50 protein-coding genes and 1 pseudogene (2 of these 51 only partly in view) are annotated in these 57,671 nt (G+C 64.9%); 15 read left to right on the forward strand and 36 right to left on the reverse strand.

Annotated features, from left to right (window positions below; all coding sequences use genetic code 11):
• On the reverse strand, window positions 1–138 hold the 5' portion of the coding sequence (locus tag GTH33_RS01310) for a ParA family protein (RefSeq protein ID WP_163956705.1). The gene continues 543 nt to the left of window position 1, outside the view; only the first 138 of its 681 coding nucleotides appear in the window; its start codon is at window positions 136–138; the stop codon falls past the left edge of the window.
• Between the two features lie 1,308 nt (window positions 139–1,446).
• Between GTH33_RS01310 and GTH33_RS01315 the strand changes: the two genes are divergently transcribed.
• The 4 genes from GTH33_RS01315 to GTH33_RS01330 all read left to right on the forward strand — a co-directional run bounded on the left by GTH33_RS01315 (window position 1,447) and on the right by GTH33_RS01330 (window position 7,407).
• Entirely contained in the window at window positions 1,447–2,142 is a 696-nt protein-coding gene (locus tag GTH33_RS01315; protein WP_163956706.1) for an ImuA family protein, read from the forward strand.
• Between the two features lie 274 nt (window positions 2,143–2,416).
• Window positions 2,417–3,844, forward strand: a complete 1,428-nt coding sequence (locus GTH33_RS01320) for a Y-family DNA polymerase (RefSeq protein WP_163956780.1) — start codon at window positions 2,417–2,419, stop codon at window positions 3,842–3,844.
• Entirely contained in the window at window positions 3,841–7,119 is a 3,279-nt protein-coding gene (locus GTH33_RS01325; protein ID WP_163956707.1) for an error-prone DNA polymerase, read from the forward strand. Before GTH33_RS01320 ends, GTH33_RS01325 begins: the two co-directional genes overlap by 4 nt.
• A gap of 3 nt (window positions 7,120–7,122) precedes the next feature.
• Window positions 7,123–7,407 (forward strand): hypothetical protein, encoded by a 285-nt coding sequence (locus GTH33_RS01330; protein WP_163956708.1) that lies wholly within the window; start codon window positions 7,123–7,125, stop codon window positions 7,405–7,407.
• A gap of 823 nt (window positions 7,408–8,230) precedes the next feature.
• On the opposite strand, the gene GTH33_RS01335 is transcribed toward GTH33_RS01330, so the two are convergent.
• Window positions 8,231–8,623, reverse strand: a complete 393-nt coding sequence (locus GTH33_RS01335) for a DUF3768 domain-containing protein (RefSeq protein ID WP_163956709.1) — start codon at window positions 8,621–8,623, stop codon at window positions 8,231–8,233.
• Between the two features lie 254 nt (window positions 8,624–8,877).
• Here GTH33_RS01335 and GTH33_RS01340 point away from each other — a divergent pair, with 254 nt between their 5' ends.
• Window positions 8,878–9,219, forward strand: coding sequence for a hypothetical protein (locus GTH33_RS01340; protein ID WP_163956710.1), 342 nt, complete (start codon window positions 8,878–8,880; stop codon window positions 9,217–9,219).
• A gap of 34 nt (window positions 9,220–9,253) precedes the next feature.
• Window positions 9,254–9,889 carry an SOS response-associated peptidase family protein gene (locus tag GTH33_RS01345; RefSeq protein ID WP_243848458.1) on the forward strand — a complete coding sequence of 212 codons (636 nt, stop codon included), beginning with the start codon at window positions 9,254–9,256 and terminating at the stop codon, window positions 9,887–9,889.
• A 139-nt stretch (window positions 9,890–10,028) separates the two neighbouring features.
• On the opposite strand, the gene GTH33_RS17840 is transcribed toward GTH33_RS01345, so the two are convergent.
• On the reverse strand, window positions 10,029–10,193 hold the full coding sequence (locus GTH33_RS17840) for a hypothetical protein (RefSeq protein ID WP_166753220.1): 165 nt from the start codon (window positions 10,191–10,193) through the stop codon (window positions 10,029–10,031).
• A 723-nt stretch (window positions 10,194–10,916) separates the two neighbouring features.
• Here GTH33_RS17840 and GTH33_RS18340 point away from each other — a divergent pair.
• Window positions 10,917–11,141: a hypothetical protein gene (locus GTH33_RS18340; protein WP_243848459.1), complete on the forward strand. Its 225-nt coding sequence runs from the start codon at window positions 10,917–10,919 to the stop codon at window positions 11,139–11,141.
• Window positions 11,142–11,206: 65 nt separating this feature from the next.
• Here the strand turns inward: GTH33_RS18340 and GTH33_RS01355 are convergent, their stop codons facing one another.
• The 22 genes and pseudogenes from GTH33_RS01355 to GTH33_RS18260 all read right to left on the reverse strand — a co-directional run bounded on the left by GTH33_RS01355 (window position 11,207) and on the right by GTH33_RS18260 (window position 34,032).
• Window positions 11,207–11,614: a single-stranded DNA-binding protein gene (locus GTH33_RS01355; RefSeq protein WP_163956711.1), complete on the reverse strand. Its 408-nt coding sequence runs from the start codon at window positions 11,612–11,614 to the stop codon at window positions 11,207–11,209.
• 1,149 nt (window positions 11,615–12,763) lie between these two features.
• Window positions 12,764–13,231 (reverse strand): BON domain-containing protein, encoded by a 468-nt coding sequence (locus GTH33_RS18075; protein ID WP_243848480.1) that lies wholly within the window; start codon window positions 13,229–13,231, stop codon window positions 12,764–12,766.
• Complete coding sequence (locus GTH33_RS18080) at window positions 13,179–13,415, reverse strand: BON domain-containing protein (RefSeq protein WP_243848460.1); 237 nt, start codon at window positions 13,413–13,415, stop codon at window positions 13,179–13,181. Before GTH33_RS18080 ends, GTH33_RS18075 begins: the two co-directional genes overlap by 53 nt.
• 279 nt (window positions 13,416–13,694) lie before the next feature.
• On the reverse strand, window positions 13,695–14,654 hold the full coding sequence (locus GTH33_RS01365; protein WP_163956712.1) for a DUF2493 domain-containing protein: 960 nt from the start codon (window positions 14,652–14,654) through the stop codon (window positions 13,695–13,697).
• A 228-nt stretch (window positions 14,655–14,882) separates the two neighbouring features.
• Window positions 14,883–15,050 (reverse strand): hypothetical protein, encoded by a 168-nt coding sequence (locus tag GTH33_RS01370; protein WP_163956713.1) that lies wholly within the window; start codon window positions 15,048–15,050, stop codon window positions 14,883–14,885.
• Window positions 15,051–15,215: 165 nt separating this feature from the next.
• Window positions 15,216–15,428, reverse strand: a complete 213-nt coding sequence (locus GTH33_RS01375) for a hypothetical protein (RefSeq protein ID WP_163956714.1) — start codon at window positions 15,426–15,428, stop codon at window positions 15,216–15,218.
• Entirely contained in the window at window positions 15,421–16,308 is an 888-nt protein-coding gene (locus tag GTH33_RS01380; protein WP_243848461.1) for a hypothetical protein, read from the reverse strand. The genes GTH33_RS01375 and GTH33_RS01380 overlap by 8 nt, the downstream gene beginning before the upstream one ends.
• Window positions 16,309–16,357: 49 nt before the next feature.
• Complete coding sequence (locus tag GTH33_RS01385; RefSeq protein WP_243848462.1) at window positions 16,358–16,954, reverse strand: DUF6927 domain-containing protein; 597 nt, start codon at window positions 16,952–16,954, stop codon at window positions 16,358–16,360.
• A gap of 39 nt (window positions 16,955–16,993) precedes the next feature.
• Window positions 16,994–17,629, reverse strand: coding sequence for a hypothetical protein (locus tag GTH33_RS01390; RefSeq protein WP_163956717.1), 636 nt, complete (start codon window positions 17,627–17,629; stop codon window positions 16,994–16,996).
• A 70-nt stretch (window positions 17,630–17,699) separates the two neighbouring features.
• Window positions 17,700–17,909, reverse strand: coding sequence for a hypothetical protein (locus GTH33_RS01395; protein ID WP_163956718.1), 210 nt, complete (start codon window positions 17,907–17,909; stop codon window positions 17,700–17,702).
• Window positions 17,906–18,877 (reverse strand): annotated as a pseudogene (locus GTH33_RS01400) (phosphoadenosine phosphosulfate reductase domain-containing protein). Before GTH33_RS01400 ends, GTH33_RS01395 begins: the two are co-directional and overlap by 4 nt.
• The gene (locus tag GTH33_RS01405; RefSeq protein WP_163956719.1) at window positions 18,874–19,797 is read right to left on the reverse strand and encodes an ArdC family protein; all 924 of its coding nucleotides are present in this window, start codon (window positions 19,795–19,797) and stop codon (window positions 18,874–18,876) included. The pseudogene GTH33_RS01400 and the gene GTH33_RS01405 overlap by 4 nt, the downstream one beginning before the upstream one ends.
• Before the next feature lie 136 nt (window positions 19,798–19,933).
• Window positions 19,934–22,006, reverse strand: coding sequence for a ParB/RepB/Spo0J family partition protein (locus GTH33_RS01410; RefSeq protein ID WP_163956720.1), 2,073 nt, complete (start codon window positions 22,004–22,006; stop codon window positions 19,934–19,936).
• A gap of 125 nt (window positions 22,007–22,131) precedes the next feature.
• The gene (locus GTH33_RS01415; protein ID WP_163956721.1) at window positions 22,132–26,355 is read right to left on the reverse strand and encodes a strawberry notch-like NTP hydrolase domain-containing protein; all 4,224 of its coding nucleotides are present in this window, start codon (window positions 26,353–26,355) and stop codon (window positions 22,132–22,134) included.
• A 617-nt stretch (window positions 26,356–26,972) separates the two neighbouring features.
• Window positions 26,973–27,914, reverse strand: coding sequence for a replication initiator protein A (locus GTH33_RS01420; protein WP_243848464.1), 942 nt, complete (start codon window positions 27,912–27,914; stop codon window positions 26,973–26,975).
• Window positions 27,915–28,483: 569 nt separating this feature from the next.
• A complete protein-coding gene (gene repC / locus GTH33_RS01425; protein WP_163956722.1) occupies window positions 28,484–29,722 on the reverse strand; it encodes a plasmid replication protein RepC in 1,239 nt (412 codons plus the stop codon).
• 367 nt (window positions 29,723–30,089) lie between these two features.
• Window positions 30,090–30,548 (reverse strand): MarR family transcriptional regulator, encoded by a 459-nt coding sequence (locus GTH33_RS01430; protein ID WP_163956723.1) that lies wholly within the window; start codon window positions 30,546–30,548, stop codon window positions 30,090–30,092.
• Between the two features lie 466 nt (window positions 30,549–31,014).
• Window positions 31,015–31,326, reverse strand: coding sequence for a hypothetical protein (locus GTH33_RS01435; protein ID WP_249054820.1), 312 nt, complete (start codon window positions 31,324–31,326; stop codon window positions 31,015–31,017).
• A 59-nt stretch (window positions 31,327–31,385) separates the two neighbouring features.
• Window positions 31,386–31,877 carry a helix-turn-helix transcriptional regulator gene (locus GTH33_RS01440; RefSeq protein WP_243848465.1) on the reverse strand — a complete coding sequence of 164 codons (492 nt, stop codon included), beginning with the start codon at window positions 31,875–31,877 and terminating at the stop codon, window positions 31,386–31,388.
• Window positions 31,878–31,975: 98 nt separating this feature from the next.
• The gene (locus GTH33_RS01445; RefSeq protein WP_163956725.1) at window positions 31,976–32,233 is read right to left on the reverse strand and encodes a hypothetical protein; all 258 of its coding nucleotides are present in this window, start codon (window positions 32,231–32,233) and stop codon (window positions 31,976–31,978) included.
• A gap of 873 nt (window positions 32,234–33,106) precedes the next feature.
• A complete protein-coding gene (locus tag GTH33_RS01450) occupies window positions 33,107–33,715 on the reverse strand; it encodes an NmrA family NAD(P)-binding protein (protein WP_276508907.1) in 609 nt (202 codons plus the stop codon).
• A 23-nt stretch (window positions 33,716–33,738) separates the two neighbouring features.
• On the reverse strand, window positions 33,739–34,032 hold the full coding sequence (locus tag GTH33_RS18260) for an NmrA family NAD(P)-binding protein (RefSeq protein ID WP_163956726.1): 294 nt from the start codon (window positions 34,030–34,032) through the stop codon (window positions 33,739–33,741).
• A 132-nt stretch (window positions 34,033–34,164) separates the two neighbouring features.
• Between GTH33_RS18260 and GTH33_RS01460 the strand changes: the two genes are divergently transcribed.
• The gene (locus tag GTH33_RS01460) at window positions 34,165–34,791 is read left to right on the forward strand and encodes a TetR/AcrR family transcriptional regulator (protein WP_163956727.1); all 627 of its coding nucleotides are present in this window, start codon (window positions 34,165–34,167) and stop codon (window positions 34,789–34,791) included.
• A 137-nt stretch (window positions 34,792–34,928) separates the two neighbouring features.
• Here the strand turns inward: GTH33_RS01460 and GTH33_RS01465 are convergent, their stop codons facing one another.
• Window positions 34,929–36,632: a M61 family metallopeptidase gene (locus GTH33_RS01465; protein ID WP_163956728.1), complete on the reverse strand. Its 1,704-nt coding sequence runs from the start codon at window positions 36,630–36,632 to the stop codon at window positions 34,929–34,931.
• Window positions 36,633–36,958: 326 nt separating this feature from the next.
• Between GTH33_RS01465 and GTH33_RS01470 the strand changes: the two genes are divergently transcribed.
• On the forward strand, window positions 36,959–39,103 hold the full coding sequence (locus GTH33_RS01470) for a hybrid sensor histidine kinase/response regulator (protein WP_208404215.1): 2,145 nt from the start codon (window positions 36,959–36,961) through the stop codon (window positions 39,101–39,103).
• A 187-nt stretch (window positions 39,104–39,290) separates the two neighbouring features.
• Here the strand turns inward: GTH33_RS01470 and GTH33_RS01475 are convergent, their stop codons facing one another.
• Together GTH33_RS01475 and GTH33_RS01480 are read right to left on the reverse strand one after the other, a co-directional pair.
• Window positions 39,291–39,866 (reverse strand): RES family NAD+ phosphorylase, encoded by a 576-nt coding sequence (locus GTH33_RS01475; RefSeq protein ID WP_163956729.1) that lies wholly within the window; start codon window positions 39,864–39,866, stop codon window positions 39,291–39,293.
• A gap of 9 nt (window positions 39,867–39,875) precedes the next feature.
• Window positions 39,876–40,553: an antitoxin Xre/MbcA/ParS-like domain-containing protein gene (locus GTH33_RS01480; RefSeq protein WP_243848466.1), complete on the reverse strand. Its 678-nt coding sequence runs from the start codon at window positions 40,551–40,553 to the stop codon at window positions 39,876–39,878.
• A gap of 247 nt (window positions 40,554–40,800) precedes the next feature.
• On the opposite strand from GTH33_RS01480, the gene GTH33_RS01485 reads away from it, so the two are divergent.
• Complete coding sequence (locus GTH33_RS01485) at window positions 40,801–43,590, forward strand: PAS domain S-box protein (RefSeq protein ID WP_163956730.1); 2,790 nt, start codon at window positions 40,801–40,803, stop codon at window positions 43,588–43,590.
• A 206-nt stretch (window positions 43,591–43,796) separates the two neighbouring features.
• A complete protein-coding gene (locus GTH33_RS01490; RefSeq protein ID WP_243848467.1) occupies window positions 43,797–45,050 on the forward strand; it encodes a site-specific integrase in 1,254 nt (417 codons plus the stop codon).
• Between the two features lie 89 nt (window positions 45,051–45,139).
• On the opposite strand, the gene GTH33_RS01495 is transcribed toward GTH33_RS01490, so the two are convergent.
• Entirely contained in the window at window positions 45,140–46,453 is a 1,314-nt protein-coding gene (locus GTH33_RS01495; RefSeq protein ID WP_163956731.1) for a PQQ-dependent sugar dehydrogenase, read from the reverse strand.
• Entirely contained in the window at window positions 46,450–46,896 is a 447-nt protein-coding gene (locus tag GTH33_RS01500) for a DUF2231 domain-containing protein (protein ID WP_163956732.1), read from the reverse strand. Before GTH33_RS01500 ends, GTH33_RS01495 begins: the two co-directional genes overlap by 4 nt.
• A 658-nt stretch (window positions 46,897–47,554) precedes the next feature.
• Here GTH33_RS01500 and GTH33_RS01510 point away from each other — a divergent pair.
• Together GTH33_RS01510 and GTH33_RS01515 are read left to right on the forward strand one after the other, a co-directional pair.
• Window positions 47,555–47,701 (forward strand): lmo0937 family membrane protein, encoded by a 147-nt coding sequence (locus GTH33_RS01510; RefSeq protein WP_163956788.1) that lies wholly within the window; start codon window positions 47,555–47,557, stop codon window positions 47,699–47,701.
• Window positions 47,702–47,828: 127 nt separating this feature from the next.
• The gene (locus GTH33_RS01515; RefSeq protein WP_163956734.1) at window positions 47,829–47,978 is read left to right on the forward strand and encodes a hypothetical protein; all 150 of its coding nucleotides are present in this window, start codon (window positions 47,829–47,831) and stop codon (window positions 47,976–47,978) included.
• A 288-nt stretch (window positions 47,979–48,266) separates the two neighbouring features.
• On the opposite strand, the gene GTH33_RS01520 is transcribed toward GTH33_RS01515, so the two are convergent.
• Entirely contained in the window at window positions 48,267–48,698 is a 432-nt protein-coding gene (locus tag GTH33_RS01520; RefSeq protein ID WP_163956789.1) for a MerR family transcriptional regulator, read from the reverse strand.
• A gap of 80 nt (window positions 48,699–48,778) precedes the next feature.
• On the opposite strand from GTH33_RS01520, the gene GTH33_RS01525 reads away from it, so the two are divergent.
• Entirely contained in the window at window positions 48,779–49,510 is a 732-nt protein-coding gene (locus GTH33_RS01525; protein WP_166753224.1) for a MauE/DoxX family redox-associated membrane protein, read from the forward strand.
• Window positions 49,511–49,813: 303 nt separating this feature from the next.
• Here GTH33_RS01525 and GTH33_RS01530 read toward each other — a convergent pair whose 3' ends face one another.
• A complete protein-coding gene (locus GTH33_RS01530) occupies window positions 49,814–51,496 on the reverse strand; it encodes a chloride channel protein (protein ID WP_163956735.1) in 1,683 nt (560 codons plus the stop codon).
• 289 nt (window positions 51,497–51,785) lie between these two features.
• Here GTH33_RS01530 and GTH33_RS01535 point away from each other — a divergent pair, with 289 nt between their 5' ends.
• Window positions 51,786–53,564, forward strand: coding sequence for an SLC13 family permease (locus tag GTH33_RS01535; protein ID WP_163956736.1), 1,779 nt, complete (start codon window positions 51,786–51,788; stop codon window positions 53,562–53,564).
• A gap of 365 nt (window positions 53,565–53,929) precedes the next feature.
• Here GTH33_RS01535 and GTH33_RS01540 read toward each other — a convergent pair whose 3' ends face one another.
• The 4 genes in view from GTH33_RS01540 to GTH33_RS01555 are tightly spaced (at most 54 nt apart) and all read right to left on the reverse strand, a layout consistent with a single transcriptional unit that may run on beyond the window.
• Entirely contained in the window at window positions 53,930–55,192 is a 1,263-nt protein-coding gene (locus GTH33_RS01540; RefSeq protein WP_163956737.1) for a cation:proton antiporter, read from the reverse strand.
• 4 nt (window positions 55,193–55,196) lie between these two features.
• Complete coding sequence (locus GTH33_RS01545; protein ID WP_208404217.1) at window positions 55,197–56,168, reverse strand: mechanosensitive ion channel family protein; 972 nt, start codon at window positions 56,166–56,168, stop codon at window positions 55,197–55,199.
• A gap of 9 nt (window positions 56,169–56,177) precedes the next feature.
• Window positions 56,178–57,584 (reverse strand): DUF2254 domain-containing protein, encoded by a 1,407-nt coding sequence (locus GTH33_RS01550; protein ID WP_163956738.1) that lies wholly within the window; start codon window positions 57,582–57,584, stop codon window positions 56,178–56,180.
• Between the two features lie 54 nt (window positions 57,585–57,638).
• Window positions 57,639–57,671, reverse strand: partial view of a hypothetical protein gene (locus tag GTH33_RS01555; protein ID WP_163956739.1) — the 3' portion only. It continues 273 nt past the right edge of the window; 33 of the gene's 306 nt are visible here — the last part of the coding sequence; its start codon lies beyond the right edge, outside the window; its stop codon occupies window positions 57,639–57,641.

A 57,671-nucleotide genomic window follows, 5' to 3' on the forward strand; every position in this document is an offset into this window, starting at 1 on the left:
TTTGGATAGCGGAAAATTGGGATCCGCATCGATAAGGATCACGTCGCCGCCCTGCGCGGCTAGTTCCGTCGCAAGCAGGAGCGCCGTCGTGGTCTTTCCCACCCCGCCTTTAGGGGACAATAGGGTGATGACGGGCATTCGAGACTCCAATCCTAACCGCGATGACCGCGCGGTCGCATGTGTTACAACGGATGACCGGCTCCGGCAAGTTACAGCGGAGCGAAGAGTTATGTGCAACATCTGCGTTCCGTGTAACCGTTGTAACCGCAGCTCAAGAGGGAAGTCAGGCGCCCTTCCCTGCCATCGCTGTCTCCACACAAAAACGACGGTTGCTGCGACGCTGGTTGGTGCTTCGCTGTAACCGAACGATTCGCGCACTCGGACCGAAGATGATGACCGAGCGGGTGACCGGCCCGTGACGCGCTCTCACGATCGGCATGCCGCTGTAAGACTGACTGACAGCATAAAGTCGAGCGAACATATGTAACGCAGCGAACCTATCAGTTACGGCAGTTACAGCGGGTAGGGCGGGTACAGCAGTTACAGCGGTTACGGCGGTTATGCGGCGCAGCTCCGTCGCCACTTCGCATCGTACAGTTCTGTTGCTGCAAAGCGCTTCGCCTCGTTAAGGTCCTGGCCACATGGCCCTCGACCTCGACGGAGCAGTATTGGTTCGATGCGTCACGGCGGTTACACGCGAGACAGCGGGCACAACGGACGCAGCAGGGGAGCGGTCCTAGCCTATGATACGGGTCGGGCTGATAGATCGGTTAATGCGGGTATAGCGGGCGCAGCGGATACACAGGGTATATCGGATACACCGGTTACACCGGTTACGGCGCGTACGGCGAGTACAGCAGGTACAGCGGATAGCGTCATCCCGGCAGGGTATTGGCTCTAATCGCCGCCGCGGGAGCGAGCTAGCAAGGAGGCCCGATATTCGAAGGTACAGCGGCCGCATCTACCTCCGCGCTCCGTGCGGTTATCCCGAACACAGCGGTTACAGCGACCACGTTAAACAGAGGGGCGGGGAGCTGAGAGAACAGCGATTCATTCCCGCTGCCCCCCCCCCCCCCCCCCGATCTCCGCATTCAATTGTGTCGCATGTAACCGCTATCTCGCATTTAACCGAGCGGTCGCGTGTATCGCTTTGGCAGTGCGTCGATCCCGCCTTGGTGCACCACCATCGCTGCGTCCGCATGCGGATCAGCGCAACGCGGTGGGGGAGGGGACACCGCACGATCTCGAGCCCCGATTGATCGGCAAAGAAGCTCCGGCGGAAGCGGCACGAGCCAGCTCGCGCACTCCTGTCGTCGCAAGTGCCTTGACCGAACGCAACCACTGAAGGAACGTATGGGGAACGCTTAGAGTCTGTCCATCATGCTTACGACACCCGATTCCCTCCGAAGTACGGTAGCCAATCTTCGGGCTATCGCGCTGCCCATCATGGATCACCGCATCATCGCCTTCGGCGTCGAAGCTCTGGACGATCGTCTCGGATGCGGCGGACTTCGTGCCGGCGCATTGCACGAAGTAGCGGCCCGGAGCTGTTCGTTGGTGGATGACGCGGCAGCCACGCTGTTCCTGGCGGGCATCGCCGCGAGGGAAGCCGGTGCAGTTGGTGGCCCGGTTCTATGGGCGAGCTGCCGAAATGATCTCTATGCGCCAGGACTAGAGCAAGCCGGGCTCGCTGCCGCGGACGTGATCTACGCACAACCGCCGGATGACGCCGCACTTCTCGCCGTCATCGAGGATGCCGTTCGCGATGGAACGCCTTCAGCGGTCGTCGCGGAGGCGGGGAGGGTGTCGATGGTGGCAACCCGCCGCCTCCAACTTGTCGCAGCCGAGGCTGATATGCCCGTGCTTCTCCTGCGTCGCCGGCGAACCCGCGACCAGGATCCATTGGGCGAGCCATCCGCGGCCTGGACCCGCTGGCGGATCGCCAGCGCTCCCTCGGCGCGCCTCGAGGTCGCCGGCGTGGGCCGACCACGCTGGTCGATCGAGCTGGCGCGCCAGCGAGGCGGCGAACCATTCTCCCTGGTAGTGGAGGGTTGCGATGAGACGGGTCGTCTCGCTGTTCCTGCCGCACTTGGCCATCGAGCGGCTGAGGCGGTTGGAACGGCCCGCACCGCGGCCGCCTGAGGTCGCCGCGCACCTGCTATCCGTCGAGGATGATCCCGGCGCCTGCTCCGTTCCCCGGGGCGGGAGTTGGCGCCCTGGCGCACGTTGGGCTCGCGCCGACACGGCAACGCCGCCGGACGTAGAACACCAGATCGCGACCCTGCCGGCGCACGCCCGACCCCCGATACGCGAATTGGGGCGGCGATCGGAATCGGCTGCGCATCCATTTAAACGACCCGGTACGGCAATCCATCGCGATGCCGTCCGGCCCGAGGATCCGGCGCGACATGCGCCGCTGGCGCTGATCGACAAGGTCGGCCGGCGGGAGGAGGTGGTGGCGGCCTGCACTGCGGCAGTCGCGCTCGGCATCCATGTCGGCATGGCGGCGACGCATGCGCGCGCCCTGGTGTCGGACCTCGATTGCCGGCCAGCGGAACGCCAAGCCGATGCCGCACTGCTCGATCGACTAGCCTTGTTGGCGGTGCGACGATGGACACCGATCGCAGCCGTCGCGCCGCCCGACGGCCTCTGGCTGGACCTGACAGGCTGCGATCATCTCCATGGCGGCGAGGAACGCTTCTGCCGACGCCTGCAGTCCTTCTGCCGGCGCGCGGGGTTCACCGCCCGGGTTGCGCTGGCCGATACCCCCGGTGCCGCCCATGCGGTGGCCCGCTTCGGAACGCACGACATCGCCATCGTACCGGCAGGGGAGGGCGTCGACGCGCTCTCGTCCCTTCCGATCGCCGCACTGCGGCTGAGCGATAGCGCGCTATCCGCGGCACGACGGTTCGGCTTCGAGCGTATCGCAGATGTCCTGCCGGTCGCGCGCGGACCACTCGCGCGCCGCCTGGGACTGCCCGCGATCACCCGCCTTGATCAGGCGATCGGGGCGGTCGCCGAGCCGATCAGCCCGGTTGAAGATGCGAGGGTGCCGATTGTCGAACGCCGCTTGCTGGAGCCGATCGGGACTGCCGAAGCCATCGCGCAAGTCATGGCGGACCTGCTCGAGGATCTGGCCGGAATCCTGCGAGCAAGAGGCCTCGGCGTACGGGCGCTTCGCCTGACCGGCCTGCGGGTCGATGGCGGTGAGCAGGTCGTCGCGATCGGCACGTCGCGGCCGACCCGCGAGGTGCCGCATCTCCTGCGGTTGCTGAAGCTCCGCATCGAGCGGATCGATCCGGGCATGGGTCTCGAACAGTTCCTGCTGGTCGCACCCCACACCGAGCCCCTGGACGCGGTCGATCTCGGCGCCGTCCTTGCCGGCGAGACGCTGCAGCGCGATCCGGCGCGGCTCGTCGACGTCGTGGCGGGCCGAATCGGTGCGCGATCGGTCTTCAGGATCGCGCCCGTGCCGAGCCATGTTCCGGAGCGCGCGGTCACCCAGGCCGACCCCGTCGATGCACCGGGCCGCTGGCCGCTATGGCAGCGACCCGTGCGCTTGCTCGCCCGACCCGAACCCCTGCACGGCGTCATCGCCTTGCTCCCCGATCAGCCGCCACGGCGCTTCGAATGGCGGGGCAAGCCCTATCAGGTCGTCGCCGGCGACGGCCCCGAGCGTATTCACGGCGAATGGTGGCGGCGCGACGCGGAGGTGTGGGCGGTCCGTGACTATTACCGGGTCGAAGACGGGGAGGGCGGGCGCTGGTGGGTGTTCCGCCGCGGTGACGGGTTCGAGGCGGAGACCGGCGACCTGAGCTGGTGGATGCACGGCATGTTCGCATGACCGCCTATGTCGAGCTTCAGGTGCTCACCCACTTTTCGCTCCTCAGAGGGGCTTCCAGTCCGGAAGAGTTGTTCTCGGCCGCGGCACTGCTCGGCTACCCCGCGATCGGCGTCAGCGATGTCGGCACGGTTGCCGGCGTCGTGCGCGCCTGGGAGGCGCAGAAGGCGACGGGCGTTCGTTCGATTGCCGGTGCACGCATCGATCTCGCCTGCGGGCGGCGCCTGATCCTCTATCCGAGCGATCGCCCCGCCTGGTCGCGACTGACCCGCCTGCTGACCGTCGGCAAGCGCCGGGCGGGGAAGGGCGCATGCGAGCTACATTGGCATGATCTCGCGGCCTGGTCGGAGGGCGTGATCGCAATCCTGCTGCCGCACGAGGCGGATGAGGCGAACCGGACGGCACTGGCCGAATTAAAGGCGCTCTACGGGCGGCGCGGCTACATGGCGCTGTTCCAGCGGCGCAGGCCGAACGACGCTGTTCGGATTGATGCGCTCGCGCGGCAGGCCAGCACTTTAGGGGTGCGCGCCGTCGTCACCGGCGACATCCTCTACCACGCCCCCGACGCTCGGCTGCTTCAGGACGTGGTGACGGCCGTGCGCGAGAAATGCACCGTCGACGAGCTCGGCTACCGCCGCGAGGTCAATGCCGATCGAGCGCTGAAGTCGCCGGACGAGATGGTGCGGCGTTTCCGCGACTATCCCGACGCATTACGCGCCAGCGTCGATATCGCGCGCGCCTGCACTTTCGACCTGGGGGAACTCGCCTACCAATATCCGCACGAGCGGATGATCGAGGGGCTGAGCGCGCAAGGCGCGCTTGAAAAGCTCGCAGGCGACGCGGTCGACCGAATGTTCGACGGGGCCGTCCCGCCCGCATACCAGACCCAGATCGCGCACGAACTGCGGCTGATCGGCGAGCTCGGCTACGCTCCCTACTTCCTGACGGTCTTTGCGATCGTTCGCGAAGCGCGACGGCGCGGGATCCTGTGCCAAGGCAGGGGCTCGGCCGCCAATTCCTGTGTCTGTTTCGTGCTCGAGATCACCTCGATCGACCCGATCAAGCACGAACTGCTGTTCGAGCGGTTCGTGAGCGGAGAGCGTCGCGAGCCGCCCGATATCGACGTCGATTTCGAACATGAGCGGCGCGAGGAGATCATCCAGTGGATCTACGAGACCTATGGGCGCGATCATTCGGCGCTCACCGCGGTCGTGCAGCGCTACCGGGCGCGCGGTGCGGTCCGCGATGTCGGCAAGGCGCTGGGGCTCCCCGAGGACCTAACCTCGTCGCTCGCGGGCCTGGTGTGGGGCTGGTCCGCCGAGGGCGTCGGCGAGAAGCAGGTTGCCGAGCTGAACCTCGACATGGCCGACCGCAGGCTGCGCCTGACGCTCGATCTCGCGCGACGGTTGATCGGCGTGCCGCGCCACATGAGCCAGCACCCGGGAGGCTTCGTCCTCACCCATGATCGCCTCGACGACCTCGTGCCGATCGAGCCTGCGGCGATGGAGGATCGCCAGATCATCGAGTGGGACAAGGACGATATCGACGCATTGAAGTTCATGAAGGTCGACGTCCTGGGGCTGGGCATGCTTGGCGCAATGAATCGCGCCTTCAACCTGCTCGAGGACGCCAAGGGCGTGCGCATCGGGCTCGCCGATCTCCAGGACGACGATCCGGACGTGTTCGCCATGATCTCGAAGGCCGACACGCTCGGCACCTTCCAGATCGAGAGCCGCGCCCAGATGTCGATGCTGCCGCGCATGAAGCCCCGGCGCTTCTACGATCTCGTGATTCAGGTCGCGATCGTCCGCCCCGGGCCGATCCAGGGCGACATGGTCCATCCGTACCTGCGTCGGCGCGAAGGGCTCGAAAAGCCCGAATATCCACGCCCCGAGCTGCGGGCCGTGCTGGAGAAAACGCTCGGCGTACCGCTATTCCAGGAGCAGGCGATGAAAGTCGCCATCGTCGGCGCCGGCTTCACGCCGGCCGAGGCGGACCAGCTCCGGCGGGCGATGGCTACCTTCAAGTTCACCGGTGGGGTGTCGCATTTCTCGGAGAAGCTCATCGAAGGGATGGTCGAGCGCGGCTATCCACGCGAATTCGCCGAGCGCACGTTCCGCCAGTTGGAAGGGTTCGGTTCCTACGGCTTTCCCGAGAGCCATGCCGCCAGCTTCGCCAAGATCGCTTATGCCTCGGCCTGGATGAAACACCATCATCCCGACGTGTTCTGCGCAAGCCTCATGAACGCGCAGCCGATGGGCTTCTATGCGCCGGCGCAACTCGTCCGCGACGCGCGCGAGCATGGTGTCGAAGTGCGCGCACCCTGCATCAATGCGAGCCGATGGGATTGCACGCTCGAGCGAACCGGCGGTCGCTATCTCGCCGTCCGGCTTGGCCTGCGACAGGTTCGCGGCCTGTCCAACGCTGACGGGGCATCGATGGTCGGCGCCCGGAGCACGACGCCGTTCGTTTCCGTCGAGGATGTCTGGCGGCGATCGGGCGTCCAGCGCGCCGCAATCGAGAAGCTGGCCGATGCAGATGCCTTCCACGCCTTCGGTGCCGACCGCCGGCAGGGGTTGTGGAAGGTGAGGGGGCTCGGCGAGGCGCCGCTTCCGCTGTTCGCCGCGGCGGATCGCGCGGCCGAGGGTTTCAGCGCGGAGGGCTCCGAACCCGAAGTCGCGCTGCGGCCGCTGACCGATGGTGGCGAGGTGATCGAGGATTATCGCGCGCTGCAGCTGTCGCTCCGCGCACATCCACTGGCGTTCCTGCGCGACGAACTGGCGCGGCGCGGGGTCACACGCTGCGGCGATCTTGCCGGCATTCGCGACGGCCGCCACGTCGAAGTCGCCGGCATCATCCTCGTCCGCCAGAAACCGGGCAGCGCCAAGGGCGTGCTCTTCATCACGATCGAGGACGAGACCGGGATCGCGAATGGCATCCTGTGGCCCGATCGCTTCGAAGCGCAGCGTCGCACCGTCATGTCGGCATCGATGATCGGCATGAAGGGCAGGGTGCAGAAGGAGGGCGAGGTCATCCACGTCATCTGCGACCGGATCGTCGATCATGGTACGCTGCTGACCCAAGTCGGCGCGATGTCGTTCCCTCATCGGACCGGGCGTGGCGACGGCGCGCGCCATGCCGGTTCGCCCGATCGCGGCGATGCCGGATACAAGCAGGGCGGGTGGAGCCCGGCCCCGCGGAGTTGCTATTGGCCACCGCACGCGGACGGCATGGATCCGGAAGACGTCGTCCGGTTCAAATCGCACGACTTCCACTGAGCCGTGGACCGGCTCCCTCGTCACCAGCGCGTCGTCATCGCCCTGTCGGTCCACATCCTGCGGTCGGGCGTCACGCGATCGTCTGATAGCCGGGTCGATGGCGTCGAGGTCCGCCTCGCGTTGCGCTGCCTGCTGCCGCACTGTCTGGAGCGGTGGCCGCTCGAGCTGTATTGGGATGCCGCGGCCCAGGAGAACGAAATTGGCCGAGCGCAGGGCGTCACCGCAGCATTCAATGGCATCGTTCGCCAACTCCGCCGTGCCGGACGTTACGAAGAGGCTTCGCCATAGTCGGCATGTCACAGCGCGCGCGCGATTGAGACTCGCAAAGACGGTGCTTCCCGGTGGAAAGCGAACCGGCGCGATCGGGAACGCGGACAGGGGTTTCATTTTGCGAGCACATCGGAGCAGCCTCCCCTCCGAGCGGGCGGCTTAAGCCGCCCGGCTATCGTGTCACTCCTCCCAGAGCGGCTTGCGCTTGCGGCTGCGCTTGTGCGGGAGCCTTGGGGTGGAGGGTGCACTCGCGTCGATCTCCGCGACAATCGCTGCGAGATCCGTGAGCCATGCCTGATCGCGTGGGGCCTGTTTGCGCATGTGAACCTCCGTCTGTTCGTTTGAAGACGGGGGCGGCTGGACGGTCGGGCGGGGTCGGGGTCACAGGACCGCGTCAGCGGCCGCGACGCGGGGCGTGGGGGTGCCGATTTTCTCAGCCGGACGCCTAGGGCGGACGGGGGTGAAAATTGGGGGCACCGCGCATCCTTGACGCCGGCCCCGCCCGATCGTCACGCTGGATTGTACGTCGACGACAGCTTCTTTCGACTTTGAGGACAGCACCGAGAATGAGCGTGCTGACGCCGATCGAGCGACGCGCGACGCTGGTGACATTGGTCGTCGGCACGACCGAGACACGCGTCGGGCGATGGGCAGCGTTGACCGGGGAGGTCGAGATCCTCCCGCTCGTCTTTCATCCGCAGTGCAATTGGCGGATCGCGGTCGGCGGTGCGGGAGGACGAGCACACGCTGCTCGACGCCTCTGTCGACCTGCTCCAGCGCGAGCATCCCTGTGTCGGTTTGGACGCGAACCCCGACGGCCAGGCGCCGGGGCCCGACGTGTTCATCGCTCGTTGGCGCGCATGATGGTGAGGACACGGACCGTCCTGGACGGGTCGGCGGGGTCCTCAGAGCCCGCGGCGAGATCGGGGCTGTAATAGTCGATCTTCCACAAGCAGGCGGCGTCTTCGAACGCGAACGAACCCATGTCGTGCTCGCCATAAGGGTCGTTGCCGTGGTCGAAGGCGTCGAAGTCGCGGACCGCGCGCAGCAGTTCGGCGCGCTTGCGAAAACCCCGGAAGAGGGCGACGTCGCCGATCAGGGCGGCAATGCCGATGGTCATCACGACGCGGTTGTGGCCGGGGGTGGTGATGTGCTCCCGCAGCAGGTCGTTGAGCCGGGCGATCTCCGCCGGCCCGCCTGCCGGACGTTCGGACTGGGGCGTCTGCTCGGTCATGATGGTCTCCTTGTCCTGACCCCGCCAATCGGGGCCTTTCGACAGGCGACAGGACCGCCGGGGCATAGCCGCGCCGATGCACCCGTGAGGGTCGCAACGAACGTGGAGAAGCCCGCTTGGGCGGGCTTGCGTCGGGGCGCGTCCCGGCGATGACCTGGGAGCCCGAAAGAGCCCCTCGGATTGGCGGCAGGGGAGACCATGGCCGTGCCCCAAGCCGCTGGACGGACGCGGAGGGCGGGCGCTATCCTCTGCCCATGCAAACCGGAGCGGACATCGTCGCCCTGTGGCCCCGCTGGATGGACAGCGCTGCCGAGATGCTGCGGATGAACGCGCAGGTCCGCAGCCAGTGCTCGACATGCGGGACGATGCTGCGCGTCGAGCTCGAGGACATCGTCGCCCGTCACGGGCGCGACCATTCGCTCGTCGACCGGCTCGAGCGGTGCCGGATGATCGGGTGCATCGGCTCGACCTTCTACCTCGCGTCGCGGACCTATGGGCGCGCGTGGACGACGTTGCTCCGTGACCCGGCGCTCATCGCGAGCTTTGAGGCGCGTCGCGCGAGCACGCACGCCGCTCAGCGGAGCGGCCATGTGTAATCGCTATCGGATATCCGCGAAGCAGGAGACGGTGATGCAGGCCTGCGGTTTCGATCCGCCCTATGCACCCGACGAGGTTTTCCCCCCTGCGCGCGAGATCTTCCCCACGGGCAAGAAGACGGCCCGTCATGGCCCCGTGATCCGGCGGTCGGCGGGCGGGAACCGACCGCTCGAGTTGATCCTGATGGAGTGGGGCTTCCCGACAAAGATCCCGAGCAAACGCAATTCCGAGGTGAAGCTCGACAAGTACGTGACGAACGCGCGCAACCTGTCGTCGAGCATGTGGAAGCCGTCGCTCGGTAGCCCGGATCGACGGTGCATCGTGCCGTTCACCCATTTCGCCGAGCCACATCCGGATGGTGGCAAGGGCGACGACAATCTGCCCAAGCAGATGTGGTTCTCGCTACCCGATCGACTCGTCGGGTTCTTCGCAGGCCTTTGGCGGCCGACCGAGCGCGGGGAGGCGTTCGCGTTCGGCACGACCGAGCCCAACGAGATCGTGCGGCCCTGGCACCCCAAAGCCATGCCGGTCATCCTGCATCGCTGCGACCTGCTGACCTGGCTTGATGGCAGCACCGAGGACGCGATCGCGCTCGTCAAACCCTATGATGGCCCGATGTACAGCCAGGTCGAAACCCCGCGGGGCGATATGATCGAGGTGGACGCCTGAGGCGCGCGAGGCCGGACGAGCGTACGGGTCATGAACGGATCGACAGCGTTGAGCAGCAAGGGCCGGGGCGGCTCCGATGCCAGCCCCGGCCCTTTGACAAGCAGGTGAAAGGGGAGGGGGCCTTTCGACCCCCTGGGCTTCAGGCGAAGGGGTCGTATTCGTTGACGATGGTGAGCGAGCTCTCGTGATCGTCGGCGGTGATGACGGCGTATTGGGTGCCGACCGCGATGACCATGGTGGCGACCATCAGGGTCCGGGCGAGGCTGAGAGCGGATTTGCGGGCGATCCAGATATCGTTGAACATGTCCGAGGCTCCTGTGAAGCCGACGGGGTTCATCCCCGCTCGACAGGCGCCCGACAGGATGGGGAGGGGCCGCGATCACTTTTTTGCGCTCTGCAAAAAAGCCGTAGCGAAGCGCCCGGACCCTTCACGGGTTGATCGTACAAGGCCCCGACCCGGCCCAAGGATTGCGCCTCCAAGAGCGGGGTGAAGCGTGTCGGTCGGGAGCCGTCGTGGCGCAGCGCCGGACCGCCCTGTGACGCCCACCTCGCCACCGGGTGCCGCCCCGCCTGATCGCGTAACCCTCCGCGTGGTATTCGAGCTCGGAGGATGCCCCGTAGGTCCGCATTACCCCTGACGGCGGAGCGCACGGAAAGAAATTGCCCGTTTCCGGAAACATGTTTCCGCTGCGATGCCCCCCGTCAGTCGATCGTCACCTGGATGGGCCGAGACCCCGCAGGGGCTCGGTGAAGCGCAAGCGGAATAGAGCGACGGTCCCGGCGCAGCCGGGAGACGCCGACTATCTGCCGGGCCCATCAATTGACCCAAGTGGTAAAATGGTATGGAGAAGTCGACGGTCCCTTATGCTCTTGTCGTCGACGACGATCCGCTGATCCTGATGGACGCCAGTGACATCCTGGCAGCAGCCGGGTTTCGGGTACGCGAGGCGGGGACCGGTGACGAAGACAAGGCGTTCCTTGAAACGGACGGCGCAAGCGTGATCCTCTTGGTTCTTCCGATGTCGAGATGCCCGGGGACACCAACGGCTTCGCGCTCGCACGCCATGTCGACCAGCATTGGCCGGCGATCGAGATCGTGATCGCCAGTGGCCGGATCGCGCCGGCGCCGGGGGACATGCCCGACAAGGCCACTTTCGTCGCCAAGCCCTACAATGCCAGGATGATACACGATCATCTTCGCCGGACGCTGCCGGATGGCAAGAAGCCCGAACCGCTCAGGCAGGCGGTCTAGCCACCACGGCGGATCAGCATGAAAAAGGGGCCCGGGAGCCTCTCGCTCCCGGGCCCTGTCCCCCATCAGAAGGGGACGTCGTCGTCGTCGTTGTCCTGGGCGGGACCCTGCTGCTGGCGGGACTTGCCGTAGGAGAGAAACGTCACCTCGTCGGCGATGATCTCGACGCCGAAGCGCTCGATGTCCTGTTGGTCCGTCCAGCGGGTGTAGTGGATGCGGCCACGGACCATGACCTTCTGGCCCTTTTCGACATTGTCGGCGACCGACTTGCCGATGCCGTTGAAGCAGGTGATCCGGTGCCATTCGGTGTCCTCGATCCGGCGACCGTTCTCGTCCTTGAGGACCTTGCCCTCGCTGTCGCGCTTCGGGCGCGAGGTTGCGAGGCTGAAGTTGGTGATCTTGGTGCCACCGGTGGTGGTGCGGGCTTCGGGGGCGGCGCCGACGTTGCCGGCGAGGATGACGAGGTTCTGCATTTCGAGGTTCCTTCTGTTCGCCGGGGGTTCGTTCCCTCGACTGAACACCGTCGAAGACGGCCAGGGACGCCCTCTCCACCGGAGCGCGCAGACGCGCAGGGGAACCCCGATCAGAGGGGTGGTGCGGGCAGCCGCGCAAGCGGCAACTCGGCCCGAATGATCGCGGGTTGGAGGGGGCGGACGGACGGCTTAGGTCGTTCAGCAAAGAGAGGGGATGAACCCCGCGCGGGCAGGGGGGGCCAGGATCGCGAGCCTCGCTCCCGGCTGACACAACGTCGCTCACCGCACTGGACCGGCGCTTGCCGTGTACCCGACCAACGTCCGATGCGATCGGTGATCGATCCCCGGCATGGGGCCATATCTCGGGGCTCGGAACGGAGGAAGAGACCGCCGGAGGCGACTAATCCTGCCACGGCGACGCACGGTCGCTCGTTGTCGTTAGGAGAAGGCTATGCCCGGTCACATCCTCCCCCTGCGGATCATGGCACGCGTCCGGCGCCGATCTGCCAGGGGTGTTCACGCCCTGCGATGTCCGGGCTGCGCATCTCCGCATGATGAGAGGCTCGATGTGAGATCATACGGGGACGATCGGCCGGAACGGGCACCAAGCCTCGATCGGGCGATCCTCCGTGCGACCCGTGAAATGCGGGGTCGCCGTTCCTCGTCAGGCGATCGTCACCCGGATGGGCCGAGACCCGAACGGGGCTCGGTGAAGCGCAAGCGGAGTAGAGCGGCGGTCCCGCCATCGGCGGGAGACGCAAACGCTTGGACCCGGACAGGTTCTGAAGGCGACCCTAGGCCTTGGGCCCGATCAGGACAGAGATGGACTGTATGGCCTCGCCTTCCGTTGCACACGACGTCCATTCAACGTCCGAAGCGTGGCGAGTACATTCCCCACTCCCCCGCCAGATCCTGCTCGGGACGACATCTCGCCTCAAATCCGCAAGGTTGGGCGAGCGCCGTTGATCCATGATGACCCGGCAGCGCACGAACTGCCAGAATGGTAGCTCTGGCGACGCTTCGGGGATGAGCAAGTGATCAGGCGGGCCGGCGTCTTGGGCCGGTGCAACCGGAAGCCGATGACATTCGATACCGAGCGAATGGCCGCGATCCGTTCGGCAACAGTTTTCTATCGCCGAACGGTGGCGATCAAGCGACGATCAAGTCGTTCTCGACCGACGTGGCGCCAGGCGCAGCCCAGGCGGTCGAAGCCGCGGTTTGCCGCTCCTGCCATGAACCCACGGTCCCGTTCAGCTTGATGCGGCCCTCCTGCGCAGTGACGTGGACGTTTTCCTCGTCGAAGAACCAGGAAGGGTGAAGCGCGTGCTGGATGTCGTCACTGAGACCGCCGGTATCGACCCGGGGCTTGATCGTGATCTGGTTCGACACGCCAAGCACGCCCATCAGGTTGTGCATCTCCCGCTCGGCGGCTTCCTTCTGGAAGTGCCAGTGGACGTCACCGGTGAGCGTCAGCCAGCCCTTTTCGACCTTTACCTTCACGACATCGCGCGGCGTGCCCGTATCCCAGGCGAGCCGATCGACCGCAGCCGTTGCAATGTCGGCGTCATCGCGCTTGATCTCGAACGGGCAGCCGGACCTCGATTTCCTCGGCGACAGCCTTCACGCCCCTGACGCGTCCGGTCGCCATCTCGGCCGCGTGCTTCTGGCCGTAGCTCTCGACATGTCCGGTCAGGGTGACCGTGCCGTTGTCGGCGGTCACGCCGATATGCGCCGCGGTGATGCTCGGCTCCCATTTCAGTTCGGCTAGCACTGCCTTTTGCAGCTGATCGTCGTGCGACATGGTGTTGCTCCGCAATTGAGTTCGTCCGGCAACGCTGCGGCATCGTACCTATCGCCGACAGGATCGGAAACTACGCAGGCACGCCCGGCGCGGTTCGGATCGTCCGGGGAATGGGCTGGCTGGCGTCGCAGCAGGCATCGACAGGATGCCCGGCGACCCGCCAGAATCATGAGAAATGAGGCGGCTCCGGCGATGACGCTGGCACTCGGACGCCGGGGAAGTCGATCCGACACGTCCGTGAACGGTAAGGCCGCCAGCAGACCGGCGGCCTCGGCAGGGTCAACCGACCATGCGATCTGTCTGAGCGTTGCGAGCGGACGGCGGCGTACCCAGGGGACCGCGGCGATCAACGACGCGAATGCCCGCCTTCTTGGCATCGATCACCAGGCGTTCGGTCACGCCGTTACCCTGGAAGGCGATGACATAGCGAGGCTTCAGCGAAAGCATCTGCTCGTTGCGACGAAAGCCGGCACGATCACCGAGTTTGCGATCGAGCCCGAAGCGGACTTGCTGGATGCCATGCTGCTCCGCCCAGGAGGCAGCGATGCGTTCGATCCCCTTCATGTCGCCGCCATGGACGAGATACATGTCGCCCACGCGCTCCCGGACTGCGTTGAGGGTGCGCAACAGGTTGCTACCGAACGCCGTCATGTCCTTGTCGGTCCCGAAGGTCAGCCGTCCCCCGGCGAACACGACCGGCGTCCCTTGCGCCGTGTTGGCATCGCGGATCCGGTCGCGGCGAGCCTGGAGAAATGCTCGGCCGTCCACGATCGCCGATGTCACCCCGAGCGAAATGCGGTTACCGGTCGACGGGATCCAAGACCGACCCGTCTCGCGGATGTAGTGTGCCGCGGCCGTGTCGCGCATCACCTCGTAGCAGGTGGCGGCTTCCTCGATCTTCTTGGCGAGGTCGATCTTCTCCTCGAGATTGGCGGTGTTGATTTCCGAACCGTCCTGCTCGGCAATTAGCAGCCGGATCTCGTCGGTGAGGCGGTCGATGGTCGCATGCTTCTTGGCTGCGGCACGGTGGAAGAGGTTGACCAGGCCCCATCCCATCTCCTCGATGTCGCGCTCGAGAGACGTGTTGTGGAGGGTGGCGAACAGGTCGCTCCAGATCGCGGTGGTGGTTTGCTCCAGCGCCTCTGACGAGGGAGGACACATGCCTGAAACGTCCTCGGCGCGGGGTTCGAGGTGTCCAAGCTCCAGTGCTGCAAGTGCGGCGGCAAGCGAAGTGGTCATGGTGAAGAGCCTTCATCTGATCGAGGCCGGCGGCCTATCCGCCGGATGCGCACCTCCTGGGCGGCCGAATAAGAGGCGCCCGCACCGCAGCGTGAGCGCAGGGGAACCGCAAAAACCGGGGTGGAGCGGGCAGCCGTGGCACACGGCAACTCGGCCCGGATTTTTGCGGTTGTGGGGGTCTCGCGGCCGCCCATGTGCCGCATCTCTAAGGCGGAAGGCTGTCGGGCGTCAGGTGGCGTCGGGTGCAGATGTGACCACGCCTGCTGCTACGGTTGAAGTGGGGCCCAGCCCGAAGGTCGCGATGTCGTCGAGAAGTGCCTGCCCCGTTGCACCCAAGCGGACCATCGCCGCTGGGGTGATCCTCAACCCTCCATCAGCGCCGATCGCATCGACCATGATGCGGAGCTGATCGACCAGATCCTCGCTCCGGGTCGCGGCATAGCCGGCGCATGCCGCCACCTCAGAGAACAGGCCGGGACGGGCAGGACGGAGGCATCACAGCCATCCGGGACAACGCGCCAAGGATCGACGACCGCACCTCCCGGAGACTGTCTCAGTCGATCACGCGCCAGCCAATAGCGATCCAGCCCTGGCGATTGCGCGCATATTTCGCGGCCGTCGCGAGAATAACTTGCGGCGCGCATCGGCATCGCTGGCGTAGTCCGCGGCCGCGTCAGCGGCGCGCGCGGGCCAGCATAGATCCGTGTCAAGGATCGCGACTGGATGCGCCGTCGATCCTTCGACGACGAATTGCTTGATGATCGGCTCAGGCATGGTGACGGTCTGCGGCCAGCGCGTCAGACGCGCGGTGAAAGTCGTCAAGCCAGCGCCCCATCGGGGTGCGTTGCTCAGGGAGAAGCGCGGCCTGCGCCGCCTGAAAATCGAGTAGCGCCAAGGGCGCGGTCTCGATGATGCGGTCGACTTCGGCCGGTGAAAGGAGGCCGCGTTCGCGGATGAACTCGGTTATGCTGCCGGGACGCGGCGTCGCACCGCGACGGCCAAGCACCGGCTTGCGCCACAGGCCTTCGACATTGCGGAGGCGAGGCTTGGCTCGCGCTTCCATCAAGACGATGATGCGCAGTACCTCCGATGAAAGCTCCAGCACCTCGTCAGGCTTGATGCTGCCACAGATGTAGCAGCTCGACTTGGTCGGGACGGGGAGGCCAGCGCGCGCGATACGCGCCTCGCAGTCGGCGCGCACCCATTCCCATTCCCGCAAGGGGTAGCGGTAGGCGTAGCGCGGATCCTCGCACCCGACCGCGTGATGGTAACGCTGCGTGTCGCGTCCAGAAGCGTCGTAGCCGATCAGCTTTACCACGCGCCCGCCTGCGTCCCAGCAGCGGCGCGCGGGTTCCCACTGGGCGGTCCAGGCATCTTGCGGGGCCGCCTTCCATTTCTGGGTGCAGGACCCCCCACCAAATACCACGGAGGGCAGGGTGGCGTTGGTCAGCATGTTCTCGGCGATGCCCGCATAGGGCGGCCAGTGCTTGAAGTTGCGGGGCTGGTAGCGGACGATCTCGGATGGGATGCCGCGTTCCGACATCCAGGCCCGGAACACGGGGATAAACGCATAGGTCGCCGACTTCTCGGCGCCGGGATCGGCGAAGAGAACCATGTCGACGGGCTCGCCGCGTTCGGCGAGTTCCACGATCATGGCGGTGGAGTCGACGCCGGCACCCCAGGCCGCGATGACGGGTGGGCGGTCAGCCACTGGCCGTGTCCCGCACGACGATCGCCGCATGAACGATGCGATAGGCGCGCGTGCGAAACGCCGGGATGCGGCAGATCGCGCGACTTTCCGGGTCACGGAACAGCGGCGTCTTGCCCTTGGGATTGGCGACCACCTCGAAACGGCTGCGGTCGCTACCGTCGCTGAAACGCATGGGCTCATCGAAGATGATGGTCTGCCCAGGCTTCGGGGTCGGCTTGGCCCGGTCGAGCTTCTTCGCGAGCAGGTTGGCGCGGCACCGCGCGCGCCAGGCCAAGGCGTATTCGCTGTCCGTGACGGTCAGCTCGTCGAGGATCGCGGCCGGACACTCGCTCTCGTTGGGCCCGACCGTTTCATCCATGTCCTTGTACCCAAACGTGCAGCCGTCGCGCGCGCCGATGCTGGTCTTGGTGAAGCAGACGATGCCGAACACGATCCGTTCGTCGTCGTCCGCCAGGCGCTCGCAAGCGGCGTAATAGGTCGATCCGACCATGGCGGACGCCAGCACGGTCAGGCGATGCGTGTCGCGCTGGTAGGTAAACTGGTTGTCGAGGTAGGAGCGCGGGGTGGCGCAGCCGCCCATATCGCGCATTAAGAGCCAACCCATGACAAGTCTCCGGTGAAGTGAGGATCAGGCGGCAGCGGCGAGGCGCGGAGAGCCCACGTCGCCAACCTTCGCGGTGAGCCGGCGCTGGAACGTGGCTGCATCCAGCAGCTCGGCGATCGGCGCGCGTTGAACGGGGCCGGCGTGTTCGCCTCTTCGGCAGCGGTTGAAGGTGATCTCGCTGTCGGGGAGAAAGCTGTGCGGCCGCACCCGGATCGAGAGATCGGCATGGCGCAGCTCGGTCGTGCCATCGTCCGCGATACCGCCCATGTCGGTATCGATACGGACGTCATGCGCCTCGAGACCGATCGTCTCGGCAAGCGAAACGAGTGCGAGGCGAGCCTGCCGATGGAATGTCCGTTTCGCCATTGCATCGCCGGCGACGCTGTTGCCGGCGATGTCGAGCAGCGCGGATCTGGTGATGACGGTGCCCCGATCTTCCGCACAGCGCAGACGCAGCTCGTTGGTGCTGGGCGCACTACGTTCGGCGACGGACGCCAGATTGCGGATCAGCAGCAGGATCGACGCATCGAGATCGATCGGCTTGCCGGCACGCCGGCAGTCGTCGACGCCCGCGTTCAGGGCATGGAGCGCTGCAGGCAGGGTGCCGAGCGCCTCGGGAGACAGCGCCTCGTTGTGGCGATAGTGGGTGTCGTAGAGCATGGCCGAACCTCCTGAGCGCACACGCGCGCTCAAAAGGCCGAAGGCTTCCTCTCCTCCGTGCGGGGCCTTGTCAGAGCATCCCGCCAACAGGATCGGCCGATCGTGAGGCCGCGTCATAGCCGGACTGCCAAGCCGTGCGGAGCTTGCTCCGTCGGCGGTAATGGCAACGGTCGTTGCCCATGACGAAGCAGCGCCATCCCGATTTGTTGGCTTCCCACAGCGGCTCTTTCCGCGTGGGAGCGAGAAGGCGCGTGAGGTCCACGCCCGTGGCGGCGTTCATGACGGGCCTGCATGGTCGCCGAAGGCGCCGGCAGGGAGTGTCCAGTGATCCGCCAGGATCGAGAGCCGCCAGACCGGATCATCGGCTTGCGCCAATTCGTCGGGATGAAGCATCGCAGCCGGGAACGCCGTGCCGCGATCAGCGAGCTGCGTGACGGTGAGCGAGCGATGGATGGTCTTCCCGGTCGCGGCTTCGCGAGCCGCGACCCGTCGGAAGGCGGCAGGAAAGACGAGCCGGAGCGTCGCTCATTGGTCGGGCGAGCCGAAGATGCAGGCTCGGCAGGACAGGCGGCCCCAACCCAGGACGTAGGCCGGGTGGGGACGGATCCGCGCTTGGGCGATCGCGTCCCAGATCAGGCGCTCGGTCCATTTATGGACCGGGCGCCAATGATCGACCGCACGCGCGAGGGTAGATGTGCGATGCGGCTCGAGCGTCGCATAGCGCGCACGCGAGGGACTCTCCTCGGCGCGCTCGCCGGTGATGACAAGCGTGTGGCCGTCGAGGAAGCGCGATTGATTCCGGATCGCGGCCGCGAGGACGTCGATCTTCAGCGCTGGGCTGCACCAGCGCATCCGAAGATCGGAAGACGTCTGGGGGAAGAGCCCACGGGTGCCGGCGGGGCCGTTGCCCCCGGCACGGCCGATGCCGGTCGGCGTCTCGAATACGATCGGGGCGGTCGGCGCGTCGTCGCGCGCCAGCTCGTGCGCGAAGCCGCCTTCGCGCCACGAGACGTAGAGAGCGATCCCGAAATGGTCGGCGATTGCGCGGACATAGGCCGGCGTGCACGGCCAGTCCATGAAGGTCGGGCCGTGGCCATCGACATCATGGTGATGCAGCTCGATCGCGTGTGTCGGCACGCCGAGGCTGAGGAGGTGCAGGAGGGCGGCAAGGCTGTCCTTGCCGCCACTGAATGCCACGACGAAGCGCCGGTAGGCGCCTAGGTCGGGGAGGGCGGCCGGAACGGTCATGCCGCTTCACGGATCTGGTCCTCGGGCTCGGCCGAGACGTCGAGCCCCGTCGCGCGGAGCAGATAGCCGACTGCCGCCTCGGCCTTTGCCGCGGCGGTCATGATCGCGCGGCTATCCTTGCGCAGCACATTTAACCACGAGCCGATATAGGCGGCGTGATCGTCCATATGCGACGTCGGCAAACCGAGATCGGCACCGAGCAGCGCTGCGGTCATCTCGGCGCAAAGCTCCTCGAACGCATAGGCGTCGTCGCCGAAGCGCTTGCCGAACGTGCGATCGAGCCGGTCGGGATGGCCGGTCCAGTGGCCAGCCTCATGGGCGAGCGTCGCCGCAAAGTAGGCGCGCGTCGAGAACAGCTCGACGGGCGGCATGGTGATGCGGTCGGCGGTGCGGTCGTAGAACGCGCGGTCGCCGCGCATGTCGACCGTTGCCGGCAGCGCATCGAGGAAGCGCTGCGCGCGCTCGGGGAGCGCGTCGGCCGGGGGCACGATGCTGACAGGGCTCGAGTAGAAGTCCGGAGACAGCCCGTCGATCTGGTCGCAATTGAACACGGCGTACGAGCGCAGCACGCGCCGCATCTCGTCGGTCGTGTCGCCGGTGACGACGGATTCGACGGTCTTGCTGTAGGATTTGTAGAAGATCGCGATCTGCGAGCGCTCGCCCTCGCGGACCTGGCCGCCAAAGGCCTGCGCCTGTTTGTACGTCATCCAGGTGCGCGAGTTGTAGCCCGCCCCCTCGGCACACAGCCACAGCCAGAAGCAGTTGATGCCCTTGTAGGGGTCGCCGGTTGCGCGCAGCGGACGGCCCCCGAGTCCGGGGCGCCACGGCTTGACCCAGGGCCGTACTCCGGATTCGAGCTTGTCGATGATGGTGCTGGTGATGACGTCGGCAGGCGAGGGCTTGTCGGTGGTCTGTGCCACGATCGGTCTCCTGGATGAGGTAAGGCAAACCCGGTCAAGCATCCTCCCCTCTCGGGGGTCGCGGCGGGTCACAAGAAGCGGGGCGACACTTGCGCGAAAGTGCCGCCCCAGGTGCCTCGAAATGTGCGAGCCGGCGTCAGGCCGCTTGGCTCAAATCCTCGGCTTCGTGATCATCGCCCCCCTCGGACGCGATCGCGTCGTCGCCGTCCTCATCGAGATCTTCATCCTCGGCCGGATCGGCGTCGTCGACGTCGTCGGTGAAGGTGGAGCGCAGCGGCGTCCTGGCCGGCTTCTCTTGCGCCTCGAAGCGCATCGCCTCGGGCAACCAGGCCGTCGCCTTTTCGCGGATCTCCGCTTCGACGATGCCCTGGCCGTTGCACAGAGATGCACAGGTGCCGGCGAGGTCACCCTTCTTGGCGTCCTTGTAGCGGCCGCGCAGGATCGGGCCGCCAATTTCCTCGAGCGCGTCGAGCATGAGGGTCTTCTTGACCCGACCGAAGAAGTTCTCGGCCGTCGGGCGCCACCAATTTTCGACCTGGATGTCGAGGAGGCGACCGAGATGGTCATGGAACCCGTTGCTGCGGTAGCCCTCGGCGACATTGAGCGTGGGCTCCAGCGTACGTGCGATCGAGAACGCCACCCACGCGCCCCGGGCCTCATCGTCGAGCGCCCGGAAGGCGTCGAACCGCTCGGTCATGGTCTTGTGCCCGGCCCAGCTCGTGTCGAGACGCTGCCGCTGATCGTCGATGGTCTGCGACGCCATCGATCCCTCGTCGCGGAACCCAAAGATCGGGAACCCCGCGGCGCCCGATTTCAGGGTTGAATGGTTAGGGATATGGGCCTGCTCGAAGACCACGTTCTGCGCCATCAGGAAGATGGTCAGGTCGAGGGCGAGTCCCTGGTCGCTGGCGATATGGGCGACGAGGATCTGTCGGCGCTGGGTCGCCAGTTCGTCGATCAACGTGGCGCTGAGCTTCGGACCCTGCTCGGCATCGCTGGCAAGGCCTTCCCCGGCTGCGCCGCCCGACTCCTTGGGCGGCGCGTTGGGATCCACGACCGGCTTTTCGCTGAACAGGCGGGTGTGAACGCGAGGTTGGCCGTCGCCCCCGATATAGACGAACGTCCCGATCTGGCTTTTAAGCGCCGGATCGATCTCGTGACGGGCGTCTTCGATGGTTTCCAGCTCGCGCTCGATCGCCTCGATGCGCGCGTTCGCCGCCTCGGCCTCGGCGCTGCCGTCGGGCAGTTCCTGCTCGAGCTGGTCGATCAGCGCCTCGTTCTCGCACCCCAGTGCCTCGACACGCGCGGTCTCGTCCTCGGTGAGGGCGCGAGCGGGTGCGTGGTACTCGTGGAGCTGGCGCTCGAGGTCGTAGGGGACGTGCGTCGCCGCGATCGGCGTGACGAACGCGAGGCCCTGGTCTCTCGCCAGTTCGGCCGCTGCGGCTTCGAGCTTCGAGGCGGCAAGCGTCTCGATCAGGTCGACGTCGATCCAGTTCTCGTCGCCTTCTGTGGCGAACAGGTCGCCCTCGATGCGGCCGCCTGCGGCGACATAGGCTTCGCGACCGACAAAACGGGCCTTGGCGTCGTTCGCCTTGACCGTGCCGTTGAGGATGGCGCGACGGATGTTGTCGGGATTGTCGCCATAGTAGGACGTTTTCATCTGGGCGAACACGCGGGCCTGACGGTCGAGGTCGGTGGTGACGGCGTAAGCCTGCGCAACGCCGAGCGTGATCTCGCCGGCTGCGAGCGCCTCGAAGACAGCCGGGGCCAGCTCGGCAAGGCGCACGCGCTGCTCCACGAAGCGGGTGGTCACGCCCTGACGCTTGGCGACGTCCTCGGCCGTCATGCCCTTCTGGATCAGGAAGTTGAATGCAGTGCATTCGTCAGCCGAATTCATCGGCACCCGCTGAAAGTTCTCGGCGAGGCTTGTCTCGATTGCGTTGTCGTCGTCGCTCAGCACGAGGACCGGGACACTGTGGTCAGCGGGGAGGGTGCCCTGCTCGATCAAGAGCTGGAGCGCGCGCAGGCGGCGACCGCCCGCCTTCACGGTGAACGTACCCGCCTTCTTGAGCGGGGTGACGATCAGGTTCTGCAACAGACACTGCGCTGCGATGTTGGCGGCGAGGGTATCAATGCCTGCGTCGCGGTTGGATTTGCGGACATTGTCCTTCGAGAGCGAGAGGTTCTTGACCTTCACGGACTGGATCATCGATCATACTCCATTCGGGATAAGCGCGGCCGTTCCGACCGTCACGCGAGCCTGATCCTCCAAGCTCACAAAGCCGAAGGCTCCCTCCCCTCCCTTTGATGATCGGGAAGAAAGCCCGGTGTCGGTTAGGCGGTGATGCGGTCGATCACGGCCGCGGCGGTCGCGAGCGGAATGAACATCCGCGTCTTGTGCTGGATGATCTCGGTGAAGCATCCGGCCGCCTTCAGCTCGGCGAGCCGCGTGTGTGGCCAATCGAGCAATTCGAGGCGCTGCTGGGAGGCAACCAGACTGCGCTTGAGGCGATAGGCGCCCACGGTCGAGATCTCTCGGGTGCCCATAACGTGCTTGGCGCTGTCAGCGCCGGAGACGGTGATGGTAGCGGCAATCCCAAAGGCGTCCGCGAGCTTGGAGACGAGAGGGGCGGGGACGATCCGGCCAAGGAAGGACTGGCCATCGTCTGTATTGAGCCGCCAGACCTGAACATGATCGTCGGGCAGGCGATCCCAGACGGGGAGCAGAAGCCCGCTGACGAGATAGAGCGTGCTGATGCGGGTCTTTCCCGCCATCTCCGCCACCTCGGCCTGCCACAGAGCGGCGAACTCTTCCTCGCTAGCCTCCTCCCACATCGTCTCGACGAGAAGGTCTTGGCGCATTCGCTCGCTGCGAGTCGGGCGGACCAGCTCGTCGCGGCGCACAATCTCGCCATCGTCGTCGGTCAGAGAGTAGGTGCTGCACCGGATCGCGGCCTTGCCCGACTTGCGGTTGACGATGGGCCGCGCGTCATCACCGAGGATGCGCAGCGCGGGCTCGAGCGCGAGCGGCTTGTAGCGTTCCTCGGTCTCGAGCCGGAGGATCTCGGTCTCGGCGCCGCTGGTCTGGTCGCGCCGGATGACGGTGCGATCAAGGATCGTAATTCGCTCGGCGTTGATGCTCTCGACGCCCAGATCGAGCGTGCCGGCTTCCTTGGCCGCCTCGATGCGCGCCTCGATCAGGCCGAGATACTCGTCGAAGATCGCGTTCTGGAGCGCGATCCGCAGCGCCAGAATGCGGTTGAGCCAGCGCTGGATGGGCGGCAGGTCTTCCTTCAGACCACCCCCTTCGCCCTCCAGCTCGAGGCCGGTGAGCTTCTGGAACTGGTCGAGCGTGGTCGAGCGCAGCTTGCCATCGGCAAGCAGGCGAAACCACTGGTCCAGCGACTCCTTCGCATAGTCGCTTTCGAGATTGTCTCGCGGGTCGAACAGGCCCTGTCCGCCCGTTTGCCGCTGGCCGCGTGTGAGCGCGCCCAAGCTGTCGAGCCGGCGCGCGATCGTCGAGATGAAGCGTCGCTCGCCCCGACAATCGGTCGACACCGGTCGGAACAGCGGCGCGGTCGCCTGATGCGTCCGGTGCGTCCGGCCGAGTCCCTGGATGGCGGCGTCAGCACGCCAACCGGGCTCGAGGAGATAGTGATTGCGCCGCGACTGGTTCTCAGCGGTAAGACTTGCATGATAGCTGCGGCCGGTGCCGCCAGCATCGGAGAAGATCAGGATCTTCTTGGCACCGCGCATGAAGGAGTCGGTCTCGGCGAGATTGGTGCGCGGGCTGCGGCTTTCGACGCGTTGGCGGCCGTGGGGGTCCATGAAGACGCGCCGGCTGCGCCCCGTGACCTCGGCGACGGCATCCGTGCCGAAATGCCCGATGATGTGATCGAGGGCGGAGCCGACGATCGGGAGGGCGCAAAGCTGCTCGACCAGGGTGTCGCGCATCGCCAGCGCCTCCTGGCTGAACACAGGACGGCCGTCCTCGCCCGACATCGGTTCGGAGCGGATCTTGCCGGTGTCATCGACAAAGGTCTTCATCTGCCGCACTGGGAAAGCAGCCGTCAGATAGGACATGACGAACTCACGCGGCGACAACTCGATGTCGAGATTGGCCCGTTCCTCGATGGTCAGCGCCGCCAGTGCCCGGTTGAGCATCGCCTCGGACGTCGAGACGAGCTGGATCACGACGCTCTCGCCGCGGTCGAGGTCGGCGCGGATCGCGGGGATCAGAGCCGGCAGCTTCATGCCGATCAGGAGCTGGCAGAAGAACCGCTGCTTGGTGGACTCGAAGATCGACAACGCGGCCGCCTTGGCGCCGCTGTTGTAGGTATCGTTCGAGAAGCTGTCTGTGACGCGGGTGGCATCGAGTGCAGCGCGCAGGTTCGCGTGGATGATCGCCCAGGCATCGGCATAGGCGTCGTACACCTCGATCTGGTCGGGCGTGAGCTGGTGTTCGAGGATGTCGTATTCGACGCCGGCGAAAGACAGCGCGCGGGCGACATAGAGCCCCTGCATCTTCAGGTCACGGGCGATCAGCTCCATCGCCGCGATCCCGCCACGGCGCAGGGATTCGACGAACGCCTTGCGATCGGCGAACGCCGTGCCGGGACCCCAGAGCCCGAGCCGGGTCGCATAGGCGAGGTTGTTGACGTCGGACGCGCCGGTCGCAGACACGTACAGGACGCGGGCGCGCGGTAGGAGGTTCTGCAATCGGACACCGGCGATCCCTTGGTCGGAGCCGTCTTTGGTGCCGAAGCGGCCTTCGCCGCCTGCGACACCTGCCATCTCATGCGCCTCGTCGAACACGACCATGCCGTCATAGTCGTCTCCGAACCATTCGAGGATCTGCTGGAGCCGGCTGCCCTTGTCGCCGCGATTGGAGCGCAGCGTCGCATAGGTGAGGAAGAGGATGCCCTCACCGGCGCCGATTGGGGTGCCGAGCTTCCACTGGTTGAGATGCTGGATGTCGAGCGCGAGACCGCCCACGGCGGTCCAGTCGCGGCGCGCGTCCTCGAGGAGGGTCTCGGTCTTCGAGATCCAGATGTGCTTGCGGCGGCCGCGCAGCCACTGGTCGAGGACGATCGCGGCGACCTGGCGGCCCTTGCCGGCGCCGGTGCCGTCGCCAAGGAAGAAGCCGGTCCGATAAGGACGGCCTGCCTCATCGGGCGTGAGCGACAAGCCCTCTTCGACGGCCTTGAACAAGCCGGGGATGTCGCGTTCGAAGGCGTCGCCGGCGTAGATCAGCGTTTCCAATTGGGCGTCGGAAAGCGTTTTCGCGTCGACGACAGACTGCGAGAGGGTAGGGACGTAGGACGGTCGTGGCGCGGTGATCGAACCCATGGCGATCGACTCCACCAGCGCGGTGGGGTGCATCGACGCGCACGGGATGGCGATCCGGCTCGGCCGATAGGGCAGGTACACGCCGACGGCTTCGCCGGTCGGAACCGGCTCGGCAAAGACGGTGTAATCGATTGGTCGCGCGACAAGCGCCAGCGCGGATTTGGGGGTCGGGGCGGCGAGGCGCGGCTTGCTGGCGAGGCCGCCTAGCAGCGAGCCACGCCCACTCGGGCGAACCAGCTGAGGAGCAGATGCTCGCATTGCGGCAGCGGGTGACGGAGAGACGGCGTGGGCCTCGATCGCGGCGAGCGCTTCGACCAGCGACCCGCATCGGATCAGCTCGGCAGACGCGCCGGCACCCTTTTCCAGCACCACGATCTTCACGGGCTGGCTGGTGCCATGCTTGGCATAGGCGTTCGCCGGCAGCTCGAGGTGGAGCGTCAGCGTGCACCCCTCGATCGCCTTGGCCCAGGCCCGGCTCGACGTGTCGGCGCGATCGGGGACGATGGCCGCGCAGCGGCCCCCGGCACCGAGCCGCATGAGCGCGGCGCGAAGGTGCCGGAAGGCAGCAAGCGGATCGGCGTGGCGGCCGATGCTGCGCGAGAATGGGGGGTTGATGAGGACGGCTGTCGGCCGGATGCTCGGCGCCAGCAGGTCATGAATCAGTTCGGCGTCGTGTCGCGTGACGGGCACGCCGGGAAAGGCGGCGCCAAGCATCTCGGCGCGAACCGGATCGATCTCGTTGAGGACCAGGCGCGCCCCCGCCCGGCGCGCGAAGACCGCAAGGAGCCCGGTGCCAGCAGAGGGTTCGAGCACCAGATCGGTGGCCGCGATGCGGGCAGCGAGCGTCGCGAGGTAAGCGATCGGCGCCGGGGTCGAGAATTGCTGAAGTTCGATCTGCTCTTCGCTGCGGACCGTGTGGGTCGGCAGATTGACGACCAGGTCAGTGAGCGCCGCGAGGCAAGCGCCCGGGTCGGCGGGAAGGTCTGCCTTTGCCAGGTGCATGACTTCGGCCAGTTCGAGCATGTCGAAGGCGTCGCGGATCGACCAGCGGCCATCGGCGGATGATCCGCCATGGGCTTGCTCCATGACCCACAGCAGCGCGTCGCGCTGGAGAGATCCGTTCCTGGCAATCGTGTCGGCAACCGCCTTGGCGGCGGTGATCGACGGTTCGGTGAAATCAAGTTCGAGAGCTGCAGCCGAGATGCGCATCGAGGGCCTCCTTCATGTCGACCGGTGCTCATCACCGGATCGCCAAGCCGAAGGCTCCCTCTCCTCTATGCTTGCGAAGACGGCATTCGCAGCTGCGTCAGGACGTTCGAGGACGGCATCGTCGATGTACCGCGTTGCTATCGGTGCGATCGGACGGGCCTTTCAGACTGACTCGAGCGCGCGGCACCCGTGCGGTCCAGATAACGCCTTGGCGGAGCCGCACAGCTTTCGACGAAGCGCCCCTACGTGTAACCCACGCGAGCGCTGTCTCCAATGTGTTACACGTAACCGTTCGACGATGGCGGGATCACTATTTTCAGAGCCGTGATTCCCACCACTTCACCGGCTTCGCGCTCGGCATGGGACTAGACGCGCGCACAAGGTGCAGGGTCGATTTGCACCGGTCGATCGCCTGGATCACAGATCGGCTCGATGGCTACAGAGGCATCAGAGAAAGCTGCCGCCAAGAGCTTCGATTTGGATCACCTTCACAGCCAAACCGTTGCGACGTTGATCAACGAAAACGTGCCCGAGCAGCCTGGGCCGTAGATGCGTCTACAGGTTCAATCGCTGTAGGCGGCGTTCCTGGGTGAACCGCGAAACCCCAGCGCGGCAGATTATTCTCCGGCGTCCTCGTACACCTTCAGTTGCTCGTCCATCCGCACGTCATCGGCATTTACCGGCAATGCGACCTGCGGCCGGATCGGGCGAGGGCGCTGGGCCTGGTGTGCCGTGAAGGTCACGAAGGTTTGCAGGCGAGGACGACCCGCGGTCGGTACTTTTTCGCTGTGCAGCGAAAGCGAGTAGCCGGGGAGGCTGTCCAGGTCCGCGACCTTGGTGATCTCAGCACGCGCGTTACGCAGTCGCGCGGCGCCACATCCCATCCGCAGGGCGACCGTTTCGAGATCGAGCGTGAAGGGTTGGTCGGGCTGGCAATGAAACATCGCGAGTTCGTACAGACGGCGCTGGATGGGGGTCAGCGTAAAATAGTCCAAGTCATAGGCGGCAAGGCGGCGGTCGCGCAACACGGCCCGATAGAACCAGTCGCACACCGTCACTTCGATATACTTGACCCGCTTCTCGCCTCGCGAGTCTTCAGCGTAGACCACCCTGAACCGATCGAGCCACGAGAAGTTGTCTTCCTGCGTTTCCCCACCCGTCTTGATGTTGGTTTCGACGACGGTGTTTCTGAGCCGACGCAGCGCATCGATCAGGTACGCATAGGATCTCTTGCTCGCGTTCGAGCCAGTGATCCGAAACAGATCATGGGCGGTGAAACGGATCGTCCGCGCCGGCTCACCACCGCGATCACGGAGGTCCGTCATGATGCTGGCAACGTAGAGCAGGATTTCCTTGTCGTAGATCGTCGCGATGCCGTGCTTACCCGCCGACAGCTCGATGCTCACGCCCTCTGCCTGGAAGATCATCGGCTCGAGCTGACGGGCCTTCTTCAGTGCGAAGAACGGAAATTCCGCGACAGTACGCTCGCCCAGGATCTCGCCGAGCAGGGGGCTGTCGAGCGTAAACAGGTTACCTTGCAACTCCATGGGTCGCGCCATCGGGGGACTCCTCGGTCGAGAGTGATGGCCGACATCACTGCCCCGACGCAACGCCGGATGCCCACATAAGGGGCTTTCGTGCGGTAAAGCACGAGCATTAGCCGTTGGGGACGCTCAGATGAGGTCGGATTCCGATCCACTCACCCCGATTTGCAGCGCCGCCTCGCGGTTTCGAACCTTCGCGCCGATTCGCACCGACCACCACCCTCGAATTCGTGCTTTACCGCACGAAAGGGTCCGATCGTTCGTCCCCCGATCGGCATCCTTCGACAAAATGGGGCCAGAATGGGCCTCCGGGTCAATGCTCAGAGGCCTTTCTGGGTTGGAAACCGCACGGAAGTCGCCCGGGGCGCATCCCGATCGGAGCGGAAAGCGCACGAAAGGCCCGTCCCGGAATGCTAGCGGCTTCCTCGAAACCTGCCCAAGTGAGATGGAGTATGGATTGAAATAGCGCACGAAAGGGAGTGATCGCGTCGCGAGAGGGGCAAACCCCGCGGCAAAACCGACTCGTGCTTTACCGCACAAAAGGTTCGTCCGCGACGAGGAAGAGCGCCACCGGTGGTCTTCGGTCACTGCAGGACCGGCCTGGTCCGAAAGCCCCAGAGGCTCTTCGGGAGGTCCAGCTCCCCGCGACGTGCGCGCGTCACCATGCCCGCGAAATAGGCGCCGGGCGTGAGGCGGATCTCGTCCCGCGCGCCGCGCTCGGCTGTGATCATCATCGCAACGGACGCCCCATCGGCACCGAGCTGGTCGAGCGCGTCAACCCATGTCCCGGCTCGGATGCCGAGGTCCTGCCGAAGTCGCGCAGCGGCTCTATGCAGATCGATCCAACCAGGGCGCTCGCGATCGACGTACATCGCCGTCGTCGGGAACATCTCCATGAGCTCTCGCGGCGATGTCTTGAATGCGCTGTTGGACGGCGAGGCTGGGAGGTCCGGTTCGGCTGGAGCGCTCCCTTCGAGCTCAGAACTACAATCACGTTCAGCCAATACGGAATCAGGAAGGGGTCTGGTTTGTATATGTATGAAGGGTGAGGATTTTGACCCCAAGGCGTCTATATCCTGTGAAAACATGAACGCATCGATGGTCTCGCCAACCAAGTCTTCAACACCAGAAAGTCGATGAAGCGCCGCCTCATAATTCGCGATGTCACGCGTCGATCGGGCAACTGCAGCTAGGCTAGCGACTGCTTCGATAGCATCCTGGAGCGATAACCAGTGCGGCCCCGTCAGTCCCATGTCGGCAGCCTGTGCGAGCGCTTGGCTTACAATACGGCGTACGCGCGCGATCTCCTGGCGGCCGCGCTTTTCCAGACGCGAGAACGCGCTGTGCGCCTCCGCGGCGGCCTTCAGTTCGTCGAACCTGGCACGAAGTGGCGAGAGATCGATGCCGTAAGCGCTGACAATCTCTCCATCTTCCCCGCGCTGGCCACGCCGACGACCATGGGCGGAATCGCGCATGGTAATGAGAGCGAGGTTGCGAAGCTGGCGCAGCCGCGCCTTGATCGCACTCTCGGTGACCCCCGCGAGTTCGGCCAGCGTATGATTGCTGGGCCATGCGATCGGGCGGGCATCGCCCTTGTAGTCGGCGGGACGCGTGTAGCCGATCAGATGCTTGAGGGTCTCCAGCGCCGACGCGCTGAGGCCGATCGCGGTCTTGGCGCCTTCGAGGACGCGGTACAGCTCGTTCCGGTCGACCTCTCCGGCGCTCTCGATGCGCGTGGCCAGTTCACGCTCGATATGACGAGCCAACGCGGAAATCGGGCGGGCCCCGGTTCGCCCGGTAAAGGCGCTTTGGGTATAGGACATCGTTCGACACTCCGTGGCTGGAGGCCGTCACCAGGCAAAACGAAGGCGTGGCGCGAGGCGCGCGATCTTGAACGGGGCTGGGGAGGGTGCTACCTAGAGCAACTTCGTAAGTGGCTTCACGCTTGGCGGCGTGGGGTAGCGGTTCTCCGCAGGGTGCCCGGCCTCGTGCCGGGCATTCTTTATGTGGTCACAGCGCATTCCCCGTTACGCTGCGAATCCGAAAACCATCCGGTTCGGCAGCATGATCACAAGGCATCGAATGCCCCCGGCGCTTCAAGACGGTTGATTCGTGCTTTACCGAACGAAAGGGCAACCAATTCTCGTGCTTTACCGCACGAAACTGCCAGATCGATCGAATTGATTGTGGTCAGCAGCCAAGGCGCAAGGCGGCCAGCTGGAGATCGAGCCATTGCTCGGCTGCCGCGGCGAGCGCCGGCTGCATCATGACGTTCGCGCGGCGCCGGTCGGTGCTATCGGTTTCCCGGATGATATAGCCCAGGGCCTCCAGATGCTCGATATGGCGCAGGGCCGTCGTCGTCGAACCGCCGCTCAGGCTGCAGAGCTGCGACACGGCGAGAGGCCGGCGTTCGCGGGTGGCAACGTAAAGCTCGAGGATCATCTCCCAGCTCGGATCATGGAAGCGCACGCCGGCGAAGCACGCCACGCGCTGACGACGTCCGGTCAGCAGTGCCTTGGCCTCACCGAGCCGGCGGTCGGCCAGGGCCATCTCGGACGCGGGCGTCGATAATAATGTCTCCTCGATCGCCTTGCGCGGAAGCCGCACGACGACGTCGATCAGCTCGTCTCCTTCAGGTGCCGTATCCATGATCGTCTGGATCCATTTCGAAGATGGGGCTCAGCGTTTCGAGGCAGTCGGAACGTGCCAAGTGCGAGGGCTCCGAGTGCGAGATACGCATAGATTCCGAGCCCGGTGTGATAGGCAAATAGGGGAACTTGAGGCAGCAGGGCGCCACTCGAGCTCATGAAGAGGTCGGCAAGCGCGAAGCCTGCTGCCCAAATCGGCCAGAAACGGACGGTCGTGATAGCAAGCCAATAGAAGCTGCAGGCCACGAACAGATCGATCAACATGATCGCCATGTCTAACGGGACGAGATGCATCGAACTTCGTAGTCTAAAGAAGAGTGTCGCTGCTGTCGCTGCCAAGTTTATCGCAGCGCCCAAACGCTCCGGTCGGCCGCCACGCACAAGGGCATAACCACAGATCGTCACCAGAGTGGCGTCAAATAGAAGTGCCAGAGCGAGCGACAGCGACATTCGTCCCCCTTGTAGACCTACGCGGATTCGCGCGCGGGCTCCTGAAGTGTCGCCATAGCTGGTTTCGGCGTGGGCTCACCCCAGCTCGTTTCATCGAGCCCTAGCTGCCTGCCGACTTTCTCGATCAGGAGGTGCGCGCGCATCGCCATCTGCTCCTGCCCTTCGACCAGAGCTGCGAGCGCTGCGACGGTCGCCTTGACCGTACGGTGAGCCATCGCAGGGGAGAGGCGATGCGCTTCGGTCGCCTCGAGCGTCGTGACCAGAAACTGCGCGGTGTCGCGCGCCGCCACGTTGATGGATTGCTCTGCCTTGCGCAGTTCGTTCGCCACCACCCTGCTCGCGTTCGATAATGCCTGCACTGTACCTCCTCACGGTCGCCTCGCGCCCGCTATGTTGCCTTGAGGCCGATCAGGAGCATGAGCGCCACGATCACCATGGCCGCAACGGTCAGTCCGATGGGGGTCACGATCGCGATGATCGCGCTCCACGATACCACCTGCTTCCATGTGAGCATGTTCACTGCCGTCTCGCTGGTCGGCAGGGGCAATGGAAGCGGGAAGGGCGGTGGCGAGGAAGGTAGATCGTTTGCAGGGTAGAGCCTTTCTACCCCGCTTTCATGTTCGATCAGAAGGCGGGCTGCCTCGAAGCGACTGGTGACGCCCAGGAAATCCTTGGCCTTTTGCAGTTGCTTATCGACCGCCCTCCCACTTGCTCCGACCAGGAAGCCGATTTCCTGCGACGTGCGATGTTCATGGACGAGGCGGAGATACGCACGCTGTCGTTCGGACAACTGATCGAGGGGGCTTGCCGGGATTTCGCCTATAGACTTGCTTGGGACGGGATCAGTCTGTGGTGTCGGAGATGATTCGGTGCCCGTCATGCCCATATGTTAAACAACGAAATTGGAACGATCCGTGTCCACATTTTGGCCCGTTTCCGGCCGATCCGGAACGATTGTGTGCTGAACGGCTGTTCGGTTCAGTGTCGCACCGGCGGATTGCCGACTGTCCCCGCGGCCTCCTTCACGACCGATGCCCACCTGGCCAGGAGCCCAGCCTCGTCCGGATGATCGGACTGTGTGACGGCCGCCAAGCCGGCCAGGGTGTCGGCGAACTCGTCACAGCCGATTACCTCCTGGCGAGCCAGCACGATCGCAAGGAGCGCCAGGACCTTGCCGTGCGCATCGATCAGCGTCTGGATCGACGGCTGCGCGCTTGGATCTGCTGGCGGATCCAATAGGCGTCTCAACCGGCCAAGCAGGCGCGATCTCGTTCGCTCTCGAGGCGGTCCCAAGACATGCTCCTCCAACCGCCGCAGCCGGGACGGTTGAACACGCGGGAACACTGGTAACCACGCCCCACGTATTCCCCACGCCGGCAAGCCAACGCTAGGTATTGTATTCAGTGGGCCGCCCGACGTAGCCGGGGACCCAGTGTTTCGACCGCACATGCGGACAGGGGTCGGTGTTCAAGCCGCCCTTGCATGACCGGTATCGCACAGAGTGCTCACGGTTGGTATAGCTAGATGCCGTTTCCGACTGAGCGCACCGGAATGCCGCTGACGAGGCCGTTCAGCGTTCGCTGATCACCGCGCTGGCCCTATTGAGCTTTTCGAAGCGCCAGCGACAAAACAAGCGAACGACCTCAAGGCTGCCGATTGCCAGCGCTGCCAGAAGCGTACTCGCCAACAGGACGGTCGTGATCTGCGGTCGCGGGCGACGGCACTTCATCGTACGCGAAGGGCCTGGCCTTGGAGTGTCATTCCGCCTCGAGCCGGGATCAAGCAGAGCGCATAGACCGCCTAACGGGTTAGGTGACACCGTCGATGCGAATCAAGCCGGACAGGCGCTCTGTCACTCAAACGTCCCTTTGCAGAGCGTCCCGTTTCTCCATGTTCCACGAGCAGTTTTGGGAAAATCCATTCGGGAACACGTTTCGGGAAAGCCGGTCGCCTGCGACTCATGGGATCGAGCGAGACTCCAACCGTCTCCCTCCACCTTCCTTTGTGGGATCAATAGCCCGCTTTGCCAGCGCAGACGGTCAAGGTTTACGGCTGCGCCGGCAAAGCAGGTTGGCCAGCGCCTGTTGATACGGTGGGTTTTTGAAGCGTTCAGCCGATAGCGAACCTGTCGCGGTTCCGCTCGACGAACGCATCGAGTGAGGTCAGGGGCACGCCCCAGCGTCGCACAGCATCGAGGTCCACCTTGTAGCCTTCGACGTTGCTCCACACCTGCATGTCGACGACGCCGGCATGGTAGCCCCGCGCGACCAACTCCTCCTTCGATGAAGCGACGGCAGATACCGGCTTGCCGGTGGCCTCTGCGATCTTGGCCGCAAGCACGTTCATGGTGACGGCCTCGGCCGCCAGATCGATCTCATGTCCGTGGAACCGCTCCGGGTCGGCGAAGGCGGCAGCAGCGAACGCGCCGATGTCCTCCGCCGCGATCCAATCGACTTTGGTGTCCGGCGCGAAAGCCGTATCGATCTCCCCGGTCTGTGACAGCGACGGGAACATGAAGTCGGCCACGGGCGGCAGCAGGTTGTGCATCATCAGGGCGGGCTTCAGGATCACCCAGTTGCGAAAGCCCTGCTCCTTGACCAGTTCGTTCACGGCCGCCTTGCCTTCCCAGTAGGTCGGCTCCCAACGGCCTTCGTTCCAACCGATAAAGCTTTCCTGATCGCCCGCACGCGCGACCGAGGTGTGGACGATCGTGTGCACCCCCGACCGATGGGCAGCTTCGATTAGCGCTTTGCCGGTACGGATCTCCGATTCAGGATCATTAGGGGCGAGGGCATCTGCATTGAGAACACACCGGCCACCCCGACCAGTGCCGCATCGAGACTGGCGGCGTCATCGAAATCGCCTTTGACGACTTCGACGCCCTGCGCGGCCAGCGCCTGGGCCGAGGCCGCATCGGGATTGCGGACCAGCGCGCGGACCGGGCGGCCGGTCTGCAACAGCGCTCGGACGACCGCGCCGCCCTGGTTGCCGGAGGCACCCGTCACGAGGACTGGGCCAATATCGAAATTCGTCATGGGAAAGCCTTTCCTTGAGCGCACGCGTTTTCGGCACGCGACATATGCCGAACCCAGATGGCAGCGCCTTATACGAAACGCAAGAGTTTCGGTATAATTGCGTTTCGTAACTCTTACGATTATATGGATGCCATGAACGATCAGGCTCAAAGCCATCAGCATCGCTTGCTCCCTTCGCGACGTGGCCGCGCACAGGACATCAGCCGCGATACTCTCATCATCGACGCAGCGCTCGAATTGCTCGCCGAGCAGGGCTATCACGCTCTGACGATGACCGATGTGGCGACGCGTGCAGGGGTGTCGAAGGCGACGCTATACCGGCGCTGGACGGCGAAGCCGGACCTGATAGCCGATGCTGTCGCCACGCTGCGGCCGATGACGGCACCGCGTTACCCTGGCTTGTCACTGCGCGGCGATCTGCTCGCGTTGATGGAGCAGGCCGGCAATTGCGATGACCGTCCCGAGATCGTGACCGCGACCATGGAAATGGCCCGGCTGCACCCGGACCTTTATCGAACCCTGAGCGAACGGTTCTGGAAGTTTATTCGGGTGGAACTGGAGGGACTGGCTCGGCGGGCGGCAGAAGCGGGGCACGCGCCCCTTTCAGAGATAGAGATCGATGTGATGGCCGATACAGTGGTCGCGCTTCTTGCCCATCACGGAGGGCCAGCCGGTAACCCAGTCCCACGCGACCGTCTCGCCAGCTTTGTCGATCACGGGCTGCTGCTGCTGCTGACAGGGACGCGTAGCTCGGCCTAGATACGAATGGACTGACGCCCAGAGCCTAGAGGCGGATAACCTTAGAATACAATTAGCGTTTCTCGAAACACCATCGAGTTACGGGAATTGGATTGGCCGACATTGCAATGATCGACCACCGCCGCTCTTGTACGATCCTACAGCGCGCAAGAACCTTTCCTGCTGTGGACCGTGATCCATTGCGGAATCAAAAGGCTGCGCCCGCGCGCACTGTACCTGATCGTGATCGGCCGACCAGCGCGCTCCACTTGAAGCATGACCATTGCCCTTGGATCCTCCTGCGTGGCATCGCCCGCCCCGCCTTTCTTCACGACGTCGCCGTTGCGCAGACCGGCAAGCGCCGCATTTGACCCCGGCTTCAGTCCCTGCACGATCCGACCGTTGGCGTTGCTCGCGACGAAGTCGTAGCCCATGTCGAACTCGCCGAGCGGCACCGTCTTCTTGACGAAGCAGGGGCCGAAGCTATCCGACGCCAGCTCGATCGGCTGCCCAGCCAGCATCGCACGCCATTCGGTGATGCCGGCATCGCCCAGCTCCCGGCGCAGGAACGTCGCCCAGGTATCGATCGTCATCGGACGGCCGGCGCGGCGTTCCGCAAGGAGCGACACCACAAGATCATCGAGCGAACGCCGACCTGCGGACTTGCGGACGATCTGCGCGTTGAGCTTCGCGAAATACAGCGATCCGCGGTCATAGGGCAGCACCCGCACCCGCGTATCCTTCCAGAAGGCGCCTGGTATCCGGTCGTTCGGCGTGGCAATCATGCTGTCGGTGTAATAGCGGCTCGCAGTACGGTTGAGATCGGCCAGAAATTCGTCCGCCGATAAGGCCCCCGCCCGATAGGGCAATGTGCGCTGGTAGTAGACCGCCAACCCCTCGCCGAACCACGATCCGGCAAGTGAATCCTCGTCGCCGACGGTATCGAGCGATGATACCCAGACATGCAGCATCTCATGCGCGAGCATTGATTTCAGTTCGGCCGCCGTGGTGGTGTCACCGAAGGTGAAGGCGAACGAGTTGGTCAGCCCCACGCCGCTGCCGGGATTGCTCGGGTTGCTCCGGCCGAAGATGCCGAACACCGGCTTGGGATCGCGGAAGAACGTCCCGTAATAGCCGTGAAGGTTCGCCGACCAGCGCATCAGCCCGGCCATGTCGAACGCCGGGCGTCCTTGCCACCCGGCGAAAAAGCCACCGGTGGGTGCCGTAAACTGACCCGGCGCGCCGACCATGTAATAGGTGGAGGACAATTCCTCGGCGGTCAGGTCCATATTGGAATCCGCGTCGCCGTCGCCGAAGCTCGACAAACCCACCGCGTCTGCCGGCAAGCTGCGGAGATCCCAGCGGACGCTCACCCGCCGCTTTACCGCGTCTGTTGGCAAGGCCAAAAATGCCTTCCCGGCTCCAGATAGCGCACCATAACTGCTACGCAGTTCGTACATAGGCAGCGATAGCAGAGGTTTTGCCGGATCGACGGCGACGCGGTAGCTCCAAGTCAAAGTGCCGGCCGTTGCCCGATCTGCGATCCAATACCGATCGATGTTGTCAGGAGTCTGCGTTACGTCCTGCGTGCGTATCGGCACGCTACCGCGCGCGTCGGACATCGCAAAGCCGGCAATGCCGGAAGCACTGGTCGTCAGTGCGCTGGTCACGACCGGGAGCATCGCGATCCGTCCGCCGGCGGGAACAGACTCGTCCTCTACCATGACCGTCGCCTCAATCCCGCGAAGTGATCCATCAACAGGAGGCTCGGGCCGCAGTCGAACGGTGAGCGACGGCGTGACAGGCGTTTCGGCCATGATCGCAGCAGCAGGCCAGGCTCCGATCGCCAGAACGCAGGTCATCACCCGCAATGGTTTAGTCGTTGGCTTCATCCTGTAGTCCTGGTCTTTCACATTCGTACCGCGATCACGCTCTTTCGTGCTGGCCTGCCATACGAGGCGATAAACGCGCCAGCATCATGATGCGCAACCGATCAGCGCTCCGCCATTTCGGCCACGATCGGGCACCTCAGGGAAACTCCACGCCTTCCCAATTGGGAAGGACGATCGAGACGATGCGGGCGTTCTCGGATTCGATGGTATTTCGGGAAAAGCGTCTGCTTCTCAGAAGCCAACCTTTTGCAAACAAAGGGCAAGCATGCGGATAGGTCCTGTGCCATGATCCGCTCGTGGAGCAGACGATAGAACCGAAACATGTCGGCCATGCCGAGACCTACTGGCGCACCGACAAGCCGGTGGGCGGCCTGGTGAGCAACCTTGGGGCCGCGCCCGACGCTGCAGATTTCCAGCTCCTCGCGGACAACCTGCCCGTCCTATGCTGGATGGCGCGGGCCGATGGTTACAGAGTGTGGTACAATCGTCGCTGGCACGACTATTGCGGTAGCACACCACAGCAGATGGAGGGTTTTGGCTGGCAGTCGGTCCATGACCCCGATCAGGTCGACCTCGTCACGGGTCGTATACAGGCCAGCATTCGGGCGGGCGAGCCGTTCGAGATGGTGTATCCGTTGCGTGGCGCCGATGGTGTGTTGCGGCCCTTCCTGACCCGGATCACGCCATTGCGTGATGGATCGGGGCGTGTCGTGCGCTGGTTCGGCGTCAACACGGAGGTCGGCGCGCAGCTTCAGGAGGAGACCCGGCGCGACGCGACCGAGCAAGGCCTTCGAGACCAGGCTTCGGCGGAGATTGTGAACGGCGAGCGCATCCAGCTCGCACTTGCCGCCGGTGCGATCCTTGGCACCTGGGTATGGGACCCTCCGACCGATCGCTTCACCGTCGATGAAGCGTTCGCGGTCAACTTCGGCCTCGATCCGGCACTCGGCCGGACCGGCATCAGCCTCGCACAGGTCGTCGAGACGGTGCATCCCGACGATCAGGCCGGGCTTGCGGCCGCGATCGAAGAGGCAGTCCAGCGCGGCGGTCGCTACGCCCATCAGTACCGCGTCCGCCGCGCCGATGGCCAATATTACTGGCTAGAGGCGAACGGCCATGTCGAACATGCCGCGGACGGAACCGCGCTGCGCTTCCCCGGCGTGCTGATCGACGTTGAGGAACGGCGTAGCCTGATCGAGGAGCGAGATCGCGCTTGGGCGGAGCTGCGCCACCTCAATGAGACCTTGGAGCAGCGCATCGAGACGCGCACCGGCGAACTGATGCAGGCGGAGGAAGCTCTACGCCAGTCGCAGAAGATGGAGGCGGTGGGGCAGCTCACCGGTGGGCTGGCCCACGACTTCAACAACCTCCTGGCCGGCATCGCTGGCTCGCTCGACCTGATGGAGCTGCGGATCGGCCAAGGCCGGCTCAAGGATGTCGAGAAGTACATGACCGCCGCGCAGGGCGCGGCCAAGCGGGCAGCGGCGTTGACGCACCGCCTCCTGGCCTTCTCGCGGCGGCAGACGCTTGCGCCTAAGGTAACGGACGTGAACGCGATGGTCAGCGGTATGCTCGACCTGATCCAGCGCACCGTAGGGCCGGCTAACCTCGTCGAGCCTGCGCTGGCCGTCGACGCCTGGGCGGCGCTGGTCGATCCTTCCCAACTCGAAAACGCCCTGCTCAATCTTTGCATCAACGCCCGCGACGCGATGCCGGACGGCGGCAGGATCACGATCGAAACCGAGAACCGGACCATCGATCCCCTCACCGCCAAGCGCCTCGACATGCCCGAAGGCGACTATCTGTCGCTCTGCGTGTCCGATACCGGCGTCGGCATGGCACCGGAGGTCATTACCAAGGCGTTCGATCCGTTCTTCACGACCAAGCCCCTCGGCGAGGGCACCGGCCTCGGGCTATCGATGATTTACGGCTTCGCCAAGCAGTCCGGCGGCGAGGTCCGCATCCACTCGGAGATCGGCAAAGGCACGAGCGTCTGCGTTTATCTGCCGCGTCATGCGGGCGAAGCCAGCTCCTCCGAAGATCGTCCTTCGCTTCGTTCGCCGCCCGCCGGGGAAGGTGAGACCGTTCTCGTTGTCGATGACGAAGCAACCGTCCGGATGCTTGTGTCCGACGTGCTGCGCGATCTTGGCTATACCGCGATCGAGGCGGCTGATGGTGCCGGAGGGCTTCAGGTCCTGCAATCCGATGCACGGATCGACTTGCTCGTGACGGACGTGGGCTTGCCGGGCGGCATGAACGGACGACAGATGGCTGACGCGGCCCGAACCAACCGCCCCGACCTCAAGGTGCTGTTTATCACCGGTTATGCGGAAACGGCCGTCATCAGCCACGGGCATCTTGACGCCAGCATGTCGGTTCTTGGAAAGCCTTTCTCGCTCGACACGCTAGCCGCCCGCATTCGCGAACTGATCGTCGGGTAGGATTTGGCCAGTCCAGGACGTCAGCGCACCTATTGGCTGACCCTTCCGCATTCTCGATTGGGAACGACCGACGAGACGGCCGGCGCTGTCTCGTTTGGGATCCCAATCGGGACGGTTGCGGGCTTAAACTACGATCTCGACCCGTCTCTCACCGACCTTAACCGGAACCATCCCTTCGTTTTTCGGATCAGATCAGTTGGGTCTTCAAGGAATTGAGGGCGGGGACCAGCGCAGCAAGCCGCTCGATCTGGACCACCGGTTGCGCGCGGAGTCCAGGCGTCACCGCCCGGTCATAGATGGCCATGCAGTTCTTCTTGCGGAGCCGGGAGTGATAGACGATCCCGTCGAGATCGGTTCTTTCATATAGCTCTTGGCTGAACGCGCGGGCTTCGTCATGCGCCTTGGCACCGACAATGTCGGTCGAGATGCCGAGCTTGAAACAGGCGTCGCCCCGCAGACTAAGCAGGCGCAACGGGTGGGTGGCAGAAACCTCACACACGCCCCAGTCGTCGACGTCAGACTGCGCCAAGACACGCGCCGTCTTCCCCTCGAAGCGGTCGCGGATAATCGCCTCGGCGATCGATGTTGCGAGATCCTCGGCGATGTAGAGGAGCTTGAAGGAGTTGCTGGGACTGGCGAACCGTGTTTCGCCGAAGCCCATGCCAAGCGGCGTCTTGCGTCGTGCCCAAGGCGTGCACCGCAAATAGTCCACAGGTTCGACCTGTCGCGTCAGCGATTTGAGGATCATCGGATCGAGCGCCATGGCGCGCGACTAGTCGGTTTCGCGCCCAAAGTCCCGCCGGGCGATGGCGCTCACCTGATCCTGCTTCGCCGCGCGCAACGCGGCAAGCGGCGTCTGCCCGTCGAGCGCACTATGCGGTTGTCGCATCCACAGCCATGCCGACCGTGCGTCCGGCGCGACCGAGAGGATGTCGGCGATGCCCTGAAGGGGACGGCCGTCGATGAATTGCTCGAGCGGATAGGCGAGCTTGCGCTGTCCGCGCAGCAGACCAATGACGGCGCCCTGCTTATACCAGGTGCTGAGTGTCGTGCGCTTGACGCCGAACGCTGCCTCGATGTCGCTCGCACCCCCGACCGGCCCCGCCCAGCCTTCCATCGACTTGGGCGCCGCATAAGCGGCGAGCCGGGCGCGGCCCTCGGACAGGCTGAGCACGTCGCCAAGACCACTCCCTTGGGTCCGTTCGACGGGTTCGTCCCGCTTCGTCGCGGTCGGCATGAACTGGAGAGCGACCTGCTCGAGCGCGGCGCGCAGCTTATGCTCGCGGGCGGACCCGCGCAGGCTTACGGCGGGAAGCCCCGACATGACATCGACCGCGATCGACACGATCCGCGCCATCGTCTTGATCTCGGCAGCCGGCGCGCGCGGGTTACGCCCGCGCAACACGGCTTGGACGTCATCCACATCCAGCGTCAGCGCTGCGTCGCTCATTGTCGCCTCCGATCGTTATTGCCCACATAGTGCAGATTGAACGGATTGTCTAGTTCTCGAACGTCTGGCTGCCGTGACCTGGCTGCCGCGCGCGCGGGTAAACTTGGAATACGCGCTGCCGGTCCGGCACGAAACCAACCCGAACGACGCCGAGCCTGCAAGGCACGGCTGGAGCGCAACGCGTCACGCCGCTTTCCAGCGTAAGAGCAAACGATGACAGACCCTTGGAGGGTAGCTAGAACCAGTCATGCCCATTCCCGCTGCAACCCGTCACGCCGCAATTCTCGATAGCGCGACTGACTTCGCGATCATCGCCACGGACCTCAACGCACTCGTTACCGACTGGAACAAAGGCGCCGAGAATACCTTAGGTTGGCTTGCGGCGGACATGCTGGGCGAACCGATCGATCGCATTTTCACGCCACAGGATCGTGCTGGTGGCCGCCCGTCAGTTGAGATGGCGCTTGCCCTTGTCAACGGCAGTGCGGAGGATGAGCGGTGGCATATGCGCGCCGACGGCTCCCGCTTCTGGGCCAGTGGCCGGATGGCGCCTCTTTTCGACGGCGATAAGCATATCGGGTTCCTCAAAATCCTGCGGGACCGAACAGCCGCGCGGATCGAAACCGACCGGGTCCGCGCCAGCGAGGAAACGTGGCGAGGGACGTTCGAGCGCCTGGTCGAGGGACTGTTGATCGGCGAGGTCGTGCGTGACGCCGCTGGACGTGCGATCGATTGGCGCTATCTCGAGGTGAATCCGGCCTGGGAGCGCATGACCGGTAGTACGCGCGAGCAAGCGCTGGGACGCACCATTCGTGAGATCATTCCTGGCATCGAAGACGCGTGGATCACGGAATTTTCCGATGTCGTCGAGACGGGCGAGCCGCTCAGCTTCTTACGCGAAGTCGGTGTCTGGTCGCGCTGGTATGAGGGCCGCGTGTTCACGCTCGGCGGTGAGCGGTTCGGGTGCCTGTTCTTCGACGTGACAGAGCGCCGCAACGATGCCGCCCGGCGCGACGCACTTCTCGCACTCGACGAGCGTATCCGCAATCTCGTCGATCCGGGGGAGATCGCCTTTGCCTCGGCTCAGGTCCTCGGCGAATTGCTGGGTGCAAGCCGGGCCGGCTACGGCGAGGTGGATCGCGATGCGGAAAACATCAGGATCGAGCGCGACTGGAACGCTGATGGCGTGCAAACGCTTGCAGGAACGCATCGGTATCGCGACTTCGGCACCTTCATCGATGATCTGAAGGCAGGGCGGCTGGTCGCAATCGACGATACAGCCAAGGATGCGAGGACCGCGGCGACCGCAGAAGCCCTCAAGGCCGTCGGCGCGGTCTCTTTGCTCAATCTCCCGATCATCGAGCACGGCGAATTGGTCGCCATGCTCTACCTCAACGTCGCCAGCCCGCATGTGTGGACGCCAAACGACATCGCCATCGTCCGCGATGTTGCGGATCGAACGCGGGTCGCGGTCGAACGACGCCGCGCGGAACAGAGCTTGCTGGAACTCAATACGACGCTGCAACAGCAGGTCGAAGACCGTACGCAGGAGCGGGACAGGGTGTGGCAGGTCAGTCGCGACATGCTCGGGGTGGCGAACACCGACGGTGTCTGGCTCAGTGTTAATCCTGCCTGGTCCGAGACGCTTGGCTGGCCGGAAAAGGCCTTCATCGGGCAGACTTCGGCATGGCTGGAGCATCCGGACGACCATCTGAGGACACGCAAGGAGGTCACCAAGCTCGCCTCGGGCCATACCAGCATGTTCTTCGAGAACCGTTTTCGCACCACCGCTGGCGACTATCGGTGCCTGTCATGGTCGGCCGTACCGCTCGGCGGGCTTCTCTACTGCGTCGCCCGCGATGTCACCGAGCAGAAGGAGCGGGACGCGGCGCTGCTCGAAACCGAGGAGCAGCTCCGCCAAAGCCAGAAGGTGGAGGCGGTCGGCCAGCTCACCGGCGGCGTGGCGCATGATTTCAATAACCTGCTCACCGTCATCCGGGGATCGATCGATCTGTTGCGCCGACCGGCGCTGTCGGAAGAGAAGCGGGAAAGATATCTGGACGCCATCTCCGATACCACCGACCGGGCGACGCGATTGACCAGCCAGCTGCTCGCTTTCGCGCGCCGGCAAACGTTGAAGGCCGAGACATTCGATGGGGCCCGGAGCATCTCTGGTCTGCGAGAAATGCTCGACACGCTGACGGGCTCGCGCGTTACGATCGATTTGCAAGCCGGCGATGCTCCACTGCTCGTAAGGGTCGATCGCAGCCAATTTGACACGGCCATCGTCAACATGGCCGTCAACGCGCGCGACGCGATGTCGGGCGAGGGCACGCTGACGATCAAAGTCGAGGAAGCGAGCGCGATCCCGCCGGCGCGATCCCACGCGGCCGTGCCCGGGCAGTTCGTCGCCGTCTCCATTACCGACACAGGTTCGGGGATTGCGGCCGACCAGATTGACCGCATCTTCGAGCCGTTCTTCACCACCAAAGGCGTGGGGCACGGCACCGGCCTCGGGCTAAGCCAGGTGTTCGGCTTCGCCAAGCAGTCAAGCGGCGACGTGCTGGTGCGAAGCGAGCCTGGCCTGGGGTCCACCTTTACCTTGTATCTACCAAAGGCCCTGGAGGAAGAGCGCCTCGCCACTGCCTTCAGCGACGCTCTGGCGCCGCTGCCACAAGGCGCCTGCATTCTGGTCGTTGAAGACAATAGCGAGGTCGGTGATTTCGCCACCCAGGCGTTGACGGAACTCGGCTACAAGACTCACCTCGCTGTCGATGCGACAAGCGCCTTGGTCGAACTTGGTCGCGATGGTGCGGGCTACGACCTCGTCTTCTCCGACGTCGTCATGCCAGGCATGTCGGGTATCGAGCTTGCCCAGGAGATTGAACGGCGACTGCCGCATATCCCCGTCGTTCTGACCAGCGGCTACAGCAGCGTGCTGGCCGAGCAGGATAGTCACGCCTTCGAACTCCTGCAAAAGCCCTATTCGCTGGAAGAGCTGGGCCGTGTTCTAGCTAGGGTTTCCACCCGCAACTGACCCGGGCTTTGTGTTAGGCACTGAGGAACCTGCCACGATCATGATCATCAGACGATCGCGGTGACGCCGTTTGTCTCGGAAACCGCCGGTCCTGGCAAGCGCCTTGGCGAATTGCTTGGGCAATAATGCCGCCCGGATCGGAAAGCGGCCGTGCGCCGTCGTCGCGAGCGCTAACTCTATCGATCGCCAGACAATGCGGTTGGCCGTTGCCCGACGAAAAATCGGCAGAAATGTCGAACAGGCACCCGACGTTCTACGCGACCAACAGCAGATTCTTTTTTCCGATAACTGATATTCTCGGAAAAAAGAATCTGGCGCGGGGGAAGGGCGCCCGGTACGAACCGGCGATGGCGCGCGCTCCTCATTCTAACCCCAAACGCCGGTCAGCCCGCCCACCTGCCGCACCACCTGTCGCCGATGCGCTCACGGCCACGGCCGATGCGAACGAGGACGCCGATCCCGCGCCGCCAACGCCGCAACCGACGGGCCTCGTCGTTGTCGAGCAGATGGCGCCCGCGCTGCCGGGCCTAAGCCTCGACGATGCCGAGCGGGTCGAGCGCTATGTCGGGAAAGCCTCGGCGGACGCGACCAAGCGCGCCTACACATCCGACTGGCGGATCTTCGTTGCCTGGTGCGAGGCGCGATCGCTGCCCGCGCTCCCCGCCGCGCCTGCCGCGGTCGCGGCGTTCCTCGCCGAGGAGGCCGATAGCGGCATTGCGCGCTCGACGATCGGGCGCCGGCTGGCCGCGATCGTGTTCGCGCACCGGGCGGCCAATCTCATCGCGCCGACCGAACAGGTCGGAGCCGCCGTGCTTGATCGGACGCTGCGCGGGATAAGGCGCGACAAGCGCCAGGACCGTCCGACCAAGAAGCATGCCGCCGATGGCGACATCCTGCGCGACATGCTGCGCGCGATCCCCGGTGACGAGATCCGCAGCGTTCGTGACCGCGCGCTGCTCGCGATCGGCATGGGCGGCGCGTTCCGGCGATCGGAGCTCGTCGCCTTGCAGCTGTCGGACGTGACGTTCGTCCCGGCGGGGCTCGAGATCCTCGTGCCCTTTTCGAAAGGTGACCAGCTGGGCCAGGGCGAACTCGTCGTGATCCCGGACCGGCCGCGGATTGCCGCCGTCGCCTTGCTGCGTGCCTGGATCGAGGCTGCTGCAATCACTGAGGGACCGCTGTTCCGCAAAATGACCCCGCAAGGGCGGCTGACGGCAAAACCGATGAGCGATCGCGGTGTGGCGCTGGTGGTCAAGGCGCGCGCGGCCGCGGCCGGCTATGACCCGGCGCTGTTCTCCGGGCATTCGCTGCGCGCCGGGTTCCTCACCGAAGCCGGCCGGCAAGGCGCCAATCCCTTCCGGATGAAAGAGCATAGCCGTCACAAGTCGCTCGAAATGGTTGGCGAATATGTTCGTAACTTTGAACTGTTCCGCGACCATGCGGGTGACAAATTTCTCTAGTCGAGATATCCTCGCCATCTACACGTAAAAGGCATCGCGCTCGCCTGACACTCCGTCGGAAACGCGACCGCTATTATTCGTGGTGACTCTTATCTGGCGGTCACCCGCCACAATGTATTGCCGAGGTCGTCGGCGACGAGCAGTCCACCCGTGCGATCGACCGCAAGACCGACGGGACGGCCGCGCGCTTTGCCCTCCGTATTGAGAAACGCGGTTAGGACATCGCGCGCCTTGCCGGCGGGCCTGCCACCGCTGAAGGGGATGTAGACGACCTTGTAGCCGTTGAAAGGCGCGCGGTCCCAGCTGCCATGCTCGGCGACAAAGGCCCCGCCCTGATAGCCGGGCAATTTGCCCGCCGTATAGAACGCCAGCCCGAGCGGCGCGACATGGCTGCTCAGCGCGTAGTCAGGCGCGATCGCCTTGGCAACGAGATCGGGGCGCTGCGGCATGACCCGCGGGTCCACGTGTTGGCCGTAATAGCTATAGGGCCAGCCATAGAAGCCGCCGTCCTTTACCGACGTCAGATAGTCGGGAACGAGATTGGGCCCGATCTCGTCGCGCTCGTTGACGACGACCCATAGCCTGTTGGTCGTTGGCTCCCAGGACAGGCCGTTGGGATTGCGCAGCCCGCTTGCGAAAATGCGATGCGCGCCGCTTGCTCGATCGACTTCCCAGACCGCCGCACGCTCGCGTTCCGCGCCGATCCCGTTTTCGGTGATGTTGCTGTTCGAGCCGATCCCGACATAGAGCTTCGACCCATCGGGACTGGCCAGCAGGCTCTTGGTCCAGTGATGATCGATCGGGCCGCCGGGCAGCTCGGTCAGCACCTGGCCGCGTGCCGTGATCCTGGTTTGGCCGGTGACATACGGATAGCGAACGATCGCGTCGGTATTTGCGACATACAGGTCGTTGCCGACCAGAGCGACACCGAACGGGGAGACGAGATGGTCAAGCAACACCGATCGAAGTTCGGGTTTGCCGTCGCCGTCCGTATCCCGGAGCAGGGTGATGCGATTGCCGCCCTTCGCGCCTGCCCCGGCATAGTTCTGGACCCATCCCATGATCAGGTCCTTCGGGCGCGTGATCGGTTCGTAGCCGGGTCCGTTTGCTTCGACGACGAGGATGTCGCCGTTGGGCAACACATAGGGTTGGCGCGGGTGTTCGAGCCCGGTCGCAAGCGCGGCGATCTTCAACCCGGCGGGAACGGTCGGTGTCTCGTTCGGCTGCCAGCTCGACACCGGGGCGACCTTCATCGGCGGCAACAGATATTGCTGCTGCGCGGGCAAGGGCGGATTTGCGCCGATCTGGGTCGAGGCAGGGGCGGGATCCTGTCCGCAGCCTGCAAGCAGGGTCGCGACCGCCACCGCCAGCAGCGAGGCGCCAATGCCGGGTGCGCGGCTCATCGTACGTCCCCCGTCAGCTGGCGAACGGTGCGAGCCGTCCCCAACCAGTTTACGACGATGACCAGCACCGTCACAGTCCCCGACAGGATGATCCCCGTCGGAACCACCGACGTCCAGGCATCACGGCTATGTACGAAGGCGTTCCACAAGGACAACGCCAGGACGAGCGCGTTGCCGGCGGAGTGAATCCATCCCGGACGCAAGGTAGACTTGTTCTTGGACAAAAGCGCCTCGGCCATGCCAACGACCGCGGCTGCCACGCCCATCACAAGGCCACCGGTGATCAGCCAGACGGAGAAATTGGCCCACATCATCACCGCGGTATTCAGGTAGACGATGTCGGTGACGAAGGCGCCACTGAAGAAGGCGATCGGATAGGCTGCAAGCAGCACATGAAGCGGATGCACCGCGCTGACGATTGGCCGGGAGGATGGGGTCGGCATAGGGCCTCCGGGCCGCGACGCGCCATTGCGTGGGCCTTTCTAACTACGCCCTGCGCGATGTTGCGTTCCACGCAGCACAGGTCTTCGTGTCCTTTGCCACCCTCGTTGTGATCTTGACCGACAGCGTCGAAAGCAATCCTTTCGGGCGATCTACCGGGCCGACGGGGCAACCGAGCGCCTTGCCGTTCTCGTCGAGAAACGCCGTGACCCGATCACGCGCTTCGCCGCCCGGCCTGCCACCAGTGCAGGGAAGGAACACGGCCATGTGGCGCTAGGGGGGCACCGTCGTCGCTGCCGTGCTCGATGCGAAAGGACCACCTTGATACCGAGGCAATTTGTCCGCCGAGTAGAATGTAAGCCCGAGCCGAACGGCGTGGCCGCGCTGCGGGTAATCCGGCGCGATCGCGTTGGAAGGAATTCGGGGGCTGCGACATGCTCCGCGCTTCGCCATGCTGGCCATGATCGCCTGAGACTTCAGACTTCGGTGATCCCGAGGACCGACCCGGTCGCGTGCCAGCGCGGCGGGGTTGCGAAAGCCGATGATTTTGACATCGATTCATGGGCATGTCGGAACACATCGATGGTCTTCGATCGTTATGACGGCAACGCCGTTCTATTTTTGTGCCGAGCGTCAGCTATAAAAAGAGGACTACAATCGATGCTTTGGACCCTTGCCGTCATTCTGTTGATTCTGTGGCTACTCGGCTTCGTTGTTTTCCATGTCGCCGGTGGCCTCATTCACATCCTGATCGTGGTTGCCGTGATCGTCATCGTCTATCAGCTCGTGACCGGCCGTAGAGGCTAACGATCGACGGAGCATGCGCAAACATATTCCGGTCACGCGGCATGCCGCGTGACTGACTCACGAGGTGAAGATGATGAGCGACACGAACGATCGAACCGATACCGCACGCCGCCACGATGATCGCGACATGATCGAAGCGATCGAGCCGACGCCTACCCAGGCCGGACGATCGGGGGGCACGCTGCAACGCGATATCGCGACCCAGGCGGAAGAAGAGCATGTCATCGACGGCAAGACCGGCGTGACGCGGGTTCGGAAAGAAGACGAAAAAGACTAAATTACCTGGCATGCCGATGCTGGACATCAACTTTGCTAACCTGATGATGGCAAAAAAATATGCGATCAGAATAATGCCAAGTCGTATAGGTCAGGGTCGCAGATGGTGATCTCGTCGATCCGGGGCTCGCCACATGGAAACCGGCGCAGTGTTGGCTGTGAGCCAGGGATAGAAACACCATCAGCGCCTGAGATCGCCAAGGACAGAGGGACGACGGGCTTGTGTTCTCACAAAGCAGGTGCTGCCCCTCCTCCCTTCGACCGCGTTGCTCGACGTGAGACATTGATCCTACCGATCGGTGGGGCCGTCAGACGGTCGACGACGCGTGTCCCCGAAGGCGGACAGGATCGGACATGGCCCAGCCGTTCCTGTCGAGCAGTCATCCTCCAACTGCGCCAGCCACGCACGGGCTGCGCCAAGTTCGCTCAGCAAACCATCGAGTTGCGCAAGACGCTGCCGCGCCAATGCCCGCACCGCCGGGCGATCTTGCTCCCCGTCGAGCCGCAGCAACTCTGCGACTTCATCAAGCGAAAAGCCCGCTGCCTTGGCCGATCGTATAAAGGATAGCTGCCTGACATCCGCGGCGCCGTAGCGCCTGACCGCACCGCGGCTGCCCGGCCCCGAGTTTGCTGGCGGAGCGCTCAGCAGCCCGCGTCGCTGGTAATAGCGGATCGTCTCCACCCCAACGCCCCCCGCCCGCGCCAGTCCGGAAATAGTCATGTCCGCCAACACTTGTCTCCGTACCATGGTACGGACCCATATGGGCCGAATTGGCCGATGCGCCAGCAGGAGAGCGACCCATGACCAAGACCGCGACGCTGTACCGTATGGTGATGCCCAGCCATGTCTGCCCGTTCGGCCTCAAATCCAAATGGCAGCTCGAACGGCACGGCTACACGGTTGACGACCACTGGCTGCGCACGCGAGAGGAGACTGACGCCTTCATGGCCCGGCACGGCGTGAAGACCACGCCGCAAACATTCATCGGAAGCGAGCGGATCGGCGGCAACGACGATCTCACCCGCTTCTTCGGCGGCCATGTGCCGGCCAAGGACGAGACCAGCTACCGGCCCGTCGTCGCGGTGTTCGCTATGACGGCGCTGATGGCCTTGGCTGCCAGTGCCGCCGCGCTCGGCACACCGTTCACGACGCAGGCGGTGATGTGGTTCGTCAGCCTGTCGATGTGCGTGCTGGCGATCCTCAAGCTTCAGGACGTGGAGCGCTTCTCCACGATGTTCCTGAATTACGACCTGCTTGGCCGCCGTTGGGTGCCCTATGCCTATCTTTACCCCTTCGGCGAGGCGCTGGCGGGCGTATTGATGACCGCAGATGCACTGCGCTGGGTATCCGTGCCGGTGGCGCTGTTCATTGGTGGAGTGGGCGCGGTGTCAGTCGTGAAGGCGGTCTATGTCGACAAGCGCGAGCTCAAATGCGCCTGCGTTGGCGGAGCGACCACCGTCCCGCTTGGGTTCGTATCGCTCACCGAAAACCTATTCATGGTCGGCATGGCGCTGTGGATGCTCGTGCGTTGATCGGGACGACGACTAAACGGGTTGTGCAAGGATATCGCCGCTATGCCGCGATGATCGCGGCGTCGACACTCGTGATGTTTGGCCTCATCTTTCAGGACTTCTAGGTTCCGCAGCGACAAGCGAAACCTCACGTACATCAGCACCACCAGCTGGATCACGTGGGGCCGGGAGCCGAGGTGCCGACACGGTGATGCGGGCGTGCGCCGGCGACGCATTGAAGCGCCCTGGGTTTCCACTATCAGTCGGTGCATGGGATCCGACGGCGCCGGACAGACCGCATCCCGTCGGGCGAAGGTTCAGTGATCAGCGCTCGCCGAACAGGTCGCGCTGCGCCTTTTCCAGTTCCTCGGCGTAGCGGCGGCGCACGAACGTTTCCGACAGGATGCCGAGCACGCGGCGATCGTCGTCGAGCACGGCCAATTCATCCGCGCCCGAGGCGTCAAATCGGCGCATGACCTCAGCGATATCCATCGTCGGTGCGAGCGCCGCATCGGCATTCACCGCAATCTCCGCGACTGGCGCGCCCGGATCGAAACCCTCGCCGTGCGCCGTAGGGGTCTGGACAATGCCGGCATAACGCTCGTCCGCATCGACCAGGACGGTGCGGCTCGTCGCGCCGAGCGGCACGCGGCGGCGGAAGGCGGCGATCGTCGTCGCGGCAGGGATCGGCTTGGCGTCGCGGCGCATCATCCGGCCCGCGGTGAGTGTCTTGACCCAGCCGACGTCCCGCGCGCTCTTGATCGTCTCGCCACGCAAATGCAGCCGCCAGGTCGAGAAGCTGTAACCGAACGTCTCGCGCACGATCGTCGACGACACCAGCGCGGCCGCGAGCACCGCGCCGGTGAGAGCGAAATCCTGCGTCGCCTCCAGCACGAGCATCGCCATCGTCATCGGCCCGCCGACCACCGCCACCGCGAGGGCCGCCATCCCGACCAGCGCGGCGTTGCGCGGATCGATCACGTCGTGGCCGACCGCGGCGGCTAGCCCACCGGCGAACAGATGTCCCACCAGCGTTCCGAGGAAGAGCGATGCGAAAAACAGCCCGCCGCGAAACCCGAAGCCAAGCGAGACGATCGACGCCGCGCATTTCGCGAGGAAGATCGTCGCGATGAAAGCCAGCGGCGCGCCCAGCGCGAGGTCGGCGTGGAGCGCGCCATGCCCCGCCGACAGCGCCTGCGGTGACACCAGCGCGATCGGGATCAGCAGCGCGCCGCCGATCGCCGGGCGCGCCCAGTCGGGCAGCCGCGTGCGCCGCGTGGCGCTTTCGACGAAGGCGACGGCACGCATCAGCGCGATGCCGATCCCCGCGCAGATCGCGCCGAGGCCGGCATAGATCAGGAAATGGTGTGTCTCGTGCGGGAAGGTCGCGACCGCGTCGATGAGATAGGGCTGGATGCCGAGTAGTTGCGCGACCAGTGTCCCAGCCAATGCGGCGGCGACGACGGGCGCGAGTGCGGTCGGCGTGTACGCGCCGATGACGATCTCGAACGCGTAGAACGCACCGGCGAGCGGCGCGCCGAACGCCGCGGCGATCGCTGCTCCGGTACCCGCACCGACCAGGTTTCGCATATCGGCGCGGCGCAGATTGAACAGGCGCCCCACGACCGAGCCGATTGCGCCACCTAGCTGCGCATAGGCGGCCTCCAGTCCGACCGACGCGCCAAAGCCGTTCGACAGCATCGTCTGCCCCGAAATCACCAGGCTATCAGGCGCCGACATCCTGCCGCCGTGGAGCGCATTGGCCTCGACCGCATCGACCAGCCGCCGCTTGCGCGCTCGCGTTGCCCAGGAAAATGTTGCGAGCACGATGCCGCCGATCGGCAGTACGATCAGCGTGGCGATCGGCAGCAACGGCAGCGCACTTAGCCGGCCGTCTGCTGGTAGGTCGAACAGAACATGCTGCAGCGTGCGCGCGATCGCGCCTTGGAACACGCTGAACAGACCTGCCCCCGCCCCGACGAGTGTCGCCAGCACGATGAACGCCATCTCGCTCGCGCGGACGCGGCGGCGGATCCATTTGATGAACGCGAAAGCTTGCAGGATCAGTCGCCTTATCGAAGGTCTGCCCTCCCTACGTCCTGACCAGACAGCGGACTAGTGGCACACGATCACGCAAAGGCATTGCGACGTATCGCGCCCAAATATTTGCGCCAAACGAAGGCCTTGTGCACCGAATGATTGGCCGGGCAGCCGAATCAGCAATGGCGAGCGCACTGCAACCTGATATCCGGTTGGCCGAGCACGCGACGGTGTTCGACGAGAGGGCCGAACGAGCGTGACATTGCCGCAAATCCTGTCCTTCGCGCTGATCGGCGTCACCGTGGTGACGTTCGCCACCGGCCGATTCCGCTACGACCTCGTATCGCTTGTCGCGCTACTTGTGGCGATCGCCATCGGGATCGTGCCGGTGAAGGACGCTTTCACCGGCTTCACCAGCGACGTCGTCGTGATCATCGCCGCGGCGCTCGTCATCAGCGCGGGGATTGCGCGTTCGGGCGTGGTCGAGGCGACGCTTGCGCCGGGGCTGCGCAAGTTGAAGACGCTCACCACGCAGGTCCCGGCGATGACCGCGGCGACCGCACTGCTGTCGATCGTCACCAAAAACGTCGGCGCGCTGACTATCCTAATGCCGACCGCGATCAAAATCGGACGGCAGGAGGGCAGCTCTGTTTCCGCGTTGCTGATGCCGATGTCGTTCATTTCGCTGATCGCGGGGCTGTCGACGCTGGTCGGCACCTCGACCAACATCATCGTCAGCCAGGTACGCGAGCAGACGCTGGGCAAGCCGTTCCGCATGTTCGATTTCGCCCCGGTCGGACTGTCTCTGACCCTGCTCGGTCTCGCCTTCCTCAGCGTCGCTTGGCGCATCCTGCCGCGTGACCGGCAGGGGCGCGAGGATCTGGGCGAAAGCAATGCCGATGCGGTCTTTTCTACCGAGGCGACCGTACCCGACGATCTGCCCGATGATCTCAAGACGATCGCCGACCTCGATCTCGACAAGGAACACGTCGTCGTGGCGGGGATCGTCGGCTCAAACGGCGAACGGCGCGATGCGTCGCTTGGGGCGCCCCTCGTGCCGGGCGAGGTGCTCGTATTGCGTGGGGCGGATGCGGCGCTCGCCAAGGCATTCGACCGGCTGCCGCTGCACGAGGTGCGCGCAGACAAGGATGTCGAGAAGGACCAGCCGAACGAGGAGGTCCGCTCGATCGAGGCGGTTGTGCAGCCAGATTCGCCGCTGATCGGCAAGACCGCGAGGCGCGCGCGGTTGCAGGACGACTATGGCGTCAAGCTGCTCGCCGTCGGGCGTAGCAACGAGCGGATCACCGAACGACTACGCGAGATCACGATCCGCGCGGGCGACGTGCTGCTGGTGCAAGCTGGCGAGAACGCGCTGCCGGACTTTCTGAAATCACTGTCGCTACTGCCGCTGGCCGATCGCGCGGTGTCGCTCGGCAACCCGCGCAAGCGCTACGGGCCGATCGCGATCGTCGTGGTCGCGATCGCTTTGATCGCGATGGGGATCGTGCCGGTAGTGGCCGGCTTCTTCGGCGCGGCGGTCCTGATCGTGGTGATCGGTGCGCTGCCGATCCGCGAGGCATACGGCGCGCTTGAGCCCGAGGTCCTCATCCTGATTGGCGCACTGACCCCGATCAGCGAGGCGGTGCAGCATACCGGCGGCACCGCGCTGATCGCGGCGGGGCTGGCGCAGATCCTGACGGGCATCGCACCGATCCTGGTTCTGGGTACTTTGCTGGTGGTGGCGATGGCGGCAGCGCCGTTCCTGCACAACGCGCCGACCGTGCTGGTGCTTGGGCCGATCGCGGTGATGGTGGCGCAGCGGCTACACCTCAATCCCGATCCGTTCCTGATGGCGGTGGCGACCGGCGCGGGATGCGATTTCCTCACCCCCGTCGGCCACCAGTGCAACACCTTGGTCATGGGGCCGGGGGGATACCGGTTCGGCGATTACGCGCGGCTGGGCGCGCCGCTGTCGCTCATGGTGATTTTGCTCGGCGTGCCCCTGATCGCATTCATCTGGCCGCTGGCAGGGTAAGTGCGCCGAGGCAGTTGCGGTCGCGTCACAATTTCACCGTGCGCAGTGATAGAGAGCCTCATCGCACCGAAATTTGTTGGCAAAGCAACCGCACCCGACGCAACGAGGGCGACCTAGTACCGGTCGGCCTGCTCCGCAGCAGCCGCAGGATTTGATAGAACCGTGGCTCGCGCTCGGCGCCGACCAGCGTGGCTACTTTCACCGTGCCCGCGCGGCATATGGTCATTCCTGCTCGTCTCAGCGGCTGCGCGACGCCGGTCCAGCGGCGCACCGATTTTTTGATAGCATCCAAGTTTGCACCGTCGTCGCGCCGGCGCTGGGCACGCAACTGGGTGTTCGAAACGCTGCTTTTGAGACGCGAAACCTTAATCGGCCGTTGACACGTCGGCTCCCCTAGCGCGCGCGAGGACGCGTTCGATCGATCCACCTTGTACGATGACAGAGAACAGGACGACGATGTACGTCGCCGCGAGCGCGATCGACCGCGCTGGCCCATCCGGTAGCCCGAGTGCCAGCGCCACCGAGATGCCACCGCGCAGGCCACCCCAGATCAACGTCACTGGCGCAAGGCGGCCGAGCGACAAAATCGGCCTCAGGACCGTCAATGGCGCGACCACCGCGATGCCCCGGGCAAGGAGCACCAGTGGTATGGCCGCGAGCCCGAGTACGATCAGGCGTGGGTCCCACGGGATTGTCACCACCTCAAGCCCGATGAGCAGGAAGAGCACGGCATTGAGGATGTCGTCGATCAGTGCCCAGAATTTAAGCAGGTAATCGCGGGTCACGTCACTCATTGCATCGGCCACGCCCTTGTTGCCGATCAGCAAACCCGCCACCGCCATCGCGACAGGACCGCTGACGTGAAGCTGGCTGGCAAGCGCATAGCCGCCCATGACGACCGCGAGGCTGATCATCACCTCGACATTGTACTCGTCGATCGTCCGCATCGCACGGTAACCAAGCCAGCCCGCCCCGAGGCCCAGCAGCACCCCACCGCCGGCCTCTTGCAGGAACAAGGTGCCGGCATGGCCGATGGACAGTGGCTCGGTGCCTAGCGCGGCCTCGAGCAGGATCGCGAATACGACGACGCCGACGCCGTCGTTGAACAGGCTCTCGCCCGCGACCGTCGCCTTCAACGTCGGCGATACCTCGGCACGGCCAAGGATGCCCATGACCGCGACTGGATCGGTCGGGCTGATGAGCGCGCCGAACACCAGGCACCAGATGATCGGCACGGTAAGACCCAGCCACCCGGCGATCACGTGAAAGCCCAGGCCGATGATGGCGGTCGAAAGCACCACGCCGACCGTGCTCAGCACCGCGATCGGCCAGCGCCCCTCGCGCATATGGTCCCATTTGACGTGCAGAGCGCCCGCGAACAGCAGGAACGAGAGCATGCCGTCCATGAGGGTGGTGTGGAAATCGATGCCGGCGATGAACCCGACGACCTGATCGCCGACCTCGCTACCTGGCAGCAGCCGGTCCAGCCCAACAACGATCAGCGAGGCGACCGCCCCCATGATCGTCAGCCCGATCGAGGACGGCAGCTTGAGGACGCGATGGTTGAAATAACCAAGCACCGCGGCGAGCACGATGAGAACGGCCGCGGCGTCGAACGGTGTGAGCAATCGATCAGTCCTTTGCGCGCGCGATGGTCACCGCGTTAAGTGGACGCGGCTCGGGCACGTCGTCGCCTGCCGGCCAGCCCTCGCGCTGGCGACGACGATCGCCGTCGCTTGCCTCTGTTTGATCGTGGAACAGCACCTGCGTCGTCGGGAAGGGCAGATCGATGCCGGCACCTGCCAGCGCCTCGGCGACGGCCTGAAGCACGCGATCGCGCACCTGCACGACGCCCGACCGCTTGGGCTTGGTCCACCACCGCAGGCGCAGGTTCTTGGACGATCCGGCAAGGTCCCACAGCAGCACGTCGGGCGCGGGATCGGCCAGCACGCCCTCGACACCCTTCACCGCCTCCAGGGCGATTGCGCGTGCCTTCGACACGTCGTCGCCGTAGCCGATGCCGACGTCGTATTCGGAGCGGAGCAGATCGTAGGCGGTGATGACGGTGACCGTCTCAGTGTAGATGACGCTGTTGGGGACGATCACGCGCTGGCCGTCATAGGTGCGGATGTAGGTCGCGCGCGTCTCGATCGATTCCACCGTGCCGGTAAAACCGCCCCCGGTGGTGATCTCGTCCCCGGCGCGAAAGGGATGGCGGATCAGGAGCAGGATGCCGGCGAGCAGGTTCTGGAAGATGTCCTTGAACGCGAAGCCGATCGCGACACCGCCGATGCCGAGCGCGGAGAAGAGCTTGGCGGGGGTGACGGAGGGGAACGCGACAGTCGCCGCGATCAGCGCGCCGAGCAGCATTAGCCCGATATAGGCGAGCCGGCCGAAGGCCATCCCGGCGCTAGGGAACTCGGATCGCTTCGCGGCGAACGCCTCAACGCCGCGCCGTACGCCCGAGGCGATGCCCCAGAAGATGAGAAAGACGACGACGCCGGCGATCAAGAGCGGCAGCATGGCAAGAAAGCCGTTTGCCATGCCGTTGACGGTCGCCCAGATCTCGGACGGATGGATGGCGTTGGCCGATGGTGTGTCCATGATGATCCCTCAGGCCGTGCCGGCGAGCCAGGCGGTTCCGTCGCGCAGGCGACGCTTGTAGTCTGGCTCGGCCAGCGCTGCGCGCAGCTCATCGGCTCGATCCCGAACGCGGCGCAGGTTGAAGCCCTTCAGTCCCTCGTTCGCCAGCTCTTCGAGCTTGTCGGCGTAGGAGCGGATCGTTGCCAAACGATCGGGCTCATCGCAGTCCAGCGACACCTCGCCGAGCGCGTTGAGGTAGCGCAGCGCCGCTACCATGTCCGGCGCACAATATTGCGCGAGCGCACCGAACGAGCGGTCCATCAGCGAGGCGAAGGTGACCGGGTGGGCGATGACCCTGAGCGCACCGTCGTCGTCCACCCGCAGGTGCGACGGAAGCGATCGCCCGGCGAGATCGGACAGCGCCGCACTCAACCAGTCGAGACAGGTGACGGCGGTGAAGGGATCGTTGACGCCGGGCGAGAGGGCCCGCGCCGCGATTTCGACCAGCTCGTCGACCAGAAATCGCAGGTCCTGCAACGCGGAACGGCGTGATCCGATCGCGACGGCATCGCGAAGCGCATCGGCGCACTTGTCGTCGCATCGCCCCGGCGGCCAGGCTTCCACCAGCGCCCGGCCGACATGGACGAAGTCGCCGGGCTGGTATTGGAGGCGCAATACCAGCTCATTCTCCTGAGCGACGCGCATCACCGTCTCATCGTCGAGAAACTGGATGTAGCCGGTGTCCTTCGCCTTCACGACAAAGCGGTCCGCCCCGACTGCGGGCGAGGCATGGTCGCGGAAGGTCGCGGGCAGCTTATCTGCGGTCGCGGCATGATCGTCTGGCGCCTCGCCGATGAAGCGGGGGAAGCGGTCATCGATCCCGCGCAGCAGCCGATCGCCGACATCCTCGATGACGCTGTTGATATGTATCTTCGACGGGACGTGGTGAATGAAAAAGATCAGCACCGCGATCGAGCAGAGCGCCAGCAGGACCCCGACCAGCAACGCCAGATTGGGCACGAAGCCATAGCCGCCCGATTCCTCCGCCGAGCGGATCGTGCGCAGCACCAGCAGGCAGTAGAGGAACGTCGCGATGAAGGTGCCGAGCGTCACCTGGTTGCCGCGGTCGCGCATGAAGTTGGTGAGCAGCCGCGGTCCGTACTGACCCGAGGCATAGACCACCGCTGCGATCGTGACCGAGAAGACGGTACCCGCGACGGTGATCATCGATCCGCCGACCGACGACAGCACCTGTCGCGCGCCGTCAGGGTGCGAGGCATACACCCAGGCATACCCGCCCATCCAGGAGGAGCCGACCGCGGCGTCGAGCGTCACCATGCCGATCGCGAGCAGTACCGCCCCAATCGCCATGATCGTCGGCACGAACCAGTAGCTGGAGCCGAGATAGTCGGCGAGACGAAGCAGGCCGGCTTTCATCGGCAAATACCTTATGGATGGCCCGGCCGATCGCGTCGGCCGAACGCTAGGGGGTCAGCGGACGGCGGCTGCCTGGTTGGCGACGAT

Source organism: Sphingomonas insulae, from assembly GCF_010450875.1.
Classification (GTDB): domain Bacteria; phylum Pseudomonadota; class Alphaproteobacteria; order Sphingomonadales; family Sphingomonadaceae; genus Sphingomonas; species Sphingomonas insulae.

Excerpts from the sequence above, each read along its gene's own strand:
- GTH33_RS01545 (WP_208404217.1), bottom strand. The coding sequence starts at position 56,168 with ATGGACACACCATCGGCCAACGCCATCCATCCGTCCGAGATCTGGGCG.
- GTH33_RS01495 (WP_163956731.1), bottom strand. The coding sequence starts at position 46,453 with ATGAGCCGCGCACCCGGCATTGGCGCCTCGCTGCTGGCGGTGGCGGTC.
- GTH33_RS01500 (WP_163956732.1), bottom strand. The coding sequence starts at position 46,896 with ATGCCGACCCCATCCTCCCGGCCAATCGTCAGCGCGGTGCATCCGCTT.
- repC (WP_163956722.1), bottom strand. The coding sequence starts at position 29,722 with ATGTCCTATACCCAAAGCGCCTTTACCGGGCGAACCGGGGCCCGCCCG.
- GTH33_RS01520 (WP_163956789.1), bottom strand. The coding sequence starts at position 48,698 with ATGACTATTTCCGGACTGGCGCGGGCGGGGGGCGTTGGGGTGGAGACG.
- GTH33_RS01530 (WP_163956735.1), bottom strand. The coding sequence starts at position 51,496 with ATGGCGTTCATCGTGCTGGCGACACTCGTCGGGGCGGGGGCAGGTCTG.
- GTH33_RS01380 (WP_243848461.1), bottom strand. The coding sequence starts at position 16,308 with ATGATCGTGGAACTCGCCGAACGCGGCGAGCCCGTCGACATGGTTCTC.
- GTH33_RS17840 (WP_166753220.1), bottom strand. The coding sequence starts at position 10,193 with ATGTTCAACGATATCTGGATCGCCCGCAAATCCGCTCTCAGCCTCGCC.
- GTH33_RS01485 (WP_163956730.1), top strand. The coding sequence starts at position 40,801 with ATGCCCATTCCCGCTGCAACCCGTCACGCCGCAATTCTCGATAGCGCG.
- GTH33_RS01440 (WP_243848465.1), bottom strand. The coding sequence starts at position 31,877 with ATGACGGGCACCGAATCATCTCCGACACCACAGACTGATCCCGTCCCA.
- GTH33_RS01430 (WP_163956723.1), bottom strand. The coding sequence starts at position 30,548 with ATGGATACGGCACCTGAAGGAGACGAGCTGATCGACGTCGTCGTGCGG.
- GTH33_RS01510 (WP_163956788.1), top strand. The coding sequence starts at position 47,555 with ATGCTTTGGACCCTTGCCGTCATTCTGTTGATTCTGTGGCTACTCGGC.
- GTH33_RS01325 (WP_163956707.1), top strand. The coding sequence starts at position 3,841 with ATGACCGCCTATGTCGAGCTTCAGGTGCTCACCCACTTTTCGCTCCTC.
- GTH33_RS01480 (WP_243848466.1), bottom strand. The coding sequence starts at position 40,553 with ATGAGCGACGCAGCGCTGACGCTGGATGTGGATGACGTCCAAGCCGTG.
- GTH33_RS01345 (WP_243848458.1), top strand. The coding sequence starts at position 9,254 with ATGCAGGCCTGCGGTTTCGATCCGCCCTATGCACCCGACGAGGTTTTC.
- GTH33_RS01415 (WP_163956721.1), bottom strand. The coding sequence starts at position 26,355 with ATGCGCATCTCGGCTGCAGCTCTCGAACTTGATTTCACCGAACCGTCG.
- GTH33_RS01410 (WP_163956720.1), bottom strand. The coding sequence starts at position 22,006 with ATGATCCAGTCCGTGAAGGTCAAGAACCTCTCGCTCTCGAAGGACAAT.
- GTH33_RS01420 (WP_243848464.1), bottom strand. The coding sequence starts at position 27,914 with ATGGCGCGACCCATGGAGTTGCAAGGTAACCTGTTTACGCTCGACAGC.
- GTH33_RS18080 (WP_243848460.1), bottom strand. The coding sequence starts at position 13,415 with ATGTCGCACGACGATCAGCTGCAAAAGGCAGTGCTAGCCGAACTGAAA.
- GTH33_RS01385 (WP_243848462.1), bottom strand. The coding sequence starts at position 16,954 with ATGCGCGATATGGGCGGCTGCGCCACCCCGCGCTCCTACCTCGACAAC.
- GTH33_RS01525 (WP_166753224.1), top strand. The coding sequence starts at position 48,779 with ATGACCAAGACCGCGACGCTGTACCGTATGGTGATGCCCAGCCATGTC.
- GTH33_RS01370 (WP_163956713.1), bottom strand. The coding sequence starts at position 15,050 with ATGGTCGATGCGATCGGCGCTGATGGAGGGTTGAGGATCACCCCAGCG.
- GTH33_RS01355 (WP_163956711.1), bottom strand. The coding sequence starts at position 11,614 with ATGCAGAACCTCGTCATCCTCGCCGGCAACGTCGGCGCCGCCCCCGAA.
- GTH33_RS01515 (WP_163956734.1), top strand. The coding sequence starts at position 47,829 with ATGATCGAAGCGATCGAGCCGACGCCTACCCAGGCCGGACGATCGGGG.
- GTH33_RS01375 (WP_163956714.1), bottom strand. The coding sequence starts at position 15,428 with ATGCCTGAGCCGATCATCAAGCAATTCGTCGTCGAAGGATCGACGGCG.
- GTH33_RS01395 (WP_163956718.1), bottom strand. The coding sequence starts at position 17,909 with ATGAACGCCGCCACGGGCGTGGACCTCACGCGCCTTCTCGCTCCCACG.
- GTH33_RS01460 (WP_163956727.1), top strand. The coding sequence starts at position 34,165 with ATGAACGATCAGGCTCAAAGCCATCAGCATCGCTTGCTCCCTTCGCGA.
- GTH33_RS01475 (WP_163956729.1), bottom strand. The coding sequence starts at position 39,866 with ATGGCGCTCGATCCGATGATCCTCAAATCGCTGACGCGACAGGTCGAA.
- GTH33_RS01390 (WP_163956717.1), bottom strand. The coding sequence starts at position 17,629 with ATGCTCTACGACACCCACTATCGCCACAACGAGGCGCTGTCTCCCGAG.
- GTH33_RS01365 (WP_163956712.1), bottom strand. The coding sequence starts at position 14,654 with ATGACCACTTCGCTTGCCGCCGCACTTGCAGCACTGGAGCTTGGACAC.
- GTH33_RS01315 (WP_163956706.1), top strand. The coding sequence starts at position 1,447 with ATGGATCACCGCATCATCGCCTTCGGCGTCGAAGCTCTGGACGATCGT.
- GTH33_RS18260 (WP_163956726.1), bottom strand. The coding sequence starts at position 34,032 with ATGACGAATTTCGATATTGGCCCAGTCCTCGTGACGGGTGCCTCCGGC.
- GTH33_RS01340 (WP_163956710.1), top strand. The coding sequence starts at position 8,878 with ATGCAAACCGGAGCGGACATCGTCGCCCTGTGGCCCCGCTGGATGGAC.
- GTH33_RS18340 (WP_243848459.1), top strand. The coding sequence starts at position 10,917 with ATGCCCGGGGACACCAACGGCTTCGCGCTCGCACGCCATGTCGACCAG.
- GTH33_RS01550 (WP_163956738.1), bottom strand. The coding sequence starts at position 57,584 with ATGAAAGCCGGCCTGCTTCGTCTCGCCGACTATCTCGGCTCCAGCTAC.
- GTH33_RS01465 (WP_163956728.1), bottom strand. The coding sequence starts at position 36,632 with ATGACCTGCGTTCTGGCGATCGGAGCCTGGCCTGCTGCTGCGATCATG.
- GTH33_RS01335 (WP_163956709.1), bottom strand. The coding sequence starts at position 8,623 with ATGACCGAGCAGACGCCCCAGTCCGAACGTCCGGCAGGCGGGCCGGCG.